Source organism: Citrobacter sp. MGH110 (genome assembly GCF_001037515.1).
Lineage (GTDB): Bacteria > Pseudomonadota > Gammaproteobacteria > Enterobacterales > Enterobacteriaceae > Citrobacter > Citrobacter portucalensis.
In genome coordinates this window covers 3222067-3278182 of sequence record NZ_KQ089830.1, presented here as the reverse complement: position 1 = coordinate 3278182, position 56116 = coordinate 3222067, and the positions used below count along the sequence as shown (strand labels likewise).

The window sequence follows — 56116 nt, the reverse complement described above, 5'->3', positions numbered from 1 at the left end:
AGCGGTATCCCGGCGCGTTTCAGGCTCAGGGTTACGACCGCCAGCGCACCGCAAATCAGAATAAAGCACAGACGCCCCAGTGAGGCGGAGAATTCCCGGTCATTGAGGTTATCAAACATAATAACCGCCATGATCAACGGGACAATCAGCCCGATGCTCATCAGGTAATAGTGCATGGCTTTCGCGACGCGGTTCCGCGGCCAGCCAAAGTGGGCAATGAACAGACCGTTGGGACGTGCAAAGGTGGCGCAGATCATTACTGCCCACAGCATGGGCACCGTGGCGGTAACGCCATCGCCGATCGCGACAGCCAACGGATAAGGCCAGGCTTCCTGCAATCCGTAACCGAGCGTTGCCCACAGCACTGGCAACGGCGAAGCGACGAGTATTGACCAGAATACCGTGCGTATTGTCAGCCAGAAGTGATCCTGGGTGACTTTCCCGACCCGCGCGGACGAGCGTTCAAGGAAACGGGTGAAGTGCTTGCGCGAAGAGAGGCTAAAGCCAACTAACACCAACGCCGCGAACAGCGGTAGCAGCGTTTCTTTGCTGGTCAGCATCATGATGCTGGCTTTGCCCAACTGATTAAACGTATCTAATGAGATCAGACGCCGCAGATCCTGAACGATGTCGACAGGCCAGGAGAGGGAGATAGGGCTAACGTCTGACGTCCAGAACAGGTAGCGGTGCGTCGCTTCGTTGACCTCTTTTAGCGCATCTTCCAGTTGACTGTTGGAAACTTTGAGCTTGGTCAGCTCAAGGATCAGCGTATCGCCGCCCTGTAACAATGAGTTCAGCAGCTCACGCTGGGTGCGTAGCTGGGCGTTGAGGATGCTGCTCTGTTCAGCGGTCAGCGGTTGTCCATCGGCCTGATGAATCTGACGCAGCTGCGGCTGTTTGTTGAGGAGGTCCTCATAGCGCATGCGGTGTACGCGAAGCTGCGCCATTTCGGTATCCAACTGCTGAGGTTTAGGCATTTCCGGCAGACGGGATACCTGCGCTCGCAGCGCTTCTCCCAGCATATTTGAAACCCCAAGCCACTGAGACTGCTCTCGCAGCGTATTCAATGCCTGACGCACCTGCAGCGTTTGGCTGGCGGCCTGACGCTGCTGCGAAGCGACCAGATCCATACGCTGTGCTTGCTGGTTTAAGGCCTGAGACAGCTCGCGGTTTACCTTGAACTGGTCGACAATGCCTTCCGGCAGTCCCGCGCTGTTTTCCGCCAGCAGTTCAGTGCTTTCCAGCGCTCGCTCAGCTTCACGCTGACGTTGACTGTTAAGCTGGTTGCGCAAAGCCTGCAGGTAAGCGTCGAGTTGTTGACTCTGTTTTTCCGCCAGTTCGGAGCGCATACGCGCCAGTTCCTGACGGTTATTGGCGGAAAGCTGCGCCAGCTCCAGTTCATCGACCTGGGCTTTAAGTTTGGCGGATTCAGCCTGCATCGCCTGATTCTGTGCGGAATTACCGTTGGCGGTACCAATGCGTCGCTCAAGCTCATTGAGCTGGCGGCGGGCATCGGTTTGCTGTTGAGGAAGCTGGCTTAACGAGTCGGCGATTTCCCGGGCGCGATCCTGCTCCTGTTGGGCCTGACGACTCTTTTCCAGCAGTTGGCTGCTAACCTGGAGGATCTCCTGGTTTAACGCATCGGTAGTGAGTCCGGTTGGCACATTGCGCGGTTCATCACGCAGGTTGCTAAGCTGCGCGCGTAACGTTGCGGACAGCTTGGGGAAGTTATCAATAACCTGCTGATATTGCTGGGCACGCTCGAGAGAGCCTTTACGCTCCTCAAGGGCATTCAGCGCGGACTGGAGCGCCTCAACGGTTTCTGGCTGAGCGGGTTTTGCCGCTTTTGCCTGCTCCAGTTCCTGGGTGAGTTGTTTGGCATCGGGGGCCGTCGCAGCGTACGCCCCCAGGCTGAGGCACCAGGCCATCAGAAAAGTGATAATCAGGCGCACAGCAGCGATTCCTATGTTTAACTTTCGTCTTTTTTGTCGTCAACCAGCGGGCTGGCATCGTGTTCTGCTTCGATCTCTTCTTTCGCCAGCGGGGCTGGCGTCACGAAAGTCTCGGTCGAGATGGCCATTGGCTGGCCGATTTTGGTCACGGAAAGATCCTGCAACTGCTCAACCAGGTTAACTTTGCCAGGTGCGAACAGGTTGATGACGGTGGAACCGAGCTTAAAGCGGCCCATTTCCTGACCTTTCAGCAGCGCCACCGACCCTTCGCTTTCGCCTTCCGGCCAGGTCCAGCGCTTGATGACGCCTTCACGCGGTGGAGTAATGGTGCCAGCCCATGCGGTTTCAATACTGCCGACGATGGTCGCGCCGACCAGAATCTGCACCATCGGGCCAAATTCGGTATCAAACAGACAGATTACACGTTCGTTGCGGGCAAACAGGTTCGGTACGTTTTGCGCAGTCAGGATGTTTACAGAGAAGAGATCGCCCGGCACATACATCATTTCACGCAGGATACCGTTACACGGCATGTGTACACGGTGGTAATCGCGTGGAGACAAGTAAGTGGTCACAAACGTACCGTTGCGGAATTTGTCCGCCATCTGATAGTTGCCAGCCAGCAGCGCTTCAAGGGTATAGCTGTGCCCTTTAGCCTGCAGCAGTTTGTCTTCCTCGATGTTGCCTAACTGGTTAATCACACCGTCAGCGGGCATGACCAGTACGTTTGGATCGGTATTAATCGGGCGAGCATCATCGCGCAGCGGGCGAACAAAGAAGTCGTTGAAGGTGCGATAGCTGGCGGTGTCCGGCTTTTGCGCCTCTTTCATATCGACCTTGTAATATTTCACGAACAGATCGATAACCAGTTTGGTCAGCCATCCCGCTCGTTTGCTCGCACCCCAACCCGCCAGGCGAGTGAGCCATAGTTTCGGCAGAATGTATTGTAGCGAAAGCTTAAATGAGTTTAACAAGGTAGCCTCCAGGCCATAATTTGTTCCCGATCCGGCATACGGGCCGGATCCTGAAAAAAGGGGGACGATTCTAGCGATGCTTAGCTTAGTTGTCAGTTGTCTGTATCAGAAAAGTTTTTACGCGTTTTTACCTGCGCCATGCTTTCCAGGATGCGGTGATAATTTTCAAACCGGGTTTCAGCTATGGCCCCTTTTTCTACAGCCTCACGGATAGCGCAGCCTGGATCGGTATCATGCTTGCAGTCGCGGTATTTGCAATGGCCCAGGTAGTCATGAAATTCGACAAAGCCATGCGTGATTTGTTCCGGCTCCAGATGCCACAGTCCAAACTCACGTACGCCAGGGGAGTCGATAACGTCGCCGCCGTGCGGGAAGTGATACAGGCGAGAGGCCGTGGTGGTGTGCTGTCCAAGGCCGGAGTTGTCAGAGACATCATTGGTCAGGATCTCTTCCTGCAGGCCGAGGAGATTATTGAGCAGACTGGATTTACCTACGCCCGATTGACCGGCAAAAATGCTGATGCGATCGGTTAATGCTTCTTCAAGCGGTTTCAGGCCGTCTTTAGTGCGGCTTGATACCATCAACACCTGATAGCCAATGTTGCGATAGATATCCATCTGTTCGTTAACGAAGGCCATGCCTTCATCATCCAGCAGATCGATCTTATTCAGCACGATAATCGGTTCAACGTGTAGCGTTTCGCAGGCTACCAGATACCGGTCGATAATATTGAGTGACAGCTCGGGTAAGATGGCTGAGACAATAACGATCTGGTCGATGTTGGCGGCAATAGGCTTTACCCCGTCGTAAAAGTCGGGGCGTGTCAGTACCGAGGTACGATCGTGTACCGCTTCAACGATACCTTTGACATTCACGCCTTCAGCTGCCGCTTTACCCGGGCGCCAGACTACGCGATCGCCAGTAACCAGCGAGCGAATTGTACGGCGGATATTGCAACGGTGAATTTCACCGTCAGCAGACTCTACGTCGGCATGCATGCCAAAACGGCTGATAACGATGCCTTCGGCGGTTTCGCCAAACAGGTTGTCGTCGTAGTCGGGCTTCTCCGTGGACGTTTTAAGACGACGCTGGTGATTGGCGTTCACACGGCGCTGTTGGCCTTTGGAGAGTTTATTCTTACTCAATCGGACTGGCTCCTGGTCGCCCATGATGGGCAAAACATTTATGATACACACAATTTTAGATCAATGTAGTCACACTGAATGTGACGCTGAAGGGTGGAAAATAGCATGAGTGCCAATGAAAACAACCTGATTTGGATCGATCTGGAGATGACAGGTCTGGATCCCGAGCGCGATCGCATTATTGAGATCGCCACGCTGGTGACGGATGCCAACCTGAATATTCTGGCTGAAGGACCGACAATTGCGGTACACCAGTCTGACGAACAGCTGGCATTAATGGATGACTGGAACGTACGTACGCATACTGGTAGCGGGCTGGTGGAGCGCGTGAAGGCGAGCACCATGGGCGATCGTGAAGCTGAACTGGCCACGCTGGCTTTTTTGAAAGAGTGGGTTCCGGAAGGGAAATCACCTATCTGCGGCAACAGCATCGGGCAGGATCGTCGTTTCCTGTTTAAATACATGCCGGAGCTGGAGGCGTATTTCCATTATCGCTATCTGGACGTCAGCACGCTCAAAGAACTGGCGCGTCGTTGGAAGCCGGAAATCCTTGCGGGCTTCACCAAGCAGGGAACACATCAGGCGATGGACGACATTCGTGAATCTGTTGCTGAGCTTGCTTACTATCGCGAACATTTTATTAATCTTTGATTTTGTTCTCCGGTGGCTTGCGTCACCGGTTTTTTGACGCTAAATTGTTCAGCTTGATTGTAAATTAATCACTTGAACGATTTTTCGAAAAAAACGCTTTCAGGGGGGTTGCAGCTAAACGGATTTCTCGTATAATGCGCCTCCCGTAACGACGCAGAAATGCGAATTACGACAGCAACAAAAGCAGTACAGATTTGCGGGAATAGCTCAGTTGGTAGAGCACGACCTTGCCAAGGTCGGGGTCGCGAGTTCGAGTCTCGTTTCCCGCTCCAAAATTTGAAAGTGCTTATTAAGCACAGACACACCCAAGCGGGAATAGCTCAGTTGGTAGAGCACGACCTTGCCAAGGTCGGGGTCGCGAGTTCGAGTCTCGTTTCCCGCTCCAAATTCTTACCCCAATAAAAATATCCACAACGAATAATCGCGTTGGGGACGTTTTGTTTCGTCATTGACATACTCTTGTAAACAGACTTATCCACAGGTTCGGGTATTATTCCTGGAATGCAAAAAACTTCGCCGGGTGAATAGTATCATTTTAACTATTTGAAATTATTAATTTAATTATCATTGCAAATTGTTAATGCGATCACTTGACGATTTTTTCCCTCTTGAATATCAATGTGTTTTTATTTTTATACACAAGCTGTGGATGACTTAAGCGTCGCGCGGCAGACCCTTCTCAATGACCCTGACCAAACGTTGTTTCTGCGGTAGCTGCACCTCAACTACGCAGGCATTTCGCTTCTCGATTTGCTGAGCAACCGCCCACTCTATGTGTTCGTCGAGAAGTGGGTGCTCACCTCTGCGACTTTCCAGTGCGTGAAGAATGGCTTCATTCCAGGGAGCATTACCCAACGCAACGGCGATATTTCGCAGCCAGCGCAGGTGGCCAATACGACGAATGGCAGACCCCTCCGTGACTTTTAAAAACCACGCTTCGCTCCAGCTAAACAGCTCTATTAACTCCGGAGCATGAAGCTGCTTGCGCGGGTTGAAGTCATCTTCTGCCGTCAACTGTGAATAGCGGTTCCACGGGCAAATAAGCTGGCAATCATCGCAGCCATAAATTCGATTCCCTAACAATGGACGAAATTCTTCCGGGATCGCGCCTTCCAGTTCGATAGTGAGATAAGAGATACAGCGGCGCGCATCCACCGTATAGGGTTCAACAATGGCCCCGGTGGGACAGATGGTCATGCAGGCGACGCATTTCCCGCATCCTTCTTCTACTGGTTGGTCGATCGGCAAGGGTAAATCGATCAGTAATTCCCCGAGGAAGAAAAATGAACCGGCTTCGCGATTGAGGATAAGTGAGTGCTTACCTGTCCAGCCAAGCCCGGCTTTTTCCGCTAACGGACGCTCAAGAATGGGCGCAGAATCGACAAAAGGTCTAAAATTCAGCGAAACGCAGTGCTGTTGAATCATCTCTCCCAGCTTTTTTAAGCGGTTACGTAGCAGCTTATGGTAGTCGCGCCCCAGCGCGTAACGGCTGACGTAACCCAGAGAAGGATTCTTCAATGTGCTGGCGAAGGCCGCATTGGCAGGAAGATAGTTCATACGTACGCTGATGACACGTAGCGTACCGGGCAATAATTCGTGAGGTCGGGCGCGCATCATGCCGTGACGGGCCATCCAGTCCATCTCGCCGTGGTATTGTTTATCCAGCCAGGCCTGCAGTTTGGGTTCCGCTTCGCTGAGGTCGGTATCGGCAATCCCGACCTGCTGAAAGCCAAGCTCCAGCCCCCACTGCTTAATATTTTGCGCTAACTGATTGAGATCGAGGGGCTCTGACATGACGGACCATACAATGAAGAAAAACCCCGCAAGTATACCACACTCCATCTGGCACGCCGATGACATCAGGCGGATGGAGCGAGAGGCGGCAGACAGTTCAGGGCTGACGCTTTACGAACTGATGCAACGGGCGGGAGAGGCGGCGTTTCAGGTCACTCGTGAGGCTTATCCGAACGCCCGACACTGGCTGGTGCTATGTGGTCATGGCAACAACGGCGGTGATGGTTACGTAGTGGCAAGACTTGCCAAAGCGCTGGGTCTTGAAGTTACGTTGCTGGCGCAGGATAGTGACAAACCGCTCCCCGAGGAGGCGCAGCAGGCACGTGATGCCTGGCTTAACGCTGGTGGCGTCATTCACGCGACGGATATCAATTGGCCAAATAACGTGGACGTCATTATTGATGCGCTGTCAGGCACTGGCTTAAAACATGCGCCGCGTGAGTCTCTCTCGGTATTGATTGAACGTGCCAATTCTCACCCAGCCCCCACCGTGGCGATAGACATTCCCTCCGGCCTGCTGGCGCAGACGGGAGCGACGCCGGGCGCGGTCATCAACGCAGCGCATACCATTACCTTTATTGCACTCAAGCCGGGCCTGCTCACCGGTAAAGCGCGCGATGTCACCGGGCGTCTGCATGTTAACGCACTTGGGCTGGACGACTGGCTGGCGGGGCAGAATGCGCCAATACAACGTTTTGATGCTCAACAGCTTGCACACTGGCTAACGCCGCGTCGACCCACCTCGCACAAGGGGTCCCACGGTCGACTGGTGATTATCGGCGGTGACCACGGTACGGCAGGCGCAATACGCATGGCCGGGGAAGCCGCGCTGCGAGCAGGTGCCGGGCTGGTCAAAGTGCTGACGCGCAGTGAAAACATTGCGCCTATTTTGACAGCCAGACCGGAACTGATGGTCGATGCGCTGACGCCGCAGACGCTGGAAGAGAGTCTGGCGTGGGCGGATGTAGTGGTGATAGGCCCCGGGCTTGGTCAGCAGGAGTGGGGCAAAAAAGCGCTGCAAAAAGTGGAGAATTTTCGCAAACCGATGCTCTGGGATGCGGATGCGCTGAACCTGCTGGCAATCAACCCCGATAAACGTCACAATCGCGTGATCACGCCGCATCCAGGTGAAGCCGCGCGACTGCTGGGTTGTTCTATTGCAGAAATTGAAGACGATCGCTTACTTTGTGCACAACGTCTGGTAAAACGGTACGGAGGCGTGGTGGTGCTGAAAGGCGCGGGTACGGTTGTTGCTGCTGAACAGGCGGAGTTGGGTATTATTGATACCGGCAATGCCGGGATGGCCAGCGGCGGAATGGGGGATGTGCTTTCCGGTATTATTGGCGCATTGCTCGGACAGAAGCTTACCCCGTATGATGCAGCATGTGCGGGATGTGTTGCGCACGGAGCGGCGGCGGATGTGCTGGCGGCGCGTTTTGGTACGCGTGGCATGCTGGCGACGGATCTCTTTACCACGCTACAGCGTATTGTTAACCCTGATGTGATTGACGTTTATCATGATGAATCGAGTAATTCCACTACCTGATGAGCAGGCGACTTTAGACCTGGGACTGCGGGTAGCCAAAGCCTGTGACGGCGCGACGGTTATATATTTGTACGGCGACCTGGGGGCGGGTAAAACCACCTTCAGCCGGGGATTTCTGCAGGCGTTAGGTCATAAAGGTAATGTAAAAAGCCCCACCTACACGCTGGTTGAACCCTATTCACTCGATAACTTGATGGTATACCACTTCGATTTATACCGACTTGCGGACCCAGAGGAGCTGGAATTTATGGGGATCCGCGATTATTTTGCCAATGATGCCATCTGCCTGGTGGAATGGCCGCAACAAGGTAAAGGTGTACTGCCAGACCCGGACGTCGAAATACACATTGAATACCAGGCGCAAGGTCGAGAGGCGCGTGTAAGCGCAGTCTCCTCATCAGGTGATTTATTGCTGGCGCGTTTAGCCGATTAACCTTAAGGGTGGCGGGATGATTTATCGCATCAGAAACTGGCTGATGGCAACCCTGGTCCTGCTGTGCGCGCAGGCAGGGGCCGCCAGCCTCTCCGATCTTCAGGTGTCCAATGGCGATCAACAGGCGCGGATTACGCTGAGCTTTATTGGCGATCCTGAATATGCCGTTTCGCAGGACGGGAAACGAACCGTCGCGCTGGATATTAAACAAACCGGTGTGATTCAGGGATTACCGCTGCTGTTTAGCGGCAATAATCTGGTGAAATCTATCCGTTCCGGCACGCCAAAAGATGCGCAGTCTCTGCGCCTGGTGGTGGATTTAACCGAGAACGGTAAAGCCGAAGCAGTAAAACGCCAGAACGGCGGCAATTATACCGTCGTGTTTACCATCAACGCTGATGCGCCACCGCCTCCACCTCCCGTGGTTGCAAAGCGTGTTGAAGCGCCGATTGTTGCCCCACGTCCTGTCGAGCCAGCGCGAAATCCGTTTAAAGCAGAAAACGATCGCACTACGGCTGTGACTAACAGCAATACCTCCACGCGCCCTGCGGCGCGCGCCAGTTCCAGCAACGGCGATAAAGTGGTGATTGCCATTGATGCCGGACACGGTGGACAGGATCCTGGCGCTATTGGTCCTGGCGGCACGCGTGAGAAAAACGTCACGATTGCCGTGGCGCGCAAACTGCGCAGTTTGCTCAATGATGATCCGATGTTTAAAGGCGTACTCACCCGTGATGGTGATTACTTTATCTCGGTGATGGGGCGTTCAGACGTCGCGCGTAAACAAAACGCCAATTTCCTGGTTTCTATTCACGCGGATGCCGCACCAAACCGTGATGCCACAGGTGCTTCCGTTTGGGTGCTGTCAAACCGTCGGGCGAACAGTGAGATGGCCGGCTGGCTGGAACAGCACGAGAAGCAATCGGAGCTGTTGGGCGGCGCGGGCGATGTGCTGGCAAACAGCCAGTCCGATCCTTACCTCAGCCAGGCCGTACTGGATCTGCAGTTCGGTCATTCGCAGCGCGTCGGGTATGATGTGGCGACCAGCATGATCGGCCAGTTAGAACGTATTGGTTCGATGCATAAGCGTCGTCCAGAACACGCCAGTCTTGGCGTACTGCGTTCGCCTGATATCCCGTCAGTGTTGGTTGAAACTGGCTTTATCAGTAACAACAGCGAAGAACGTCTGTTGGCGAGCGATGATTACCAGCAGCAACTGGCTGAGGCGATTTACAAAGGATTGCGTAACTATTTCCAGGCGCACCCGATGCAAACCGGGCCGCAGGGCGCACCGGCGCAAACCGCCAGCGCCATATCGCCGGGTAACACGTTAACAAATTAAGGATTAGCCATGCCGATTCAGGTTCTACCGCCACAGCTGGCGAACCAGATTGCCGCAGGCGAGGTGGTAGAACGGCCTGCGTCAGTGGTGAAAGAGCTGGTGGAAAACAGCATCGATGCCGGTGCGACGCGCATTGATATCGATATTGAACGCGGCGGCGCGAAGCTTATCCGTATTCGTGACAACGGCTGCGGGATTAAAAAAGACGAGCTGGCGTTGGCGTTGGCGCGTCATGCCACCAGTAAAATAGCCTCGCTTGACGATCTTGAAGCCATCGTAAGCCTCGGATTTCGCGGCGAAGCGTTGGCCAGTATCAGCTCCGTGTCTCGCTTAACCCTGACGTCGCGTACGCAAGAACAACCCGAAGCCTGGCAGGCGTATGCCGAAGGGCGTGACATGGATGTCACAGTTAAACCCGCTGCGCATCCGGTGGGAACCACGCTGGAGGTGCTAGATCTGTTCTACAACACCCCGGCGCGGCGCAAATTTATGCGCACCGAGAAAACCGAATTTAATCATATCGACGAGATTATTCGCCGCATTGCGCTGGCGCGTTTTGATGTGACGATAAATTTGTCGCACAACGGCAAAGTGGTGCGTCAGTACCGGGCAGTGGCCGCGGATGGGCAGAAAGAGCGCCGACTGGGCGCGATTTGCGGCACGCCGTTTCTGGAGCATGCGCTGGCGATCGAATGGCAGCATGGCGATTTAACATTGCGCGGCTGGGTGGCCGATCCTAACCACACAACGGCAGCACTGGCAGAAATCCAGTACTGCTATGTGAATGGTCGGATGATGCGCGACCGGCTGATCAACCATGCTATCCGCCAGGCCTGTGAAGATAAGCTGGGAGCCGATCAACAGCCCGCTTTTGTGTTGTATCTGGAAATCGATCCGCATCAAGTGGATGTCAACGTACACCCAGCTAAACATGAGGTCCGTTTCCATCAATCCCGGCTGGTGCACGATTTTATTTACCAGGGCGTGTTGAGTGTCCTGCAACAGCAGCTTGAAACGCCGCTGCCGTTGGCTGATGACGACGAACCCGCCCCAAGGCACATCCCGGAAAACCGCGTTGCTGCTGGACGCAACCATTTTGCCGAGCCGGCTCCCGCGCGTGAACCGGCGACACCGCGGTACTCAGCATCCGCTGGCACTGGAAGTGGCAATAGTGGTGGCGGTGGCCGTCAGGCGGGAGCCAGTTGGCCTCATGCTCAACCCGGATACCAAAAGCAGCAGGGCGAAATTTATCAGCAACTGATGCAGACGCCGGCTCCAACGCGTAAAACGCCGGTCTCTGAAACGCCATCGACGCCTCTGACTGGCAGCAGTCAGGGCTTTGGCCGGGTGCTAACGATAGTTGGTGCAGACTGCGCGTTACTCGAGTGCGATGGCCATATTCGGTTGTTGGCATTACCGGTGGCTGAGCGTTGGCTGCGTCAGGCGCAGTTAACGCCGGGTCAGGGAGCGGTTTGTGCTCAACCGTTATTAATCCCTTTACGTCTAAAAGTGACCGCCGATGAAAAAGCGGCACTGCAAAAAGGACAGAGCCAACTGGCTGAGTTGGGCATTGAATTTCAGCTGGATGCGCAGCATGTGACCATCCGGGCGGTGCCTTTACCCTTACGCCAACAAAATTTACAAATCTTGATTCCTGAACTGATAGGCTACCTGGCGCAGCAATCCGTATTCGAGCCGGGCAATATTGCACAGTGGATCGCACGTAATCTGATGAGCGAGCATCCACAGTGGAGCATGGCACAGGCGATTACGCTATTAGCGGATGTTGAGCGGCTCTGCCCACAACTCGTGAAGGCACCGCCGGGTGGTCTGTTACAACCTGTTGATTTACATTCGGTAATGAATGCCCTGAAACATGAGTGATACCCGTAAGGCGAGCCTGCCAAAGGCGATTTTTTTGATGGGGCCAACGGCCTCCGGTAAAACGGCATTAGCAATTGAATTGCGTAAAGTTTTGCCCATAGAGTTGATAAGCGTTGATTCCGCCCTTATTTACAAGGGGATGGATATCGGTACAGCTAAGCCTGATGCAGCTGAATTACAGGCCGCACCGCACCGATTGCTGGATATCCGCGATCCATCGCAGGCGTACTCCGCTGCGGATTTTCGTCGCGATGCGTTAGCCGAGATGGCCGACATCACCGCTGCGGGGCGTATCCCGTTGCTGGTGGGCGGCACAATGTTATATTTCAAAGCCTTGCTTGAAGGACTGTCGCCGTTACCGTCGGCGGACCCGGTAGTCAGGGCCAGAATTGAGCAGCAGGCGGCAGAGCAGGGTTGGGACGCGTTACACCGACAGCTTCAGGATATCGATCCCGTGGCAGCAGCGCGTATTCATCCAAATGATCCGCAAAGACTTTCCCGGGCACTGGAAGTTTTTTTCATTTCGGGTAAAACTTTAACGGAGCTGACGCAAACGTCAGGAGATGCTTTGCCGTATCAGGTGCATCAGTTTGCAATCGCCCCGGCGAGCCGTGAACTGCTCCATCAGCGAATTGAGCAGCGTTTTCATCAGATGTTAGCTTCAGGTTTTGAAGCAGAAGTCCGGGCGCTTTTTGCCCGTGGAGATTTGCATACGGATTTGCCTTCCATTCGTTGTGTAGGGTATCGCCAGATGTGGTCATACATTGAAGGTGAAATTTCATACGATGAAATGGTTTATAGAGGTGTTTGCGCCACGAGGCAGTTGGCGAAGCGACAGGTAACCTGGTTGCGTGGTTGGGAAGGGGTGCACTGGCTTGACAGTGAAAAGCCTGACCAGGCGCGAAACGAAGTATTACAGGTTGTTGGTGCTATCGCGAACTGAATGTGTACAATTGAAACGTATCGTGCGCAATTTTTCAGAATCGAAAGGTTCAAAGTACAAATAAGCATATAAGGAAAAGAGAGAATGGCTAAGGGGCAATCTTTACAAGATCCGTTCCTGAACGCACTGCGTCGGGAACGTGTTCCAGTTTCTATTTATTTGGTGAATGGTATTAAGCTGCAAGGTCAAATCGAGTCTTTTGATCAGTTCGTGATCCTGTTGAAAAACACGGTCAGCCAGATGGTTTATAAGCACGCGATTTCTACTGTTGTCCCGTCTCGTCCGGTTTCTCATCACAGCAATAATGCCACCGGCGGCACAGGCAGCAACTACCATCACGGTAGCAACGCGCAAGGTTCATCTGCGCAACAGGACAGCGAAGAAACCGAATAAGGTTATTAGCTGTTTTACATACGGGGAGCCAGCGATCCTGTGTTCCCCGTTGATTTATATTAAGGGGTTGACGCTTGTTTGACCGTTATGATGCCGGTGAGCAGGCGGTACTGGTACACATCTATTTTTCGCAAGACAAAGATATGGAAGACCTCCAGGAGTTTGAATCTCTGGTTTCTTCCGCCGGTGTCGAAGCAATGCAGGTGATTACCGGGAGCCGTAAAGCACCGCACCCGAAGTATTTTGTTGGTGAAGGTAAGGCAATCGAAATTGCCGAAGCCGTAAAAGCGACTGGCGCTGCGGTGGTGATTTTTGATCATGCTCTAAGCCCTGCCCAGGAACGTAACCTGGAACAGTTGTGCCAGTGTCTTGTTATCGACAGGACTGGTCTCATTTTAGATATTTTTGCCCAGCGTGCGCGAACCCATGAGGGTAAGTTGCAGGTTGAGCTGGCGCAGTTGCGCCATATGGCTACGCGTCTGGTCCGTGGCTGGACTCACCTTGAACGGCAAAAGGGCGGGATTGGTTTGCGCGGTCCGGGTGAAACCCAGCTCGAAACCGACCGTCGTTTGCTGCGTAATCGCATTTTGCAGATACAGTCGCGCCTGGAAAAAGTTGAAAAGCAACGTGAGCAGGGGCGACAGTCGCGCAAGAAAGCGGATGTCCCAACCGTATCACTGGTGGGATATACCAACGCCGGAAAATCCACCCTGTTCAACCAGATCACCGAAGCCCAGGTCTACGCAGCGGATCAGCTGTTTGCGACTCTGGACCCGACGCTGCGCAGAATAGACGTGGCGGACGTGGGTGAGACCGTGCTGGCGGATACCGTAGGATTTATCCGTCATTTGCCGCACGACCTGGTGGCGGCGTTTAAGGCCACCTTGCAGGAAACACGTCAGGCGACATTGTTGCTGCACGTTATTGATGCAGCAGATTTTCGTGTGCAGGAAAACATTGAGGCCGTCGACTCGGTGCTCGAAGAGATCGATGCGCATGAGATCCCGACCCTGCTGGTGATGAATAAAATCGATATGTTGGATGACTTTGAGCCGCGTATCGACAGAGATGAAGAGAATAAACCCATTCGCGTTTGGGTATCAGCGCAAACGGGGATTGGTATACCACAACTTTTTCAGGCTTTGACTGAGCGACTTTCCGGTGAGGTGGCGCAGCATACGTTGCGTTTGCCGCCGCAGGAAGGGCGTTTGAGAAGCCGGTTTTATCAACTTCAGGCAATAGAAAAAGAGTGGATGGAGGAGGACGGCAGCGTAGGTCTGCAGGTTCGTATGCCGATCGTAGACTGGCGTCGCCTCTGTAAACAAGAACCGGCACTGGAAGACTATGTTGTCTGATCTGACGGATATGGCCTGAAGATTTTTTCGCCTCTATACCTTGTGGATTTTGTGCGGCAGGAAGGCGGCAAGTCCTGAAATCTCCAGGAGCATAGTCAACTATGTGACTGGCGTTGAGGGACCCAGCCAACGCAACGGCAGCGCAAAAGACGCAGGTATAGCATCGCATAACAAATATGGAGCACAAAAATGGCGTGGAATCAGCCCGGTAATAACGGACAAGACCGCGACCCCTGGGGAAGCAGCAAACCTGGCGGCAACCCTGAGGGAAATGGAAACAAAGGTGGTCGCGAGCAGGGACCTCCCGATCTGGACGATATCTTCCGCAAACTGAGTAAAAAGCTCGGTGGTCTGGGTGGCGGTAAAGGTACTGGCTCTGGCGGCGGTAGTTCATCGCAAGGCCCGCGTCCGCAACTGGGCGGTCGAGTCTTTACTATCGCAGCGGCCGCTATCGTCATTATCTGGGCGGCCAGCGGTTTCTATACCATTAAAGAAGCGGAACGCGGCGTGGTGACACGCTTCGGTAAATTCAGCCATTTGGTTGAACCGGGTCTGAACTGGAAACCGACCTTTGTCGACGAAGTGACACCGGTCAACGTTGAAGCCGTGCGTGAACTTGCCGCATCCGGCGTCATGCTGACCTCTGACGAAAACGTCGTGCGCGTCGAAATGAACGTACAGTACCGCGTGACCGATCCGCAGCGTTACCTGTTTAGCGTAACCAGCGCGGATGACAGTCTGCGTCAGGCTACCGACAGTGCCCTGCGTGGGGTTATCGGTAAATACACCATGGACCGTATCCTGACCGAAGGGCGTACCGTTATTCGTAGCGATACCCAACGTGAACTGGAAGAAACGATCCGTCCGTACAACATGGGTATCACCCTGCTGGACGTCAACTTCCAGGCTGCACGTCCGCCGGAAGAAGTAAAAGCCGCGTTTGACGATGCTATCGCAGCACGTGAAAACGAACAGCAGTACATCCGTGAAGCGGAAGCGTACACCAACGAAGTTCAGCCGCGTGCAAACGGTCAGGCGCAGCGTATTCTGGAAGAAGCGCGTGCGTATAAGACTCAAACCATCCTGGAAGCACAGGGTGAAGTGGCTCGCTTCGCAAAAATTCTGCCGGAATATAAAGCCGCACCGCAAATTACCCGCGAGCGTCTGTATATCGAAACCATGGAAAAAGTGTTGAGCAATACCCGCAAAGTCCTGGTTAACGATAAAGGCAGCAATTTGATGGTTCTGCCGCTGGATCAAATGCTGAAAGGTGGTAGTGCGCCAGCAGCAAAGACTGACAGCAGTTCAAACCTGCTGCGTCTGCCGCCAGCAACGACTTCCAGCACTGGAGCAAGCAACACATCGTCCACCAGTCAGGGCGATATTATGGACCAACGCCGCGCGAATGCGCAGCGTAACGACTACCAGCGTCAGGGGGAATAACGATGCGTAAGTCAGTTATTGCGATTATCATCATCGTTCTGGTAGTTCTGTTCATGTCTGTCTTTGTGGTCAAAGAAGGCGAGCGCGGTATTACTCTGCGCTTTGGTAAAGTTCTGCGTGACGATGAAAACAAGCCGCTGGTCGTAGCACCTGGCCTGCACTTCAAGATTCCGTTTATTGAATCTGTGAAGATGCTGGATGCGCGTATTCAGACCATGGACAACCAGGCCGATCGCTTTGTTACCAAAGAGAAGAAAGACCTGATCGTTGACTCCTACATCAAGTGGCGCATCAGTGACTTTAGCCGTTACTACCTGGCAACGGGCGGTGGCGATGTTTCTCAGGCGGAAGTCCTGCTGAAACGTAAGTTCTCTGACCGTCTGCGTTCTGAAATTGGTCGTCTGGACGTGAAGGACATCGTTACCGATTCCCGCGGTCGTCTGACCCTGGAAGTTCGTGACGCGCTGAACTCCGGTTCTGCTGGCACGGAAGACGAAGTGGCGACTCCGGCAGCAGATAGCGCGATTGCCGAAGCGGCTGAACGTGTTCAGGCTGAAACGAACGGTAAAGTACCGGTCATCAACCCGAACAGTATGGCGGCATTGGGCATCGAAGTTGTTGACGTGCGTATTAAGCAAATCAACCTGCCTGCTGAAGTGTCCGAGGCTATCTACAACCGTATGCGCGCTGAGCGTGAAGCGGTAGCGCGTCGCCATCGTTCACAAGGCCAGGAAGAGGCGGAAAAACTGCGTGCAACGGCTGACTATGAAGTCACTAAAACGCTGGCAGAATCTGAGCGTCAGGGCCGTATTATGCGCGGTGAAGGCGATGCAGAAGCCGCTAAGCTGTTTGCCGATGCGTTCAGTCAGGATCCGGACTTCTACGCCTTCATCCGTAGCCTGCGTGCTTACGAGAAGAGCTTTGAAGGGAATCAGGACGTAATGGTCATGAGCCCAGACAGCGATTTCTTCCGCTACATGAAGACACCAAATACCGCGACACGCTAATCGCGTTCCAGCGGTTTTAAAGCAGCAAAACCACCGGCATCTCCAGGGATGCGGTGGTTTTCTTTTTATATAAGGGCGATGGATGAATTCAACAATTTTGCTGGCGCTCGCGCTGGTTTTGGTGCTGGAAGGGCTGGGTCCGATGCTTTATCCCAGCGCATGGAAGAAAATGATCTCTGCAATGGCGCAACTTCCCGAAAATATTTTGCGTCGTTTTGGTGGAGGTCTTGTGGTTGCGGGCGTTGTGGTCTACTACATGTTGAGGAAAACGATTGGCTGATCAATAAGTAGACTAATTTGCGGATTTTCGCATGCAAAAAGTGCTGTATATCTGAAAAAGCGGTGGTAGAATCCATTTTTAAGCAAACGGTGATTTTGAAAAATGGGTAACAACGTCGTCGTACTGGGCACCCAATGGGGTGACGAAGGTAAAGGGAAGATCGTCGATCTTCTGACTGAACGGGCTAAATATGTTGTGCGCTACCAGGGTGGTCACAACGCAGGCCATACTCTCGTAATCAACGGTGAAAAAACCGTCCTCCATCTTATTCCATCAGGCATTCTTCGCGAAAACGTAATCAGCATCATCGGTAACGGTGTTGTTCTGTCTCCGTCCGCGCTGATGAAAGAAATGAAAGGACTGGAAGATCGTGGTATCCCGGTTCGCGAGCGCCTGCTGCTGTCTGAAGCTTGTCCGCTGATCCTTGATTATCACGTTGCGTTGGATAACGCTCGTGAGAAAGCGCGTGGCGAGAAAGCGATCGGTACTACCGGTCGTGGTATCGGTCCGGCTTATGAAGACAAAGTAGCTCGTCGCGGTCTGCGTGTTGGCGATCTGTTTGATAAAGCAACTTTCGCTGAAAAACTGAAAGAAGTGATGGAATATCACAACTTCCAGCTGGTGAATTTCTATAAAGTTGAAGCAGTTGACTACCAGAAAGTGCTGGATGATGTGATGGCTATCGCCGACATCCTGACCTCAATGGTTGTTGATGTTTCCGATCTGCTGGACCAGGCGCGTAAGCGTGGCGATTTCGTCATGTTTGAAGGTGCGCAGGGTACGCTGCTGGATATCGACCACGGTACCTATCCGTACGTAACGTCCTCCAACACCACCGCAGGTGGCGTGGCAACCGGCTCCGGCCTGGGCCCACGTTATGTGGACTACGTTCTGGGTATCATCAAAGCTTACTCTACTCGTGTAGGTGCGGGTCCGTTCCCGACTGAGCTGTTTGATGACGTTGGCGAGTTCCTGTGCAAACAAGGTAACGAGTATGGCGCGACCACCGGTCGTCGTCGTCGTACCGGTTGGCTGGATTCCGTTGCTGTACGCCGTGCAGTACAGATTAACTCCCTGTCTGGCTTCTGCCTGACCAAACTGGACGTACTGGACGGTTTGAAAGAGGTGAAAATCTGTGTTGCTTACCGTATGCCGGATGGCCGCGAAGTAACGACTACTCCGCTGGCAGCTGACGACTGGAAAGGTATCGAGCCGATTTACGAAACCATGCCGGGTTGGTCTGAATCCACCTTCGGCGTGAAGGAACGTAGCGGTCTGCCGCAGGCAGCGCTGAACTACATCAAGCGTATTGAAGAACTGACCGGTGTGCCGATTGATATTATCTCAACTGGCCCAGACCGTACTGAAACCATGATCCTGCGCGACCCGTTCGACGCATAATTCTGGTTATAGCGTAGCGTCAAACGGCGCTGCGCTTGCACTAATTTAGGCCGGATAAGGTGCTTTGCATCAGAATCCGGCTTAAAATCACGTAAGTTCCTCGCTTTTTTCCTTCCCGAACTGAAATAAATTAGCGACCTGGCTGGTGGCTGGTTTATCATCAATGTAATTAATACTACCAGGTATATCCGTTTTATCCCTTTTCCTGAGGTTGATGTGCAGTTAACAAGTTTCACCGATTACGGATTACGTGCGCTAATCTACATGGCGTCGCTTCCCGAAGGACGTATGACCAGTATTTCTGAGGTGACAGAAGTCTACGGCGTGTCCCGTAATCATATGGTCAAAATAATCAATCAACTTAGCCGGGCGGGCTTTGTTACTGCTATTCGAGGAAAAAATGGCGGTATCCGCCTGGGTAAACCCGCTAAGGATATTGGTATTGGTGATGTGGTTCGCGAGCTGGAACCCTTATCGTTGGTCAACTGTAGCAGCGAGTTTTGCCATATTACCCCGGCCTGTCGACTTAAACAGGCGCTTTCTAAAGCAGTGCAAAGTTTTCTCACGGAACTGGACAACTACACACTTGCTGATTTGGTTGAAAAGAATCAACCGCTTTATAAATTATTGCTGGTGGAGTAACGACTCCCGCCAGCAGCGATGATGACGGAGGAACCGACATGTCACAAGATCCTTTCCAGGAACGCGAAGCAGAAAAATACGCGAATCCTATCCCGAGCCGGGAATTTATCCTCGAACATTTAACTAAACGTGAAAAGCCGGCCAACCGCGATGAGCTGGCCGCTGAACTCAATATTGAAGGTGAAGAGCAGCAAGAAGCGCTGCGTCGTCGCCTGCGCGCGATGGAGCGTGACGGACAACTGGTCTTCACCCGTCGTCAGTGCTATGCGCTGCCGGAACGTCTCGACCTGCTGAAAGGTACCGTTATTGGCCACCGTGATGGCTACGGCTTTCTGCGCGTTGAAGGCCGCAAAGATGACCTGTATCTGTCCAGCGAGCAGATGAAAACCTGCATTCATGGCGATCAGGTGCTGGCGCAGCCGCTGGGCGCGGACCGTAAAGGTCGCCGCGAAGCGCGAATTGTGCGCGTACTGGTGCCGAAAACCAGCCAGATTGTCGGTCGCTACTTCACCGACGCTGGTGTTGGGTTTGTCGTCCCAGACGACAGCCGCCTGAGCTTCGATATTCTGATCCCGCCGGAAGAGGTAATGGGCGCTCGTATGGGCTTTGTGGTCGTCGTTGAACTGACCCAGCGTCCAACTCGCCGCACCAAAGCGGTGGGCAAAATTGTTGAAGTGCTGGGCGATAACATGGGAACCAGCATGGCCGTGGATATGGCCCTGCGTACTCATGAAATCCCATATATCTGGCCTCAGGCGGTTGAGAAACAGGTCTCCGGACTGAAAGAAGAAGTGCCGGAAGAGGCGAAAGTAGGACGTGTCGATCTGCGCGATCTGCCGCTGGTGACTATCGATGGCGAAGATGCGCGCGACTTCGACGATGCGGTTTATTGCGAGAAGAAACGCGGCGGTGGTTGGCGTTTATGGGTGGCGATTGCTGACGTAAGCTATTACGTTCGCCCGCCGACTCCGCTGGACCAGGAAGCGCGTAGCCGTGGCACATCCGTTTACTTCCCGTCGCAGGTAGTTCCGATGCTGCCGGAAGTGCTGTCTAACGGATTGTGTTCACTCAACCCGCAGGTGGACCGGTTGTGTATGGTCTGTGAAATGACCATTTCGTCGAAAGGCCGCTTAACTGGCTTTAAATTCTACGAAGCGGTCATGAGCTCCCATGCGCGTCTGACCTACACCAAGGTCTGGCATATGCTGCAAGGCGACCAGGAGCTGCGTGAGCAGTACGCACCGTTGGTTAAACACATTGAAGAGCTGCATAACCTCTACAAAGTGCTGGATAAGGCCCGTGAAGAGCGTGGCGGTATCTCGTTTGAAAGTGAAGAGGCGAAGTTTATCTTCAATGCTGAACGCCGTATTGAGCGTATCGAGCAGACGCAGCGTAACGACGCACACAAGCTGATTGAAGAGTGCATGATCATGGCGAACATCTCAGCGGCGCGATTCGTTGAGAAAGCCAAAGAGCCAGCGCTGTTCCGTATTCACGATAAGCCGACGACCGAAGCGATTAACTCGTTCCGTTCCGTCCTGGCAGAGCTGGGGCTGGAGCTGCCTGGTGGCAACAAACCTGAGCCGCGTGATTACGCTGAACTGCTGGAGTCGATTGCTGACCGTCCTGACGCAGAAATGCTGCAAACCATGCTGCTGCGTTCGATGAAGCAGGCGATTTACGATCCGGAAAACCGTGGTCACTTTGGTCTGGCGCTGCAATCTTATGCACACTTTACTTCACCGATCCGTCGTTACCCGGATCTCTCCTTGCACCGGGCGATTAAGTATCTGCTGGCGCAGGAGCAGGGCCATAAGGGCAACACCACGGAAACCGGTGGCTACCATTATTCGATGGAAGAGATGCTGCAACTGGGTCAGCACTGTTCGATGGCCGAGCGCCGTGCTGATGAAGCCACGCGCGATGTCTCTGACTGGCTGAAGTGCGACTTCATGCTGGACCAGGTGGGTAATGTCTTCAAAGGCGTGATTGCCAGCGTGACCGGATTTGGTTTCTTTGTCCGTCTCGATGAACTGTTTATCGATGGTCTGGTGCATGTCTCCTCTCTGGATAACGACTACTATCGTTTCGACCAGGTTGGGCAGCGCCTGACGGGGGAATCCAGCGGCCAGATGTATCGCCTGGGCGATCGCGTGGAAGTTCGCGTGGAAGCAGTCAACATGGACGAGCGTAAGATCGACTTCAGCTTGATCTCCAGCGAACGTGCGCCGCGTAATGAAGGTAAAACCGCCCGCGAAAAAGCCAAAAAAGGCGATGCGGGTAAAAATACCGGTAAACGTCGTCAGATGGGCAAAAAGGTGAATTTCGAGCCGGACAGCGCTTTCCGCGGCGAGAAGAAAGGCAGAGCCAAACCTCAGGCGGATAAGAATGCGGCTGAGAAGAAAGGCGATAAAAAAGCGAAAAAGCCCTCGGCAAAAACGCTTAAAATTGCTGCCGCCACTAAAGCTAAACGTGCGGCGAAAAAGAAAGTCGCACAATAACAGCCATAGACTGTAAGTCGGGCAACCTTCGCGTTGCCCGGCGTTACGCATAAACTATTAACGAGTACATTCATGAGTGAAATGATTTACGGCATCCATGCGGTGCAGGCCCTGCTGGAACGTGCGCCTGAGCGCTTCCAGGACGTCTTTATTCTCAAAGGTCGTGAAGATAAACGCCTGCTGCCGCTGATCCACGCACTGGAAGCACAGGGTGTTGTCATTCAACTGGCTAACCGTCAGTTTCTGGATGAGAAAAGCGAGGGTGCGGTACATCAGGGGATTATTGCTCGCGTGAAGCCGGGCCGTCAGTATCAGGAAAACGATCTGCCGGATCTGATTGCTACGCTCGATCAGCCGTTCTTTTTGATCCTCGATGGCGTCACCGATCCGCATAACCTGGGCGCATGCCTGCGTAGCGCCGATGCCGCTGGCGTACATGCTGTAATCGTACCGAAGGATCGTTCCGCACAGTTGAATGCGACGGCGAAAAAAGTGGCCTGTGGTGCGGCAGAAAGCGTACCGCTGATCCGCGTGACCAACCTGGCGCGCACCATGCGTATGCTGCAGGAAGAGAATATCTGGATCGTCGGAACCGCAGGTGAAGCCGACCATACTCTCTATCAGAGCAAAATGACCGGTCGTCTGGCGCTGGTGATGGGCGCAGAGGGTGAAGGTATGCGCCGTCTGACCCGCGAACACTGTGACGAACTGATCAGCATCCCGATGGCAGGGAGCGTTTCGTCATTGAACGTTTCAGTTGCGACGGGCATCTGCCTGTTTGAAGCCGTCCGCCAGCGCGGCTAAACTTATTTTTCAGACAAAGTCACCCGGATTCGGGTGGCTTTTTTTTATTTTAAACGAGTATGATAAAGGGTAGGAAATGATATTCATTTCATTTATTTCTAATTGAATTATATATGGATAATATATGGCATGGACTCCGCAGTTGCTTGCTGAAGCAGTACAAACTCTTCCTGAATTAAATATAGATATTGAATATAACGAGCAATCATTAATTATCAAAATGAATGATTATGGTGATTTATCACTCGGTATTTTATTCACATCCCGCCAGATAATTATTGAAACAGTTATTTGTCCTGTCTGCAGTATTAATCAGAAAAATGAATTCAATATTTTCTTATTACGTAATCAGAAACTCCTTCCTCTGTCTTCCGTGGGGATTTCTCGCGTTCAGCAGGATGAATATTACGTCGCATTTGGAGCACTTTCGCTTAATTCATCACTTGATGATGTAGTGCTGGAGATGACTACGCTTGCGGAAAACGCGCTAGATCTGGCTGAAATCACTGAAGAATACACTCACGAATAACAAGGAACGCTATTTATGGGAATTTTAAAAAGCCTGTTTACCCTCGGTAAGTCCGTGCTTTCTCAGGCGGAAGAGTCAATTGAAGAAGCGCAGGGGGTCCGCATGCTGGAGCAGCATATCCGTGATGCGAAAGGTGAGCTGGATAAAGCCGGAAAATCACGAGTAGACCTGCTGGCGCGCGTGAGGCTGAGTAATGACAAGTTGAACGATCTGCGTGAGCGTAAATCCAGTCTGGAAACACGAGTGTTGGAAGCGCTGAGTAAAAACGCTAACCCGTCACTGATCAACGAAGTTGCTGAAGAAATTGCCCGCTTAGAGAATGTCATTGCTGCAGAAGAGCAAGTACTCGCTAACATTGAAATGTCGCGGGATGGCGTTGAAAAAGCGGTGAGTGCAACCGCACAACGGATTGCACAGTTTGAACAGCAGCTTGAGGTGGTAAAGGCGACGGAAGCGATGCAGCGCGCCCAGCAGGCAGTGACTACCTCAACCGTAGGCGCGTCTTCGAGTGTGTCTACAGCCGCAGAGTCGCTCAAGCGTTTGCAAACGCGACAGGCAGAGCGTCAGGCCCGTCTGGATGCCGCTGCGCAGCTGGAAAAGGTTGCGGATGGGCGTGACCTGGATGAGAAGCTGGCCGAAGCCGGCATTGGGGCGAGCAATAAAAGTTCGGCTCAGGATGTACTTGCACGACTGCAGCGTCAGCAAGGCGAGTAATGCTGTTTACCTGGGTCATCAAAACGTGCCAACGGCATCTTTCAAGACTGACCTGGCCTGCATTATTCGGCCTGTTCGCTGGGCAGTACCTGTTTTGTTACCTGGTGCTGAGATTACTGGGTGAAGAAACGCTGGTGGGTCGTCTGAGCGATTTTATCTATTACTGCTCAGTCGTCGGCTCAACATTGGGTTTTGGCGACATCAGTCCGCAAACTGCGGCAGGCCGGATTTTTACGGCGATCTGGCAAATTCCTGTCAGCGTTGGTTTATTTGGCGCATTAATGGGAAAGGTTATCGGCCTGGTGCAAGGGATGTTAGCAAAAGGAATGATGGGGATGGGAGATTATCGGCATTTGCGAAACCATATGCTGGTGGTCGGCTGGCGAGGCCACCAGACGGAAAAAATGATATCGCTGCTGCTGTATGACACCCGGCGTGTTTTTGAGCGGGTGCTCCTGTGTGAATCCGATGACATACAGCATCCTTTGTCGGGAAATAACTGGGTCGATTTCATTCGTATACGTAATTTTAATGACCCGCAAGAGCATGCTCGTATGGGGTTATGCAATTGCCAGAGTGCGATCATATTTGCTTGTACAGATGAACTCACGTTCACCATCGCGCTTTCACTGGCGGATTCGATTCCTGAACAATGCCATGTGGTTGCTTATATGGAAGATGAGCGTTACGCAGGATTGCTGGAAGTTCATTGTCCACGCATTGAAATTGTGCGCAATCTCTCCGCTGAGCAGCTTTCTCGATCCATTCAGGATCCGGGGTCTTCGCAGTCGGTCGCATCCATCATGAATCCCATGCTGGGTGATACAGGGTTTGCCGTGCCAATACCTGAGGAGGTCGTTTCAATTCGTTATGGCGATCTCATGCGTTATATGAAGCTTCGCCACGATGCCACAGTTTTGGGTATTAGCAGCTGCAAAAATGGTCGGGGTATGGAATTAAATCCGGTCATTTCGACAGAGGTAAAGGGCGGTATGTGGCTGCATTTGATAGGTAACAGCCGCATTCTGGCGAAAGAGATTGCATGGATGGAGATAGAGGGAAAATGATGACGAGTTTTATCCGGCGTTTATTTGGTAAAGAGGCTGTTGTTGCGCCAGCCCGCGGGCCGTTAGGGTTACATCTGAATGCTGGTTTTACGCTTAACACGCTGGCATTTCGTCTGCTTGAAGAGTCACTATTGATCGAATTGCCTGGTGAGGAGTACACCGTTGCAGCCGCCAGCCACATTGATATAGGCGGCGGAAGCCAGATTTTTCGCTACTACACCTCCGGAGAAGAGTTTCTGCAAATTAATACCACGGGCGGCTCAGACATTGATGATATCGACGATATCAAATTCTTTGTTTATGCGGAAAGTTACGGGATTTCGAAGAAAAAACACTGGCAGTCTGCCATTAGCCCTTCTGCAATAGGGACTCCGGCGCTTAGCTGGCAGGAAGAGCGCTGGCAACGCTTTTTTAACGAGGAAGAACCGGGGAACATTGAGCCGGTTTATATGCTGGAAAAAGTAGAAAATCATCAGCATGCCATATGGAATGTACATAATTTTACCATGGGCTATCAGCGACAGGTTACAGAGGATACATGGGAATACCTGCTGTTGAACGGTGAAGAGTCGTTTAATGAGCAGGGAGAGCCAGAGTGGGTATTCTCACGGGCGCTGGGTGTAGATATTCCATTAACATCACTTAATGTAATTGGTTAATTTCAGGGAAGGTTACACAATGCACATACTGGATTCATTACTGGCTTTTTGTGCCTATTTTTTTATTGGCGCGGTCATGGTGATCGTTTTTCTGTTTATATACTCAAAAATCACGCCGCACAACGAGTGGCAACTGATTAAAAATAATAATACGGCAGCGTCACTGGCCTTTAGCGGCACGTTGCTGGGCTACGTTATTCCATTATCCAGCGCGGCAATTAACGCCGTCAGCATTCCGGATTATTTCGCCTGGGGCGGCATCGCGCTGGTGATACAACTCGTCATTTACGGCGGTGTGCGTATATACATGCCGGCACTGAGTGAAAAAATTATTAACCATAATACTGCAGCGGGATTATTTATGGGGACTGCTGCCCTGGCGGGGGGCATTTTTAACGCCGCCTGCATGACATGGTAATGGACGATCATGGCAAGAAAACGTAAATCTGGAAACAAAAACAGGGTGCCAGGGCATTCTGCCATCACGCGAATTGGGCGCCCGGCGAACCCCTATGCAAAAAAACGCAGCCGATACAGTGGAAAATACCTGACGCTGGCCATTATGGGCGGAGCGGCATTTTTTGTCCTCAAAGGATGTGCTGATGACGGCAATACCGATAATGATGGTGACGGTACTTTTTACTCTGCAGTGAGTGAATGCATTGACGATGGCAATAGCGCCACCGTTTGTGCCGATGGCTGGAACAATGCGAAAACAGAGTTCTACTCCAGTCTGCCAAAGCAAATGAACAAGCAGAGCTGTCAGACGCAGTTTGGCGACTGCTATCTCGATAGTACCGATCAAAGCTGGGTGCCGATATTCTCCGGTTTTTTACTCAGCCGCGTCATTCGCAAAAATCGCGACGAACAATATGTTTATAGCAGCGGCGGTTCTTCCTATGCTTCGCGCCCGGTCTGGCGTACGACTTCCGGGGATTACAGTTGGCGTTCCGGTAGTGGAAAACATGATACTGCAACCAGCCATAGTTATACGACGAAGAAAGTCTCGACGGTTTCACGCGGCGGCTACGGGCGTTCGTCCAGCGCGCGTGGCCACTGGGGAGGTTAACGATGCTGCGACATGATGTCCCTGTTCGCCAGGATTTGGACCGGATCGCCTACGATCACGGCTTTGATTTTCATATTATCGATAACGAGATTTACTGGGATGAGAGCCGGGCATACCGCTTTACGCTCCGGCAAGTGGAAGAGCAGATCGAAAAACCCACTGCGGAACTGCACCAGATGTGTCTGGATGTCGTCGAACGAGCAGTTAACGACGAACAGATTATGCAGCAACTGGCGATCCCGCCGCTGTACTGGGACGTTATTGCCGAAAGCTGGCGCAATCGCGATCCCTCCCTGTACGGCCGCATGGATTTTGTCTGGTGCGGAAATAACGCCCCGGTCAAGCTGCTGGAGTACAACGCGGATACGCCAACGTCGCTTTATGAGTCAGCGTATTTCCAGTGGCTATGGCTGGAAGATGCGCGTCGCAGCGGGGTGATCACACGCGACGCCGACCAGTACAACGCCATTCAGGAGCGGCTAATCTCCCGTTTTGCTGAGCTTTATAGCTCAGAGCCCTTCTATTTTTGCTGCTGCGAAGATACTGACGAAGATCGTACCACGGTGTTGTATTTACAGGATTGCGCGCAGCAGGCCGGGCAAGAATCACGGTTTATTTACGTGGAGGATCTGGGTCTTGGCGTTGGCGGCGTTCTCACTGACCTTGACGATAACGTCATTCGTCGCGCCTTTAAGCTCTATCCCCTGGAGTGGATGATGCGAGATGAGAATGGCCCCTTGCTGCGCCATCGCCGCGAACAGTGGGTTGAGCCGTTGTGGAAGAGTGTGCTCAGCAATAAAGGGCTAATGCCTTTGCTGTGGCATTTTTTTCCCAACCATCCCAACCTGCTGCCTGCCTGGTTTGACGGTGAAACGCCACAAATTGCGGCTGGTGAAAGCTATGTACGCAAACCGATATTTTCTCGAGAGGGGGGTAACGTCACCATTTTTAATGGTCAGCAGCAGATAGTGGAGCATGCTGAGGGTGATTACGCGGAAGAACCGATGATCTATCAGGCATTTCAGCCATTACCGCGCTTTGGCGACAGCTACACGTTGATTGGCAGTTGGATCGTGGATGATGAAGCCTGTGGTATGGGGATCCGCGAGGATAATACTTTGATCACTAAAGATACTTCTCGTTTTATTCCTCATTATATTGCGGGCTAACCGTACTTTTGTGATCTCCCTCCGTCGCGAATAATGTGGTTCTGACCATACTTAAAGCGACGGCCATTGACGGAGGGAGACACAATGCACTGGCAAACGCATACCGTTTTTAACCAACCTGTACCGCTCAATAACAGTAACTTATATTTGTCCGATGGCGCGCTGTGCGAAGCGGTTATCCGCGAAGGCGCTGGCTGGGACAGCGATCTTCTCGCCAGTATTGGTCAGCAGCTAGGGACTGCCGAGTCGCTCGAACTGGGCCGTCTGGCCAATGCTTTTCCACCTGAACTGTTGCGCTACGACCCGCAGGGGCAGCGGCTGGATGATGTGCGTTTTCATCCTGCCTGGCATTTGCTGATGCAGGGATTATGCGCCAACCGCGTACATAATCTGGCCTGGGAAGAAGATGCGAGGCAGGGAACATTTGTTGCCCGGGCGGCCCGTTTCATCCTGCATGCGCAGGTGGAAGCTGGCACGTTGTGTCCGGTGACCATGACTTTTGCCGCCACGCCGCTGTTACTTCAGATGTTACCCGCCCCCTTTCACGACTGGCTTACGCCGCTGCTAAGCGACCGTTATGACTCGCATTTACTGCCAGGTAGGCAAAAGCGTGGGCTGCTTATCGGCATGGGCATGACTGAGAAACAGGGTGGTTCAGATGTGCTGAGCAATACCACTCAGGCAGAACGTCTTGCTGACGGCTCGTATCGGCTGGTGGGACATAAGTGGTTTTTCTCCGTGCCGCAAAGCGATGCCCATTTAGTGCTGGCCCAGGCTAAGGGAGGATTGTCCTGCTTTTTTGTGCCGCGATTTTTACCTGACGGGCAGCGTAATGCTATCCGTCTTGAGAGATTGAAAGATAAGTTAGGCAACCGCTCCAACGCCAGCTGCGAGGTTGAATTCCACGATGCGATTGGCTGGCTATTGGGTGAAGAAGGGGAAGGTATACGCCATATCCTGAAAATGGGGGGGATGACGCGTTTTGACTGTGCGCTCGGTAGTCACGGTATGATGCGGCGTGCTTTTTCCGTCGCGATTTACCATGCGCACCAGCGGCAGGTCTTTGGCAAGCCATTGATTGAACAGCCGATGATGCGTCAAGTGTTAGGTCGGATGGCGCTCCAACTGGAAGGTCAAACGGCGTTACTGTTTCGACTGGCGCGGGCCTGGGACCGCCGTGCTGATGCTAAAGAAGCGCTGTGGGCCAGATTGTTCACACCAGCGGCGAAATTCTCCGTTTGCAAAAGCGGTATGCCATTTGTGGCAGAAGCGATGGAAGTGCTGGGTGGGATTGGCTATTGCGAGGAGAGCGAGCTGCCGCGTTTGTATCGTGAAATGCCGGTAAACAGTATCTGGGAAGGCTCTGGCAACATTATGTGCCTTGATGTATTGCGGGTACTGACCAAACAATCCGGCATATACGAGATGCTCAGTGAAGCCTTTGCGGAAGTCAAAGGGCAAGACCGACATTACGATCGAATGGTACGTCAGCTCCAGCAGCGTTTACGTAAACCCAGCGAGGAGATGGGAAGGGAGATTACACAGCAGCTTTTCCTGCTCGGTTGCGGGGCGCAGATGTTGCGTTATTCTTCTCCGCCAGTGGCGCAGGCCTGGTGCCAAATGATGCTTGATACGCGGGGGGGACTAAGATTGTCTGAGCAGGTGCTGAACGATTTGCTTCTGCGGGCAACGGGGGGATTACGGTAATAATATGCCTGATGGCGACGCTTTCGCGTCTTATCATGTCTACAGTTTACCGTAGGTCAGATAAGTTTACGCCATCCGGCAATGTGTTAAGCATAGAGTATGGCCTGTACGCGCCAGTTGTCGGGCTGCTGATCTTCGTACATTTGAATGATCCGATACCATGAGGCACCTTGTTCATCCGCTTTTAACGCGACTATACGTTCTACATCCTGCGGATTTCCTGCAATGTTACTGACAGATATCTGGCCAATTTCATTCAGGCCCGTAACACAGTCAGCACTGGCGAACTCGGCAGACTGCGCCGTAGTATCTACCAGTCCGGCAGAAAGCAGCAGTGAGGATAAGGCAAGTGATTGTTTCATCGTCAGCTCCATTATTCGTACCCCTACACACGGCAGGGCATTCCATCGCGATAATAAACCTCAAGCTTCCTGCTGTTGGTTTATTGTGCACAGGTAAACGCATAGGGGCGCAAAGCAATGTAAAGCTGACTAAATTTCAACCCAATGTTATTTACGATACAAAATAGCCTGTGAATACCATTGGCCTGTCACGATGGTTTCATCCACTAATAAAACCACGTAGTAATCAGCTTTAGCCGCGGCGGCTTTGGCACGGATCTCTGCCAGCGCATCATCCGGAGAGCCTCTTACCAGTGCGCTAACCGTCCCTAATCGCTGTAACCCATTACTCTGGTCACGGCGGATCTCCTGCGGGTGGTCGGCAACGGGCGGTGCGGGTTGCGGCGTTCCCTGTAGCACGCTACAGGCGCTTAAAAACATAACCAACAACACAGAGGCAAACCGACGCATAACTCTATCTCGTTTCCTGATAGCCATAGTGTAGTGCCTTATTAATTTCCCTTTAGGGGAATGTTCCCGAATTGTTATCTCTCACGCGATTTTCGAATGAAAATGTTGCGAAAGCGTAACCCAGTTCTCAACATTATGAATCATTGCCGAACACATTCGCTTGCGTTAAGTATTGCTGCATGGCATACCAGAAAGAAAGAGGCGACAAATGATCGAAATTGAAACACGACAGTTAGCGGGTATCCCTGTCCTGCACGCCGTTCCGGCTGGCAAACGCGAATGTTCACTCCCTTGTATTATCTTCTATCACGGGTTTACCTCTTCAAGCCTGGTTTACAGCTATTTTGCCGTTGCGCTGGCTCAGGCCGGGTTCCGCGTCGTCATGCCAGATGCGCCCGACCATGGCGCTCGCTTCAAAAGCGATGCCCAGGTGCGAATGCACCGCTTCTGGCATATTTTGCAGCAAAATATGCAGGAGTTTACGACGTTACGTGCGGCGCTGGTGGCGGAAAATTGGCTTTCAGATGAGCGGCTTGCCGTCGGTGGGGCGTCGATGGGGGGAATGACAGCATTGGGCATAATGGCGCGCCATCCTGAGGTTAAATGTGTAGCCAGCCTGATGGGTTCAGGCTATTTTACCCGGCTTGCGCAGACGCTGTTTCCCCCTTTACTGGTTCAGACCCCAGAGCAACAGGCGGAATTTGATGCCGTTATCGCCCCGCTTGCCGAATGGGATGTTACGCATCAGTTACCACGCCTCGCTGACAGGCCGTTGCTGCTGTGGCATGGACAGGATGATGATGTTGTACCGGCTGTTGAAACTTTCCGCTTACAGCAAGCGCTGATTCAGGCAGGTTTGGACAACAATCTGACCTGCCTGTGGGAAGCGGGCGTACGACATCGCATCACGCCAGAAGCGTTGGCCGCAACAGTGACGTTTTTCCGCCAGCACCTTTAAACGCGCATAATGCTCACGCCCTGGGCTTCAAGCTGTTGCAGAATCTCAGGGTTTGCATTTTTGCCAGTAATCAGCATGTCGATTTGGTCGGCGCGACTGAACAGCATTCCCGCACGTTCACCGACTTTACTGCTATCGACCAGTACCACCAGTTTGCCCACCACGTTAAGCATCTTCTGCTCGGCCATCGCGGTCAGCATATCGGTTTTATACAGTCCGTCCGCGGTCAACCCTTTGCCACTGGTGAACATCCAGTGCCCGGCATACAGGCTATTTTCACTGCCTTGCGGGCTAAGCGTGATGGATTGGCTTTTGTTATATTGCCCTCCCATGATGATCACGCTGTCATGCTCCTGGTCGATCAGATAGTTTGCCAGCGGCAGATAATTAGTGATGATCTGCACCGGCTTGCCGCACATTTCGCGACCCAGCAGAAAGGCGGTCGATCCGCAGTTGATCACCACGCTTTCACCCGCATTCACAAGCTGGGATGCCGCCTTGGCAATACGAACTTTTTCATCGTGGTTCTGTGCCTGGTGCAGATTCATTGGCGTCCAGCGCGGTCGCTGCTGGGTAATGGCTTCTGCGCCGTTGCGGACTTTCTTGAGTTTGCCGCTTTCGTCGAGTTTGTTGATGTCCCGGCGTGCAGTAGCGGGTGAAATCCCCAGACGCTCAATCACGTTCTCAACGGTAACAAAGCCCAACTGCGCCAGCATATCCAGCAATATTTGATGTCTTTGTGCTTCAGTCATGAGCTATTCCGATACAAATTGATTTGAAAAGATGATATTTGAAATAGCCTGGAAATACTAAAGTAAATGGCAAAAAATGCCGGGATGGCCCGGCATTTTGTGTGGATCACAAGAACGATTTAAACGGTAAATCCGGTTCAATCGTGAAGCAGTCGTCAAAGCCGCGCGGATAGTGATATTCAAAGTTATCTTTGTCCAGCGGCCAGGTGAACTTGCCACCCACCTGCCAGATAAAAGGCTTAAAGCCATACTTCAGCCGATCCTTTTTCATCTCCCACAGTACGCGGATCTCCTGAGGATCGGCCTGGAAGTTTGACCAGATATCGTGATGGAAAGGGATCACCACTTTTGTATTCAGGGCCTCCGCCATACGCAGCATGTCGGAACTGGTCATTTTGTCCGTAATACCCCGTGGGTTCTCGCCGTAGGATCCGAGCGCGACGTCGATCTGGTGCTCATTGCCATGCTTTGCATAGTAGTTGGAGTAGTGTGAATCACCGCTGTGATAAAGCGTACCGCCCGGCGTTTTGAACAGATAGTTTACGGCGCGGGCATCCATACCATCCGGCAGCACGCCTGCCGCTTTTTGATCGGCAGGAAGCGTGATCAATGCCGTACGATCAAACGCATCAAGCGCGTGAATTTCAATATCTTTCACTTTCACCACATCGCCAGGTTTTACCACGATGCAGCGCTCTTTTGGTACACCCCAACCGATCCACAGATCCACACAAGTCTGCGGTCCAATAAACGGCACGTCGTCGGCACAGTTCTGCATGACGGCTGCCGCAACATTTACGTCGATGTGATCGTTATGATCGTGCGTGGCCAGCACCGCATCGATCTGACGAATGGCAAACGGATCAAGAACAAACGGCGTGGTACGCAGGTTTGGCTGCAGTTTCTTCACGCCCGCCATGCGTTGCATCTGGTGACCGGTTTTCATCAGCGGGTTACCGTGACTCTGTTTACCCGTACCGCACCAGAAATCGACGCAGACGTTAGTTCCGCCTTCAGACTTTAGCCAAATTCCGGTACAGCCAAGCCACCACATAGCGAAAGTGCCAGGTGCGACCTGTTCCTGCTCGATCTCTTCATTGAGCCAGCTTCCCCACTCCGGGAATGTGCTCAGAATCCATGATTCACGCGTGATGCTTTTTACTTTACTCATCGCAATTACCTTCATGTTTGTTCAAGTTGAATCAAATTGTGATTTGTTTTGATTGATACTGACATCATTTTCTCAAGAAGGCAATGCGCTGATTTTTGGTGTTGAATGGGAAAATGTGAACAAATTACAACGTGACAAGATGGTTTATATGAAATGTATTTTTGTATTTTATTGTTTTAAATGAATTTATTTTGGCGTGTATGAATTTGAAGTAAATCCACTCTGCAAGTAAGAGAATTATTTGCGTACTTCATCACATTTAATCAAATTCAATCTTGTTGTGATTACTTTTGAAAATTAGAGTGAGGGCACAACATCCTGGGCATCTGTAATGAATGTTCAGCAACTTCGTCTACTGGAGATCGTTATGGAGATCCTCTACAACATCTTTACCGTCTTTTTTAATCAGGTCATGACCAATGCACCGTTGCTGTTGGGTATTGTGACCTGCCTCGGCTATATCCTGTTGCGTAAAAGTGTCAGCGTCATTATCAAAGGCACGATCAAAACGATTATCGGTTTTATGTTATTGCAGGCAGGGTCGGGCATTCTGACCAGCACGTTTAAACCGGTGGTGGCGAAGATGTCTGAGGTTTACGGTATCAATGGCGCGATCTCCGATACCTATGCCTCCATGATGGCAACCATCGAACGAATGGGTGATGCCTACAGTTGGGTAGGGTACGCCGTACTGTTAGCGCTGGCGCTGAACATTTGTTACGTACTGCTACGGCGTATTACCGGCATTCGAACCATCATGCTGACTGGGCACATCATGTTCCAGCAGGCGGGGCTGATTGCTGTCTCTTTCTACATCTTTGGTTACCCGATGTGGACCACCATCATCTGTACCGCGGTGCTGGTGTCGCTCTACTGGGGCATTACCTCCAATATGATGTACAAACCGACGCAGGAAGTAACTGACGGCTGTGGTTTTTCCATCGGTCACCAGCAGCAGTTCGCCTCCTGGATTGCTTACAAAGTCGCGCCGTATCTGGGTAAGAAAGAGGAGAGCGTAGAAGATCTCAAGCTGCCAGGCTGGCTGAATATCTTCCATGACAACATCGTTTCCACCGCGATTGTGATGACCATCTTTTTCGGGGCGATCCTGCTCTCTTTCGGCATAGATGTGGTTCAGGCGATGGCGGGTAAAACCCACTGGACGGTCTATATCCTGCAAACCGGTTTTTCGTTTGCTGTCGCTATCTTCATCATCACCCAGGGCGTACGTATGTTCGTTGCTGAACTTTCAGAAGCGTTCAACGGTATCTCTCAACGTCTGATCCCCGGCGCGGTGTTGGCTATCGATTGCGCAGCGATTTACAGCTTTGCCCCCAACGCGGTGGTTTGGGGCTTTATGTGGGGCACCATCGGCCAACTGATCGCGGTAGGTATTCTGGTTGCCTGCGGCTCTTCCATCCTGATTATCCCAGGCTTTATCCCGATGTTCTTCTCGAACGCCACTATCGGCGTATTTGCTAACCACTTTGGCGGCTGGCGCGCGGCGCTCAAGATTTGCCTGGTGATGGGGATGATCGAAATCTTCGGCTGCGTCTGGGCGGTTAAGCTCACCGGTATGAGCGCCTGGATGGGCATGGCGGACTGGTCAATTCTGGCACCGCCGATGATGCAAGGCTTTGCCTCCATCGGCATCGTGTTTATGGCCGTCATTATTTTGATTGCACTGGCTTATATGTTTTTCGCAGGACGCACGTTGCGCGCTGAGGAAGACGCAGAAAAACAACTGGCAGAACACTCTGCTTAATAAGGAGTTCCGATTATGACCGTACGTATTCTGGCTGTGTGTGGCAATGGGCAGGGCAGCTCCATGATCATGAAAATGAAGGTGGACCAGTTTTTAACCCAGTCAAATATTGACCATACGGTAAACAGCTGCGCCGTGGGTGAATACAAAAGTGAACTGAGCGGCGCGGATATCATCATCGCTTCTACGCATATCGCCGGTGAGATTACCGTTTCTGGCAATAAATATGTCGTCGGCGTACGCAACATGCTGTCTCCTGCCGATTTTGGGCCAAAACTGCTGGAAGTGATCAAAGCGCATTTCCCGCAGGACGTGAAGTAAGGGGCGGCATATGAAATTACGTGACTCGCTGGCAGACAATAATTCCATCCTTTTGCAAGCCGAGGCCAGTACCTGGCAGGAAGCGGTAAAGCTTGGTGTGGATCTGTTGGTTAAGGCCGATGTGGTTGAACCACGCTACTACCAGGCCATCCTTGATGGCGTTGAGCAGTTTGGCCCGTACTTTGTGATTGCGCCTGGCCTGGCAATGCCGCACGGCCGTCCGGAGGAAGGAGTTAAGAAAACCGGTTTTGCGCTGGTGACGCTGAAAACGCCGCTGGTGTTTAACCACGAAGATAACGACCCGGTCGATATTCTGATAACGATGGCGGCAGTTGATGCCAACACGCATCAGGAAGTGGGCATCATGCAGATCGTGAATCTCTTTGATGACGAAGCCAATTTCGACCGTTTACGCGCCTGTCGCACCGCGCAGGAAGTGTTGGATTTAATTGATAACGCCACTGCGGCGGCTGTTTAAAAGGATACAAAAAATGTCATTACCTATGTTGCAGGTTGCGCTGGATAACCAATCAATGTCTTCCGCGTATGAAACGACGCGTCTGATTGCCGAAGAGGTCGATATCATTGAGGTGGGCACTATTCTTTGCGTGGCAGAGGGCGTGCGCGCCGTTCGCGATCTAAAGGCGCTTTACCCGCATAAAATTGTGCTGGCGGACGCCAAAATTGCCGATGCGGGAAAAATCCTCTCCCGCATGTGTTTCGAAGCCAACGCTGACTGGGTCACCGTCATCTGCTGTGCGGATATCAACACCACCAAGGGGGCACTGGAGGTGGCGAAAGAATTTAACGGTGATGTACAGATTGAACTGACGGGTTACTGGACCTGGGAGCAGGCGCAAGAGTGGCGTGACGCGGGCATTGGGCAAGTTGTGTATCACCGCAGCCGTGATGCGCAGGCTGCAGGTGTGGCGTGGGGAGAGGCGGATATCAGCGCGATCAAACGCCTGTCCGAGATGGGCTTTAAAGTCACCGTCACCGGCGGTCTGGCGTTGGAAGATCTGCCGCTGTTCCAGGGAATTCCGATTCACGTATTTATTGCCGGTCGCAGCATTCGCGATGCCGCCTCTCCGGTGGAAGCGGCCCGTCAGTTCAAACGTTCTATCGCCCAGCTGTGGGGATAAGGAGCGACTATGTTGTCGAAACAGGTCCCGCTCGGTATTTATGAAAAGGCACTCCCCGGCGGGGAGTGCTGGCTGGAGCGCTTGCAGTTGGCGAAGGAACTGGGCTTTGACTTTGTCGAAATGTCGGTTGATGAAACCGACGCTCGCCTGGCGCGTCTTGACTGGAACCGCGAGCAGCGACTGGCGCTGGTGGCCGCTATCGCCGAGACAGGGATACGGGTACCGTCCATGTGCCTGAGCGCTCATCGTCGTTTCCCGCTTGGCAGTGAAGATGATGCGGTGCGCGAACAGGGGCTGGAGATCATGCGTAAAGCCATTCAGTTTGCGCAGGATATCGGTATTCGCGTTATTCAACTGGCGGGTTACGACGTTTATTACCAGCAGGCAAATAACGAAACGCGTCGTCGGTTTCGCGATGGGCTGAAAGAAAGCGTAGAGATGGCGAGCCGTGCACAGGTGACGCTGGCGATGGAAATCATGGATTATCCACTGATGAATTCGATCAGTAAGGCGCTGGGATACGCTCACTATCTCAACAATCCGTGGTTCCAGCTTTATCCCGATATCGGCAATTTGTCGGCGTGGGACAACGATGTGCAGATGGAGCTGCAGGCGGGAATGGGCCATATCGTTGCCGTACACGTGAAGGATACCAAACCCGGCGTATTCAAAAATGTGCCGTTTGGTGAAGGGGTTGTCGATTTCGAACGTTGTTTTGCGACGCTCAAACAGAGTGGGTATTGCGGGCCATACTTGATTGAGATGTGGAGTGAAACGTCGGACGATCCGGCTCGTGAAGTGGCGAAGGCGCGCGACTGGGTGAAAGCGCGTATGGCCAGCGCCGGTCTGGTGGAGGCGGTGTAATGCAAAAACTCAAACAGCAGGTTTTTGAGGCTAATATGGATCTGCCGCGCTACGGGCTGGTGACGTTTACCTGGGGTAATGTCAGCGCCATCGACCGCGAACGCGGGATGGTGGTGATTAAGCCCAGCGGCGTCGACTACCAGACAATGACAGTGGACGACATGGTAGTTGTGGATCTGCACGGCAACGTGGTGGAAGGACGCTATCGTCCTTCTTCCGATACCGCCACCCATCTGGCGCTGTATCGTCGCTATTCCTCTCTTGGCGGCGTGGTGCATACCCACTCAACCCACGCGACGGCATGGGCGCAGGCAGGTCTGGCAATTCCTGCGCTAGGCACGACGCATGCGGACTACTTCTTTGGCGATATCCCCTGCACCCGGGCGTTAACTGAAGCGGAAGTTCAGGATGAGTATGAGCTGAATACCGGCAGGGTGATTGTTGAAACGCTGGGGGAGGTGGAACCTTTGCATACGCCAGGCGTAGTGGTGTACCAACATGGCCCGTTTGCCTGGGGCAAAGACGCTCATGACGCGGTACATAACGCGGTGGTGATGGAAGAGGTGGCAAAAATGGCATGGATTGCGCGTGGCATTAATCCGGCACTCAGCGCTATCGACAGTTATCTGATGAATAAGCACTTCATGCGTAAGCACGGCCCAAATGCCTATTACGGGCAGAAGTAGGAAAAAACGTTCCGGAGCCAACTCTTCATGGGGATGAGATCGGTCTGGCTTCGGGATTGTTTTGCAAAAAAAGCCCCCAGTGAAGGGGGCAAGTCAAACTGTGGCAATGTTCTCGTTGGTTATTTCTGGTGTTAACGATAAATATCTGCACTGGCGTGCATATTTCCGTTACTACCGGGTTCCCTGGTGAGGATCACGTGGTAGTAGGTTGCGCCTTGCGCATCGGTCTCTTCATTCAGGGCCTGAGTGGCTTCACTTTCAGTGGCGAAGTTATGATTTATGTAAATGACGCCTAAGCTCTGCACATCATCCATGTTCCTGGCCTGATGGTTATCAATTTTGATGGCTGCCGTTGCATTTGCACTGAGCAAAAGCACAGCCAGAAGGGTCAAAACACGGGCTCGCATATGTACCTCCTCGACTGCGGTCTCTGGTTGCCTCTCTCCTGTGAGTGATTAACTTCTGATGTAATTTTAACCGCTACCAGCGCAGTCGATAGCGACCATTTCTGATGCAGTTGTTCAAAAAATTACCGCATAACCATCTTTTCTTTAATTAACAGTCTGCTGGTGTATACCGCTGCGGTGAAAAAATACCTGCCTTTCGCGCATAAGCTCTTACCAAATAGTCAATTTAATCGGGTGAGTACGCCGTTTATAGTGAGCCGGATAATTAATATAACTTTATGATAATAAGGCAAAAACTTATGGATACTTCATTCATGGATTTCAGCTATTTCGTGGTTATGTTTATGGTCGCGCTGGTGGCTGGCTTTATTAACGTGGTGTCGGGTGGTGGTGGATTTCTCTCTATTGGCGCACTCTTAATTTCTGGTTTACCCCCGGCTAATGCGCTGGCAACCAATAAAATTCAGGCTCTGGGTAGCTCGCTGACCTCCGGAATTTACTTTTTACGCCGAGGACATATCAACGTGCAGGAGCACAAGTATGTGTTTTTATCTGCCTTTATCGGTTCTGCGCTGGGAACGACGCTTATCCAGTTCATTGAACCGGAACTGCTGAAGAAACTGCTCCCAATCCTGATTATCGCAGTCGCCATTTACTTTATTTTTGCGCCAAACCTTAGCGAACCGAAAAGAAAGCAGCAGGTACCCCTGTTTCTCTTCTCGTTGATCGGTGGGGGATGTATTGGTTTTTATGATGGCTTTCTCGGTGCAGGGGCAGGTTCCTTTTATACCCTCAGCTATATTCTGCTGTGGGGATACAGTATTGATAAAGCGCAAATCCACTCGAATTTTATTAACCTGGCGTCGAACATCGCCTCGATTTTGTTCTTCATTTTCGGCGGTAAAATGATCTGGTCGCTGGGTTTGGTGATGTTTGCAGGGCAATCCCTTGGCGCACGTCTTGGTGCGACAGTCGTACTGACGCGCGGTAAGAAAGTCATCCGACCCATGATTGTCATTGTCTCCATTTGTATCAGCATCAAAATGCTGCTGGATATGTATTAATGGCGACATGATAAATAATCGTACAAGCACCTTGAGTTTACCTGCTGACCCCAGTATTATGACGCGTCATTTTTCAGCCGACCTTTAACACGTTCCTTGCCTCCATGGGCCTCGGCTGACCCAGACAGGAGGCTGAATAATCCGTAAGGAGCAATTCGATGCGTCATTACGAAATCGTTTTTATGGTCCATCCTGACCAGAGCGAACAGGTTCCGGGTATGATCGAACGCTACACTGCTGCCATCACTGGTGCAGAAGGCACGATCCACCGTCTGGAAGACTGGGGCCGCCGTCAGCTGGCTTACCCGATCAACAAACTGCACAAAGCTCACTACGTTCTGATGAACGTTGAAGCGCCGCAGGAAGTGATCGATGAGCTGGAAACTACCTTCCGCTTCAACGATGCCGTTATCCGCAGCATGGTTATGCGTACTAAACACGCTGTTACCGAAGCATCTCCGATGGTTAAAGCGAAAGACGAGCGTCGTGAACGTCGCGATGATTTCGCTAACGAAACCGCAGATGATGCTGAAGCTGGGGATTCTGAAGAGTAATTTCTGATGACCAACCGTCTGGCGTTGTCCGGCACCGTGTGCAGGGCTCCCCTTCGAAAGGTCAGTCCATCAGGAATTCCTCATTGCCAGTTCGTGCTTGAGCATCGTTCTGTGCAGGAGGAAGCCGGGTTTCACCGGCAGGCGTGGTGCCAAATGCCCGTTATTATTAGCGGACACGAAAACCAAGCCATTACTCACAGTATAACGGTCGGTAGCGCAGTGACCGTTCAGGGGTTCATCTCTTGCCACAAGGCAAAGAACGGCCTGAGCAAAATGGTTCTGCATGCCGAGCAGATTGAATTGATAGATTCTGGAGACTAGCCATATGGCACGTTATTTCCGTCGTCGCAAGTTCTGCCGTTTCACCGCGGAAGGCGTTCAAGAGATCGACTATAAAGATATCGCTACGCTGAAAAACTACATCACCGAAAGCGGTAAGATTGTCCCAAGCCGTATCACCGGTACCCGTGCAAAATACCAGCGTCAGCTGGCTCGCGCTATCAAACGCGCTCGCTACCTGTCCCTGCTGCCGTACACTGATCGTCATCAGTAATCGGTCACGGTCCATTAATACGACTTTGAGAGGATAAGGTAATGCAAGTTATTCTGCTTGATAAAGTAGCAAACCTGGGTAGCCTGGGTGATCAGGTTAACGTTAAAGCGGGCTATGCTCGTAACTTCCTGGTACCACAGGGTAAAGCTGTTCCTGCTACCAAGAAAAACGTTGAATTTTTCGAAGCGCGTCGCGCTGAGCTGGAAGCTAAACTGGCTGACGTTCTGTCCGCTGCTGAAGCTCGTGCTGAGAAAATCAACGCACTGGAAACCGTAACCATCGCGTCTAAAGCTGGCGACGAAGGTAAACTGTTCGGTTCCATCGGTACTCGCGACATCGCTGACGCTGTAACTGCAGCTGGCGTTGAAGTAGCTAAGAGCGAAGTTCGTCTGCCGAACGGTGTTCTGCGTACCACTGGCGAGCACGAAGTGAGCTTCCAGGTTCACAGCGAAGTGTTTGCTAAGCTGACTGTAAACGTAGTTGCAGAATAAGTTTTTATTCTGATGACCGCGTAAAAGCGCCGGCCCTGTGCCGGCGTTTTGCTTTTCTGTTCCCCCCGCTTTTCTCTCTGGCTATTCTTTATCCTTTTCGGGATAATCACAAAAATAAAACATTATTTCAAAGTGGTGATGGAATGGAACCAACGCACCAACCTCTGTTTGCGCGTAAAAATATTGTCTACCTGAGCGCGGCGTTCTGCTGCCTGCTGTGGGGGAGCGCCTATCCGGCGATCAAAAGCGGATATGAGATCTTCCAGATTGCCACGGATGACATTCCCTCAAAGATTGTCTTCGCCGGATATCGCTTTCTGTTTGCGGGATTATTGCTGCTACTGCTGGCGGTAGCGCAGCGTAAACCGATTGGCCGGTTAAGCCCGCGTCAGTACGGCCAACTCACGCTGTTGGGGCTAACGCAAACCTCGCTGCAATACATCTTCTTCTACATTGGCCTGGCGTTCACGACGGGAGTGAAAGGGTCCATCATGAATGCGACCGGGACCTTCTTCAGCGTGCTGCTGGCCCATTTTATCTACCATAACGACAAACTGAGCTACAACAAAGCGCTGGGCTGTATTCTGGGCTTTACCGGCGTAATGGTGGTGAACTTTAGCAGTGGAATGGATTTTAGCTTCAGCCTGTTAGGCGACGGCTCAGTAGTGATGGCAGCCTTTATTCTCTCTGCTGCCACGCTATATGGAAAACGTATTTCTCAGACGGTGGACCCGACGGTAATGACAGGGTACCAGTTGGGCGGTGGCGGCCTGGCGTTGGTTATCGGCGGCTACGCTTTTGGCGGCACGCTAACCGTACACGGTGCGTCTTCGGTGGCGATTCTCGGCTACCTGACGTTACTCTCTTCGGTCGCTTTCGCCTTGTGGAGTATTCTGCTCAAGCATAATCGCGTGGGGATGATTGCGCCGTTTAACTTCCTGATCCCGGTTTCGGGTGCAGTGCTGTCGGCAATATTCCTCGGTGAAAACATTCTCGAATGGAAATATGCGGTAGCGCTGGTGCTGGTGTGTTCGGGGATCTGGTGGGTGAACAAGGTGAAACGCTGACGTTTCACCTTGATGCCTGATGGCGCTATCTCTTATCAGGCCTGGAATCGCGGGGTCACAGTGCTTAACGGGCGCGGATAAAACTGCCGTTAGGCTGGCGGGTAAACAGTACCTGCTGACCATTCCCGGTATCAATGGTTAATCCCGTCACCACGCCATTGGCATTCTGCCTGATCTGTATCATCTGACCGTCTTTCAGATTGCTCAGTGGTTTTCCGGCGCCTTCAACCTGTGCCATCGCATACACATCGGTTGGCGGGAGGTTATGGTCACGGAATACCTGCGCCAGCGTTTTACCTGAGTCTACGCGGTAGGAGCGCCACTGCTGGTCAATTCCGCTATCCTGTTGGAAAGGTTGTGTCTGCGGCTGAGATTGCTGGACCTGAGGTTGTGCATCAGGTTCTCCTTCCTGGATTGGCTCTGGCGCAACCGGAGCGACCTGGCCGGGATCATTTTGCGGCGGGACAAGCTGTGCCTGCAACTGAGTCTCGGTCGGTGGCTGCGATTGTGACTGTAAATCCAACTGGGCAGTACGCGTCACCACAGGGGTATCGCTGGTGTCACTGGAAGGGAGCAGGAAACCTATCACCAACACAATAGCAGCAATAATAATGCCGCGGCGGTGCATAGGCGGTAGCGGGTCCATAATGCGAAAATTGTCCGGTGCATGCCAGATTTTCGCCAGGGTTGGTTTTAATTCAAAGCGCCCGGGCATGGCTTTCCTCCTGCTCCGCGTCTCGTTCCTCGATCATAGAGTATAGATGGCTAACGCTATGATGTTCGTCATATTACCCGCTTTCGTGACGTCAACGCGGGATATTCCTATTGTTTATGTTTCCTCGCGATTTGTCATCTGTTCCCGAGACAAAGTTTTACCGGATGCGGCATGGCTGATATGCTGCCCGCTACTTTACATCCGATGAAAGGAAATATGATGGCTAACCCGACTTTTGACACTATCGAAGCGCAAGCAAGCTACGGCATTGGTTTGCAGGTAGGACAACAGCTGAGCGAATCCGGACTGGAAGGACTGTTGCCTGAAGCGCTGGTAGCGGGTATCGCTGACGCGCTGGAAGGTAAGCACCCGGCAGTGCCGGTTGATGTTGTGCATCGCGCACTGCGTGAAATCCACGAACGTGCTGATGCAGTTCGTCGCGAGCGTTTCCAGGCTATGGCGGCTGATGGCGTCAAATATCTGGAAGAAAACCGTGAGAAAGACGGTGTGAACAGCACTGAATCTGGTTTGCAGTTCCGTGTTCTGACCCAGGGTGAAGGTGCTATTCCGGCACGTACTGACCGCGTTCGCGTGCACTACACCGGTAAGCTGATCGACGGTACCGTGTTTGACAGCTCTGTCGCACGTGGCGAACCGGCTGAATTCCCGGTTAACGGCGTAATCCCAGGCTGGATTGAAGCGCTGACCCTGATGCCGGTAGGTTCCAAATGGGAACTGACTATTCCTCAGGAACTGGCTTACGGCGAGCGTGGCGCTGGCGCGTCCATTCCTCCGTTCAGCACGCTGGTGTTCGAAGTTGAGCTGCTTGAGATCCTGTAAGCAGTGACTTCTGTTCCCCCCGAGGCCGGGGGGAGCAAAAAAATAGCGTGAAAAGCTATAGTTACGTCGTTGTCGATATTTTATCTTGCAAATGCCCCATCAGCGTGTATTTTTGTGAGCTGATTCGCGCTATCAGAGTGATATGACACTCACTTTAAACATTAAATTAACATTATATCTAAATCTTAGTATTCATCCCGCCAATTCTTACCTAATATCGATGAGTCCTGATAACAGGATCGTCGTATCATAGACACATTAAAGGCCGTAGAGCCTGAACAACACAGACAGGTACAGGAAGAAAAAACATGGTAGATCAGGTAAAAGTCGACACCGCTGAAGAGGCGTCGTCTGAACAGTCGCTACGGCGCAATCTCACAAACCGTCATATTCAACTTATTGCTATTGGTGGCGCTATCGGTACTGGCCTGTTTATGGGCTCCGGTAAAACCATCAGTCTCGCCGGACCGTCGATCATCTTTGTGTATATGATCATCGGTTTTATGCTGTTTTTCGTGATGCGCGCAATGGGTGAATTGCTGCTCTCGAATCTGGAGTACAAATCGTTTAGTGATTTTGCCTCTGACCTGCTCGGGCCATGGGCCGGGTATTTTACCGGCTGGACCTACTGGTTCTGCTGGGTTGTTACCGGGATGGCAGACGTGGTCGCGATTACCGCGTATGCGCAATTCTGGTTCCCCGAACTGTCAGACTGGGTCGCCTCGCTGGCGGTGATTGTGCTGCTGCTGAGCCTCAACCTCGCCACCGTAAAAATGTTCGGTGAGATGGAGTTCTGGTTTGCGATGATCAAAATCGTTGCCATCATCGGCCTGATTGTCGTCGGTCTGGTGATGGTGCTGACGCACTTCCAGTCGCCAACCGGCGTTCAGGCATCGTTCACGCACTTGTGGAATGACGGTGGCTGGTTCCCGAAAGGTCTGAGTGGCTTCTTTGCCGGCTTCCAGATAGCCGTGTTTGCGTTTGTGGGTATTGAGCTGGTGGGTACGACCGCAGCGGAAACCAAGGATCCGGAGAAATCTCTGCCGCGCGCCATTAACTCGATTCCAATCCGTATCATCATGTTCTACGTGTTCGCGCTGATCGTGATTATGTCCGTTACGCCGTGGAGCTCGGTAGTGCCAACCAAGAGCCCATTCGTTGAACTGTTTGTGCTGGTTGGTCTGCCTGCTGCGGCGAGCCTGATCAACTTTGTGGTGCTGACTTCAGCGGCCTCTTCTGCAAACAGCGGCGTGTTCTCTACCAGCCGTATGCTGTTCGGTCTGGCGCAGGAAGGCGTTGCGCCTAAAGCGTTTGCCAAGCTGTCTAAACGCGCAGTTCCGGCGAAGGGTTTAACCTTCTCCTGTATCTGTCTGCTGGGCGGCGTGGTGATGCTGTACGTGAACCCGAGCGTGATTGGCGCCTTCACCATGATCACCACTGTATCGGCGATTCTGTTCATGTTCGTCTGGACCATCATTCTTTGCTCGTACCTGGTGTACCGCAAGCAGCGTCCTCACCTGCATGAAAAATCAATCTACAAGATGCCGTTAGGCAAGCTGATGTGCTGGGTATGTATGGCGTTTTTCGTCTTCGTACTGGTACTGCTGACGCTGGAAGATGATACCCGTCAGGCGCTGATCGTCACGCCGCTGTGGTTCATCGCGCTGGGTCTGGGCTGGTTGTTTATCGGTAAGAAACGTATGGCAGGCGTGCGTTAATCGCTAAGACGTGAGATGTAGGCCGGATAAGGCGAAGCCGCATCCGGCACTATGCTGGCGGGATTGCCTGATGCGGCTTCGCCTTATCAGGCCTACGTTCGAGGTCGTTGTAGGCCCGGTAAGCGCTAGCGCTACCGGGCTTTTTTATTCACCTGCGAGGGCACGCGGGAACAACACATTGTTTTCCAGGCTGATGTGTTCCATCAGGTCGTCGATCATCTCGTTAATGCCGTTATACATGGCTTTCCAGGTGGTGCAGGCCTCTGGTGGCGGCGTTACGTTATGGGTGATGTGTTTGATCACTTCTACCAGTTCACCCGCATCGTCATGCTCGCTTTCCATCACGCTGATTGGCCCCATCGCCTGGCTACCCATGCCCTGTTTGATCATCGGGAACAGGATCTGTTCTTCTTTCATCATGTGGCTGGACAGCTCTTCATGCAGCATGGTCAGGTTTTTCGCCAGACCGCGTGGTACGTTCGGTTTGTCTGCGTGAACGCGTTCAACTTTAGTGGCCTGCAGGATCAGCTCCGGCAGCTGTTCGCGGTGTCTGTCGTGATAACGCACGATGATATGGTCGATGATTTCAGCCAGAGCCACGGTACGCCAGTCTTTCTCCAGCGGCTGTTCAGCCAGCTGCGCGAGCTGCGCCTCAATAACGTCTAAATCCAGCTCTTTACGCGCGGCAGCGCGTGCCAGCGTTTGCTTACCACCGCAGCAGTAATCCATATCGTATTTACGAAACAGGGCCGAAGCGCGAGGAATAGAGAGCGCCAGTTCACCTAAAGGTTGATCGCGATAAGACATTGCCGTTACCTCATTCTCAATAATATAAGATGTATTTTAAATGCAACTTATGACGAAGGATATAACCCTTTCGGGGTGGGGTGTTTTGTGATGAGCGTCACGAAAATTTCTTATCTCGTTAAGATGCTGAATCTTATTGGAAAGGAGAAGTACGGCGAAAAAAGCCGCACGACAGGATTAAATAAGCGCACGCCGCTGCCGATAGTTAGACCTCAGACAATACCTGCATAATAAAAGGCTACAGATGTTCAAACGAATCAAAGTGATAACCTTACTTATCACCGTGTTACTCGCGCTGGGCGCAATGCAGCTCATCTCCGCGGGCGTCTTTATTGGCGCACTCAATAACGATAAGCAGAACTTTAACGTGTCTCAACTTTCCAGCCAGAACGTGGCCGAGTTTACCGATGCGTGGATTAGCCTGAACCAGGCTCGCGTCACGCTCAACCGGGGCATGCTGCGTTTACAGGGAACGATGGCCAGCGATATTAACGGCGGTCAGTTGCAGGAGCTGGTGAACACGGCAAATCGCCTGTTGGCCGAATCGAAAGAGCATTACGATAAATACTACGCTCTGCCGGAAACGCCGGGGCTGGATGAGCATCTGGCCGATCGACTGGAAGAGCAGTACGGCATCTATTCTGCGACGCTGGCAAAAATGAACGCGCTGCTGGCTGAAGGAAAGCTGGAAGAGATGTTCAAGCAGAATGCCGAGCAAAAGCAAACGGCCATGCAGGAAGTTTATCGGCAATGGCGTAGCGCGCAAACGGCGCTGGCCACTGCCGGAGTGCAGGACAATGAGAGTGATTACCAGAAGATAATCTGGCTGCTGTCCGCGGTGATGCTGATTGTCGTCACCGTGATTATCGCCAGTTGGCTGGCGATGCAGCGAGTGCTGCTCAAGCCGCTCCACGAGGTGATGGGACATATTCGCCACATTGCCGCAGGCGATTTGACGCACCCCATCAGCGCCGACGGCAGTAATGAAATGGCGCTGCTGGCAAGTAACGTCCGTGACATGCAGCAGGCGCTGGCGAATACGGTCAGCGTGGTGCGTGACGGGGCCGATACCATCTATACCGGTGCGGGTGAAATCGCCGCAGGCAGTAACGATCTCTCTTCACGTACCGAGCAGCAGGCCGCCTCTCTGGAAGAGACCGCAGCCAGCATGGAACAACTTACCGCAACCGTGAGGCAGAACGCAGATAACGCGCGTCAGGCGACCAGCCTGGCAAAAAATGCTTCACAGACGGCGCAAAAAGGCGGAACCGTGGTTGATGGTGTGGTGCGTACGATGGATGAAATCGCCACCAGTTCCAGCAAAATCGCGCAAATTACCAATGTTATCGACGGCATTGCCTTCCAGACCAATATTCTGGCACTGAACGCGGCGGTTGAAGCGGCGCGTGCGGGCGAGCAGGGGCGCGGATTTGCCGTGGTCGCAGGCGAGGTTCGGACGCTGGCGCAGCGTAGCGCTCAGGCGGCGAAGGAGATCAAAGCGCTGATAGATGACTCGGGGAATCGGGTCAATGCCGGTACGGCGCTGGTGCATGAAGCGGGTGAAACGATGGCGGAAATAGTTAGCGCCGTGACCCGCGTGACCGACATCATGGGGGAGATTGCCTCAGCTTCTGATGAACAAAGTCGGGGTATCGATCAGGTAGGCCAGGCGGTTGCCGAAATGGATCGCGTCACGCAGCAAAACGCCTCGCTGGTAGAAGAATCCGCTTCCGCCGCTGCTGCGCTTGAAGAGCAGGCCGCGCGGTTGAACCAGACGGTAGCGGTGTTTAAAGTGTCGCGCCGGATGGCGGCGTAAACGCCTTATCCGGCCTACATGAGATCGTACAGTCCTTGTAGGCCGGATAAGCAGTGCCATCCGGCACATTATGATTGTGAAACCACCACGACGCTCGGTTTCTGCGGCTTGGCTCTGACTGCTATCACCACCCCAACCATCAGTAGCGCAATACCGCTAACCGTCAGCAGAGGTGGAAATTCCTGACGCAGAATAAAGGTGTACAACAAACCGGCCAGCGTTTCGAAGACAATCAGCGGGCCGAGGATCACCGTCGGTAATTTTTGGCTGGCGACGTTCCAGCACAGTGCGCCAACCCACGAACACAATACCGCAATGGCTATCATCAGACCGATAAACACGCCCGGACGCGGACCGAAGGGTAGAGCGAAGTCCGGCGTTTGCCCGTTCAGCCACAGGCAGGCGGCAATGTAACCGAGCAGAGAAACGGGCAACGTTACCAGAGCCTGGGCCGTCGCCCACATCATCGGGTGCTTATCCGGATTCTCGCGCAGCCAGCGGGCATTACGCAGCGCATACCATGCCCAACACACCACCGAGACAAGCGCCAGCGCGATGCCGGAACCATAACGCCAGCCACTAAAGTCTGGTAACCCCTGATTCAGCTCCGAGATATTCACGCACAGCAGTCCTATACCAATCAATACCAGCGCAGGCGACAGACGCCACCATGATAATTTGCCGTCACGCTGGCTGTAGAGTAGGTTAGCGAAGACTGGGATCACCACCGGTAATGTACCAATAATCATCGTGGAGACCGGTGCGCCGGTGCGCTGGATGGCGCTTGCCAGGCAAACGTAATAAATCAGATTCCCCATCATTGTTAGCGTCAGCGCAGTTACCCAGTCTTTCCGCACGAGTTGACGCAGGCGCGCACGTCCCAGCCAGGCAATCGGCAATGCGATCAGCCCCAGCGCCAGATAACGCCCCATCGACTGCAATACCGCCGGGTATTCCGGTACGATCAGCGGTCCAACAAAAATTAATCCCCACATCAGCCCGGCCAACAGGGCATACAACACACCGCTAATCATTTTGGACATCCACATCGTTTAACAATACGTCGAGTGTAGGCAGGAAAAATGCTGCCGTATTGTATGAGATTGCTGATCAACGCCGGACGACTTGTTTCTGATAACGCACCGGCGTAATGCCGTAGCGATGGGTAAACGCGCGGGTGAGATGCGACTGGTCGGTGAGGCCGGTTGCGGCGGCGACCTCTGCGGCGGGCATACCGTAAGTGAGAAAACCTTTGGCTCGCCACAACCGGATCGCCATCAGCATCTGGTGCGGCGTGACGTGGAAATGAGACTTAAACTGGCGCTGAAAATGCCAGGGACTCAGCGATGCAACCCGCGCCAGCTCGTCGAGCGTGACCGGATGCATATAATTATCGTGCAGATACTCACGTACCCGTTCAAAGCGATGCGCCCCCTCCGTTAATACTGGCGCATGGCGGGCCAGCGGCTGGAACGTGTCGATCAGATCGAGTAGAAGGCCTTTTTGCGCCAGCGGATCTTCAGTGTTCCACAGGCCATGGATCAGCGAGCAGATCTGGCGCGAGCGCAGCGGATCGTGACGCGTTACGTCATGAAACCACCAGTGGCGGATCCCGGTGACCTCTTCCAGAAGGTCGGGTTCAAGATAAATCATCCGATAGCGCCAGCCGTCGGCGGTTTCGGCTTCGCCGGTATGCAGCTCATCGGGATTCATGGTGACGACGGAATGGGCGGGGGCAACATACTGCGTGCCGCGATAACGAAAACGTTCGGCTCCGGCTTCTATCGCGCCAATGCCAAACGCTTCATGGGTGTGCGGCTCGAAAGCGTAACGCGAGATGTGTGCATGATACAGCTCAACGCCCGGCACCTGCGCCAGATGGTGAAAGCGGGCGCTGTCTTTCTCATCAATAAACTGCTCAGGTACACCTTGCACGTTTTCTCTCCCCACGCATCATCCTGTCATTATCAGAGAGGATGCGCGGGGATGCCACCACAATTAACTAATTTTTAACACTTACACGATGCCTTTGACGCTGTCAGACAACGAGGTGGTCGGGCGACCAATCAGTTTGCTCAGCGTATGGCTGTCGTCGAACAGACCACCTTTGGAGGCGCCAGTGTCTGAGTCAGCCAGCATGTCCGCCAGCCCGGCAGGCAGGCCTACACCTTTTAGCGCGGCGGCAAAATCAGCTTCGCTCAGGTTCTGATACACCACTTTTTTACCACTCTGTTTTGCCAGCTCGGCAGCCAACTGGCTCAGGGTCCAGCCTGCGTCGCCCGCCAGCTCATAGGTTTTACCGGAATGACCGTCTTCACTGATGACGCGTGCGGCGGCAGCGGCATAGTCGGCGCGGGTCGCTGAGGCAATTTTGCCTTCACCTGCAGCCCCGATAAACACGCCATGTTCCAGTGCAGCCGGTGCGCTGGCGAGATAGTTTTCGGTGTACCAGCCGTTACGCAGCAGCGCGTAGGCGATACCGGATTCAGCCAGCATCTTCTCGGTTGCCACATGCTCATCAGCCAGCCCCAGCGGGGAGGTGTCGGCGTGCAGCAGGCTGGTGTAGGCGATGAATTTCACGTGCGCGGCTTTCGCTGCGTTAATCACGTTACGATGCTGCGGGGCACGTTGTCCCACTTCGCTGGAGGAGATCAGCAGTAGCTTGTCGATACCCTGTAAGGCAGCCGTCAAGGCGGCTTCATCGCTGTAATCCGCCTGACGAACGGTAATGCCCTGCTGGCTAAGCGCCGTCGCTTTAGCGGGATTACGCACAATTGCCGCAATCTGGCTGGCAGGAACGGTTTTCAGCAGAGATTCAATAACGTATTGGCCCAGTTGGCCGGTGGCGCCGGTAATTGCGATCATGGGGTGACTCCTTGGTATTGGTCTTGTGTTTAATCACGCTAACACCTAAACTTACTTTTAGTAAGTACGCACAAAAAGGTTAGTATGAAAATGACAGCATCGACACTCTCCCAGCAGTTACGCGATGGCAACTTGTTTGCCGAACAGTGTCCCTCCCGTGAGGTGTTAAAACACGTCACCAGCCGCTGGGGCGTGTTGATTCTGGTGGCGCTGCGCGACGGTACGCACCGTTTCAGCGATTTGCGCCGTAAGATGGGCGGGGTCAGTGAAAAGATGCTGGCGCAATCCCTGCAAGCGTTAGAGCATGACGGGTTTATCAATCGGGTGTCGTATCCGGTGGTGCCGCCGCACGTGGAGTATAGCCTGACGCCGTTGGGTGAGCAGGTGAGCGATAAAGTCGCCGCGCTGGCGGACTGGATAGAACTGAATTTGCCGCAGGTTTTAGCACAGCGGGACGAACGGGCTGCGTAGTTTTGTAGGCCGGATAAGACGCTATTGCGCCGCATCCGGCACGAAAATTACTTACTTAAATCCAGCTGATAAATAGCGAAACCGATGTCATCGGTCGCGACTTTCTTCAGCGGATACTGGCCTTTCTCTTTAATAAATGCCGCGGCTTTATCAGACGGTGATGTTTCAAAGCGAATATCCAGTGGTGTATCGCTATGAATTGGCGCCAGACGCCAGTTGTTATCTGCCGCCGGGTGAATTTCACCGGCACGCTTCGTCTCAGCACCAATCCAGGCCGCCAGCACCGAGCGGTTTTCATCCGGAGAAGCAAACGCGATGTGGCTGTCGCCGGTTCCGGCAAACTTACCGCCGTAGGCGCGGTAGTTGTTGGTCGCGACGAGGAAGGTGGCATTCGGATCGATTGGTTTGCCGTTAAAGGTCAGATTTTTAATACGTTCCGCTTTCGGGTTAATGGTCTGACATTCACCGTCGTAGCGAGCAGGTTGTGAAACATCAATCTGATAATTCACGCCGTCAATCACGTCGAAATTATAGGTACGGAAGCCATCCCAGTTAATCAACGACTGTGGTTTGCTGCTGTGGATATCAATCTGATTGAACTGCCCGGCAGAACATTCCAGCCACTCTTTCACCTCTTTACCGCTGGCTTTCACTACCACCAGAGTGTTGGGATAGAGATACAAATCAGCGGCGTTACGGAAGGTTAACTGACCTTTTTCGACTTCTACGAAGCTTGCCGGATCGTTCTTGCGTCCACCGACCTTAAACGGCGCGGCGGCGGAAAGTACCGGTAGTTTTGCCAGATCCGGATCGCCCTGAATAAAGTGTTCTACATAGGCTTTCTGCGCGTTGTTCACCACCTGTACGGTCGGGTCATCCTGTACCAGCGCCAGATAGCTGTACATGTTGTCGGCGGATTTACCGATCGGTTTGCTGACAAACTCACGCGTGGCGTCGTGATCGGCTTTCAGGATCTCAACGATTTTTTTGTCTTCTGCTGCCAGTGATTTTTTGGCTGCGGCGTCATAGATCGGGCGCGCCTCGGCTTTAGCCTGAGTGACCTGCCATTTACCGCTGTCGTTATTCAGCACTAAATCCACCACGCCCAGGTGATCGCCCCACATACCCGGCATCACCGCAGGAACCCCATTCAGCGTACCTTTTGTGATATCTGCGCCTTTAATATTGGCAAAGTCTTTACCCGGGAAGACGGCGTGAGCGTGACCAAACATAATGGCATCCACGCCCGGTACTTCACTGAGGTAATAAACGGAGTTTTCCGCCATCGTTTGATATGGGTCGGCAGAAAGCCCGGAGTGAGCAACCACCACCACGACATCGGCGCCTTTTTCTCTCATTTCCGGAACGTATTTGCGTGCAGTTTCCGTAATGTCGTTCACCGTGACTTTGCCGCTGAGGTTGGCTTTATCCCAGGTCATAATCTGCGGTGGCACAAAGCCGATATAGCCAATCTTCAGCGTCTGCTTGTTCCCTTCCTTGTCGACCACCTCAGTGTCTTTGATCAAGTAAGGCGTAAATAGCGGCTTCTTGGTCTTCACGTCGATGATATTGGCGTTAACGTAAGGGAATTTCGCTCCGGCTAGCGCGTTGTGCAGATACTCCAGACCGTAGTTGAATTCATGGTTGCCGAGGTTACCCACCGCGTAATCCAGGGTATTCAGCGCCTTATATACCGGGTGAGTTTCGCCCGCTTTCAGCCCTTTGGCCGCCATGTAATCCCCGAGCGGGCTGCCCTGAATCAGATCGCCATTATCAACCAGCACGCTGTTTTTGACTTCACCACGCGCAGCGTTGATCAGACTTGCCGTACGTACCAGACCGAATTTTTCAGTCGGTGTATCTTTGTAATAATCGAAATCCATCATATTGCTATGCAAATCAGTGGTTTCCATTATACGCAGATCGACGGTCGCGGCATTGACGCTGGCTGCAATCAGCGTTGCCAGAAGCGTTGCACTAAACTTAATCATCAGGGGCATCCTTTTAAGATCTAAGCCACAAAAGAAAATGTATATAAATCTTCTTGCTTACAGAACTGTGAATCATGACATGAATATAGCGTTTAAAACCGCAGACGCTATCACAGTTGGCGGATCCCCTGACGATCGGGTATAAGTAAAACAACGAGTTAACACCACTGACAGAAACGAGGTGGAGAATGCTAGAACATGTATGCCAGCTTGCACGGAACGCGGGCGATGCCATTATGCAGGTCTACGATGGAATCAAACCGATGGAGATTACCAGCAAGCAGGATGATTCTCCGGTCACGGCGGCAGATATCGCCGCGCATACGGTGATCCTCGAAGGATTACTGGCGCTGACGCCGGATATTCCGGTTCTGTCTGAAGAGGCGCCTCCTGGCTGGGATGTTCGCCAGCATTGGCAGCGCTACTGGCTGGTGGACCCGCTGGACGGGACCAAAGAGTTCATTAAGCGTAACGGTGAATTTACCGTCAATATTGCGCTGATCGAGAAAGGAAAGCCGGTTCTGGGCGTGGTTTACGCGCCGGTAATGAAAGTGATGTACAGCGCAGCAGAAGGTAAAGCGTGGAAAGAAGAGTGCGGCGTACGCAAACAAATTCAGGTTCGTGACGCGCGTCCGCCGCTGGTGGTCATTAGCCGCTCGCATGCCGACAATGAGTTAAAAGAGTATCTGCAACAGTTGGGCGAGCACCAGACCACCTCGATTGGTTCATCGCTGAAGTTCTGCCTGGTGGCGGAAGGGCACGCACAGCTGTATCCGCGTTTTGGGCCAACCAACGTGTGGGACACCGCCGCTGGCCATGCCGTTGCCGCCGCAGCCGGAGCGCACGTTCACGACTGGCAGGGGAAACCTCTGGATTACACCCCACGTGAATCGTTCCTCAACCCCGGCTTCCGCGTCTCTATTTACTGAGTAATTTGTGCAGCAGGGCAATTACCTGCTGCACCTCTTCCTGCGTTAATGCACCATCTTTTGCCCACTGCACGCGTCCGTCCTTGTCGAGTACGACGATAGCGGAGCTCTCTTCATCCAGCTGCCAGGCTTTACGCGCAATGCCATTGCTGTCGACAATAAATTGCGACCACGGGTAGAGCTTCTTATTGCTCTCCAGACTGCTGCGCACAAACATACCGGAGCCGGGAATGGCGTCATCCGTGTTGACGATAGTGGTGGTCTGGTATTTGTCGTGCGGCAGGTTGGCGGCTTTGATTGCCTCGATCAGCGTCGCATTTTTCTCTTTGGCGGAGGTGCGTCCGGCAATGTGTTGCACAATTCGCACTTTGCCTGGCAACTGCGCGCTATTCCAGCTTTTGTAGCTAAACTTATCGTTATCGAGAATCAGTTCGCCGCGATCGGCGATCCCCACCGGCGGTACGCGCTGGTCAATCTCAAACTTATGTGCGGAGGCAATCATCGGCAGTAGCAGGCACGACAGCGCCAGCAGTTTTCGTAAGGTCATAGGTTTTCCTTCTTTCTTTTATTTTGCAGGTGATCCGACCACTTGGGTCTGGAATTTAATCATATGTGCGAATGATGCTTTTTCCCGCAAGCGCGATGCCAGTTTGCGGACGGGCGCACAAATCCTGCGAAAAATGAAGGCTTATACTGAAGTCAGCGAAGCGTTGAAAAGATAATTCTGAATAATTGTAACTTGAAGGTAAATAAACTTATACACGCTGGAAACATCAACGAGATAGTCTATAGTCATAGGGCATTAAAATTTGCGCCTGAGGATTGTCGGACCGATTGTGGTACCGCAAAGGCGTAATGCTCAGCAGGAGACAACAATGAAAATTTTCCAACGATACAACCCGCTGCAGGTGGCGAAGTACGTGAAGATCCTGTTTCGTGGACGGTTATATATCAAGGATGTAGGCGCTTTTGAATTTGATAAGGGTAAGATTCTTATCCCAAAAGTGAAGGACAAACTGCATTTTTCCGTGATGTCCGAAGTTAACCGTCAGGTCTTGCGTCTGCAAACTGAGATGGCTTGATCAAAGTGCTATGCAGTAGTTAAAAAAACGGCTCCTGATGGGAGCCGTTGATGTTTCTGTAAGGCGTTAAGATGCCTTTGCCTCTTCTTTTGCATCTGGCAGTTTTGGTACCAGAACGGTAGGTTTACTGTCCAGACGCGTCACCAGCAGCTGATCGATCTTGTAGTTATCGATATCCACCACTTCAAATTTGTAACCTGAATACTTCACCGAGTCGGTGCGTTTCGGGATTTTACGCAGCATGAACATCATAAAGCCGCCGATGGTTTCATAGTTGCCGGACTGCGGGAACTCGTCGATATCCAGCACGCGCATTACGTCATCAATCGGTGTACCGCCGTCGACTAACCATGAGTTTTCATCACGTGCCACAATCTGCTCTTCCAGACCCTGACCTACCAGATCGCCCATCAGCGTCGTCATAACGTCGTTGAGGGTGATAATCCCCACCACCAGCGCGTACTCGTTCATGATGACGGCAAAGTCTTCGCCTGCGGTTTTGAAGCTTTCCAGCGCTTCAGAGAGCGTCAGCGTGTCCGGGACGATCAGCGTATTGCGGATCTGTACGCCGCTGTTCAGCGCCATGCTTTGGTTTGCCAGTACGCGGTTGAGGAGATCCTTTGAATCAACATAACCAATGATGTGGTCGATATCTTCGTTACACACCAGGAATTTGGAGTGCGGATGTTCCGCCACCTTGTTCTTCAGGCTTTGCTCATCTTCATGGAGATCGAACCAGATAATATTCTCGCGCGAGGTCATTGAAGACGGGACGGTACGGGATTCCAGTTCGAACACATTTTCAATCAGCTCATGCTCCTGCTTGCGCAGAACACCCGCCAGCGCACCCGCTTCGACCACGGCGTAAATG

General features: G+C 52.7%; 59 protein-coding genes and 2 tRNA genes (2 of these 61 running past the window's edge). 44 read left to right on the top strand and 17 right to left on the bottom strand.

The genetic code is table 11. From position 1 onward, the window contains the following. The 3 genes from mscM to rsgA form a co-directional block, all read right to left on the bottom strand. Window positions 1-1952, bottom strand: partial view of a miniconductance mechanosensitive channel MscM gene (gene mscM, locus SK38_RS15380; protein WP_008785996.1) — the 5' portion only. Its footprint begins 1363 nt before the window's first position; only the first 1952 of its 3315 coding nucleotides appear in the window; its start codon is at window positions 1950-1952; the stop codon falls past the left edge of the window. 17 nt (window positions 1953-1969) lie between these two features. Further along, the gene (asd, locus tag SK38_RS15375; protein ID WP_048236292.1) at window positions 1970-2926 is read right to left on the bottom strand and encodes an archaetidylserine decarboxylase; all 957 of its coding nucleotides are present in this window, start codon (window positions 2924-2926) and stop codon (window positions 1970-1972) included. Window positions 2927-3018: 92 nt separating this feature from the next. Further along, a complete protein-coding gene (gene rsgA / locus SK38_RS15370) occupies window positions 3019-4071 on the bottom strand; it encodes a small ribosomal subunit biogenesis GTPase RsgA (RefSeq protein WP_172111153.1) in 1053 nt (350 codons plus the stop codon). 105 nt (window positions 4072-4176) lie between these two features. Here rsgA and orn point away from each other — a divergent pair, with 105 nt between their 5' ends. The 3 genes from orn to SK38_RS15355 all read left to right on the top strand — a co-directional run bounded on the left by orn (window position 4177) and on the right by SK38_RS15355 (window position 5107). Next, window positions 4177-4722, top strand: coding sequence for an oligoribonuclease (gene orn, locus SK38_RS15365; RefSeq protein ID WP_020996267.1), 546 nt, complete (start codon window positions 4177-4179; stop codon window positions 4720-4722). A gap of 196 nt (window positions 4723-4918) precedes the next feature. Then, window positions 4919-4994: transfer RNA gene (locus tag SK38_RS15360), tRNA-Gly, on the top strand. Window positions 4995-5031: 37 nt separating this feature from the next. Continuing rightward, a tRNA-Gly gene (locus SK38_RS15355) sits at window positions 5032-5107 on the top strand. Window positions 5108-5376: 269 nt separating this feature from the next. On the opposite strand, the gene queG is transcribed toward SK38_RS15355, so the two are convergent. Then, the gene (queG, locus tag SK38_RS15350) at window positions 5377-6516 is read right to left on the bottom strand and encodes a tRNA epoxyqueuosine(34) reductase QueG (protein WP_048215092.1); all 1140 of its coding nucleotides are present in this window, start codon (window positions 6514-6516) and stop codon (window positions 5377-5379) included. Here queG and nnr point away from each other — a divergent pair. From nnr to SK38_RS15240, 22 genes are all read left to right on the top strand, one after another. After that, window positions 6515-8062 carry a bifunctional ADP-dependent NAD(P)H-hydrate dehydratase/NAD(P)H-hydrate epimerase gene (gene nnr / locus SK38_RS15345; RefSeq protein ID WP_075553056.1) on the top strand — a complete coding sequence of 516 codons (1548 nt, stop codon included), beginning with the start codon at window positions 6515-6517 and terminating at the stop codon, window positions 8060-8062. The genes queG and nnr overlap by 2 nt on opposite strands. Beyond that, complete coding sequence (tsaE, locus tag SK38_RS15340; RefSeq protein WP_008786002.1) at window positions 8034-8495, top strand: tRNA (adenosine(37)-N6)-threonylcarbamoyltransferase complex ATPase subunit type 1 TsaE; 462 nt, start codon at window positions 8034-8036, stop codon at window positions 8493-8495. Before nnr ends, tsaE begins: the two co-directional genes overlap by 29 nt. Before the next feature lie 16 nt (window positions 8496-8511). After that, entirely contained in the window at window positions 8512-9837 is a 1326-nt protein-coding gene (amiB, locus tag SK38_RS15335) for an N-acetylmuramoyl-L-alanine amidase AmiB (protein WP_048227207.1), read from the top strand. A 9-nt stretch (window positions 9838-9846) separates the two neighbouring features. Continuing rightward, window positions 9847-11721 (top strand): DNA mismatch repair endonuclease MutL, encoded by a 1875-nt coding sequence (mutL, locus tag SK38_RS15330; protein WP_048236290.1) that lies wholly within the window; start codon window positions 9847-9849, stop codon window positions 11719-11721. Then, the gene (gene miaA, locus SK38_RS15325) at window positions 11714-12664 is read left to right on the top strand and encodes a tRNA (adenosine(37)-N6)-dimethylallyltransferase MiaA (protein WP_048227205.1); all 951 of its coding nucleotides are present in this window, start codon (window positions 11714-11716) and stop codon (window positions 12662-12664) included. Before mutL ends, miaA begins: the two co-directional genes overlap by 8 nt. 84 nt (window positions 12665-12748) lie before the next feature. Further along, window positions 12749-13057 (top strand): RNA chaperone Hfq, encoded by a 309-nt coding sequence (gene hfq / locus SK38_RS15320; RefSeq protein ID WP_003025584.1) that lies wholly within the window; start codon window positions 12749-12751, stop codon window positions 13055-13057. Window positions 13058-13131: 74 nt separating this feature from the next. Further along, a complete protein-coding gene (gene hflX / locus SK38_RS15315) occupies window positions 13132-14412 on the top strand; it encodes a ribosome rescue GTPase HflX (protein ID WP_048236289.1) in 1281 nt (426 codons plus the stop codon). Window positions 14413-14601: 189 nt separating this feature from the next. Beyond that, complete coding sequence (gene hflK, locus SK38_RS15310) at window positions 14602-15855, top strand: FtsH protease activity modulator HflK (protein ID WP_008786005.1); 1254 nt, start codon at window positions 14602-14604, stop codon at window positions 15853-15855. 2 nt (window positions 15856-15857) lie between these two features. After that, window positions 15858-16862, top strand: a complete 1005-nt coding sequence (gene hflC, locus SK38_RS15305) for a protease modulator HflC (RefSeq protein ID WP_003830491.1) — start codon at window positions 15858-15860, stop codon at window positions 16860-16862. Between the two features lie 82 nt (window positions 16863-16944). Beyond that, complete coding sequence (locus SK38_RS15300) at window positions 16945-17142, top strand: DUF2065 domain-containing protein (RefSeq protein WP_003025602.1); 198 nt, start codon at window positions 16945-16947, stop codon at window positions 17140-17142. A 102-nt stretch (window positions 17143-17244) separates the two neighbouring features. Then, window positions 17245-18543 (top strand): adenylosuccinate synthase, encoded by a 1299-nt coding sequence (purA, locus tag SK38_RS15295; protein WP_003025606.1) that lies wholly within the window; start codon window positions 17245-17247, stop codon window positions 18541-18543. Between the two features lie 216 nt (window positions 18544-18759). Beyond that, window positions 18760-19185, top strand: coding sequence for a nitric oxide-sensing transcriptional repressor NsrR (gene nsrR / locus SK38_RS15290; protein ID WP_003830485.1), 426 nt, complete (start codon window positions 18760-18762; stop codon window positions 19183-19185). A gap of 38 nt (window positions 19186-19223) precedes the next feature. Further along, a complete protein-coding gene (rnr, locus tag SK38_RS15285; RefSeq protein ID WP_048236288.1) occupies window positions 19224-21686 on the top strand; it encodes a ribonuclease R in 2463 nt (820 codons plus the stop codon). Between the two features lie 72 nt (window positions 21687-21758). Then, complete coding sequence (gene rlmB / locus SK38_RS15280; protein ID WP_003830482.1) at window positions 21759-22490, top strand: 23S rRNA (guanosine(2251)-2'-O)-methyltransferase RlmB; 732 nt, start codon at window positions 21759-21761, stop codon at window positions 22488-22490. A 124-nt stretch (window positions 22491-22614) separates the two neighbouring features. Continuing rightward, window positions 22615-23019, top strand: coding sequence for a YjfI family protein (locus tag SK38_RS15275; protein ID WP_048215087.1), 405 nt, complete (start codon window positions 22615-22617; stop codon window positions 23017-23019). 15 nt (window positions 23020-23034) lie between these two features. After that, on the top strand, window positions 23035-23733 hold the full coding sequence (locus SK38_RS15270) for a PspA/IM30 family protein (RefSeq protein ID WP_048236287.1): 699 nt from the start codon (window positions 23035-23037) through the stop codon (window positions 23731-23733). Then, entirely contained in the window at window positions 23733-24800 is a 1068-nt protein-coding gene (locus SK38_RS15265) for a potassium channel family protein (protein ID WP_048236285.1), read from the top strand. Before SK38_RS15270 ends, SK38_RS15265 begins: the two co-directional genes overlap by 1 nt. Then, window positions 24776-25459: a DUF2491 family protein gene (locus tag SK38_RS15260; protein ID WP_156183261.1), complete on the top strand. Its 684-nt coding sequence runs from the start codon at window positions 24776-24778 to the stop codon at window positions 25457-25459. Before SK38_RS15265 ends, SK38_RS15260 begins: the two co-directional genes overlap by 25 nt. Window positions 25460-25478: 19 nt before the next feature. Continuing rightward, window positions 25479-25877 (top strand): DUF350 domain-containing protein, encoded by a 399-nt coding sequence (locus SK38_RS15255; RefSeq protein ID WP_048236282.1) that lies wholly within the window; start codon window positions 25479-25481, stop codon window positions 25875-25877. 9 nt (window positions 25878-25886) lie between these two features. Further along, window positions 25887-26528, top strand: coding sequence for a DUF1190 domain-containing protein (locus tag SK38_RS15250; protein ID WP_048215084.1), 642 nt, complete (start codon window positions 25887-25889; stop codon window positions 26526-26528). Window positions 26529-26530: 2 nt separating this feature from the next. Further along, complete coding sequence (locus SK38_RS15245) at window positions 26531-27697, top strand: glutathionylspermidine synthase family protein (protein WP_048215083.1); 1167 nt, start codon at window positions 26531-26533, stop codon at window positions 27695-27697. 84 nt (window positions 27698-27781) lie between these two features. Next, window positions 27782-29404, top strand: a complete 1623-nt coding sequence (locus SK38_RS15240; protein ID WP_048236280.1) for an isovaleryl-CoA dehydrogenase — start codon at window positions 27782-27784, stop codon at window positions 29402-29404. Between the two features lie 86 nt (window positions 29405-29490). Here the strand turns inward: SK38_RS15240 and yjfN are convergent, their stop codons facing one another. Both yjfN and bsmA read right to left on the bottom strand, forming a co-directional pair. Beyond that, the gene (gene yjfN / locus SK38_RS15235; RefSeq protein WP_079939047.1) at window positions 29491-29766 is read right to left on the bottom strand and encodes a DUF1471 family protease activator YjfN; all 276 of its coding nucleotides are present in this window, start codon (window positions 29764-29766) and stop codon (window positions 29491-29493) included. Between the two features lie 147 nt (window positions 29767-29913). Beyond that, complete coding sequence (gene bsmA, locus SK38_RS15230; protein WP_008786010.1) at window positions 29914-30243, bottom strand: biofilm peroxide resistance protein BsmA; 330 nt, start codon at window positions 30241-30243, stop codon at window positions 29914-29916. A 181-nt stretch (window positions 30244-30424) separates the two neighbouring features. On the opposite strand from bsmA, the gene yjfP reads away from it, so the two are divergent. Further along, window positions 30425-31174, top strand: coding sequence for an esterase (gene yjfP, locus SK38_RS15225; protein ID WP_048227203.1), 750 nt, complete (start codon window positions 30425-30427; stop codon window positions 31172-31174). Here the strand turns inward: yjfP and ulaR are convergent. After that, entirely contained in the window at window positions 31171-31926 is a 756-nt protein-coding gene (gene ulaR, locus SK38_RS15220; protein WP_003025646.1) for an HTH-type transcriptional regulator UlaR, read from the bottom strand. The genes yjfP and ulaR overlap by 4 nt on opposite strands. Window positions 31927-32032: 106 nt before the next feature. Continuing rightward, window positions 32033-33097 (bottom strand): L-ascorbate 6-phosphate lactonase, encoded by a 1065-nt coding sequence (gene ulaG / locus SK38_RS15215; RefSeq protein WP_003025649.1) that lies wholly within the window; start codon window positions 33095-33097, stop codon window positions 32033-32035. A 367-nt stretch (window positions 33098-33464) separates the two neighbouring features. Here ulaG and ulaA point away from each other — a divergent pair, with 367 nt between their 5' ends. Genes ulaA through SK38_RS15185 form a run of 6 tightly spaced genes read left to right on the top strand, consistent with a single transcriptional unit; the run spans window position 33465 to window position 37875 of the window. Continuing rightward, entirely contained in the window at window positions 33465-34862 is a 1398-nt protein-coding gene (ulaA, locus tag SK38_RS15210) for a PTS ascorbate transporter subunit IIC (RefSeq protein WP_003830456.1), read from the top strand. Window positions 34863-34877: 15 nt separating this feature from the next. Further along, window positions 34878-35183, top strand: coding sequence for a PTS ascorbate transporter subunit IIB (ulaB, locus tag SK38_RS15205; RefSeq protein WP_003025655.1), 306 nt, complete (start codon window positions 34878-34880; stop codon window positions 35181-35183). 10 nt (window positions 35184-35193) lie between these two features. Beyond that, window positions 35194-35661 (top strand): PTS ascorbate transporter subunit IIA, encoded by a 468-nt coding sequence (gene ulaC, locus SK38_RS15200; protein ID WP_006686330.1) that lies wholly within the window; start codon window positions 35194-35196, stop codon window positions 35659-35661. 13 nt (window positions 35662-35674) lie between these two features. After that, on the top strand, window positions 35675-36325 hold the full coding sequence (gene ulaD, locus SK38_RS15195) for a 3-keto-L-gulonate-6-phosphate decarboxylase UlaD (RefSeq protein WP_003025660.1): 651 nt from the start codon (window positions 35675-35677) through the stop codon (window positions 36323-36325). Between the two features lie 9 nt (window positions 36326-36334). After that, window positions 36335-37189: an L-ribulose-5-phosphate 3-epimerase gene (locus SK38_RS15190; RefSeq protein WP_008786014.1), complete on the top strand. Its 855-nt coding sequence runs from the start codon at window positions 36335-36337 to the stop codon at window positions 37187-37189. Continuing rightward, window positions 37189-37875, top strand: a complete 687-nt coding sequence (locus tag SK38_RS15185) for an L-ribulose-5-phosphate 4-epimerase (RefSeq protein WP_020996261.1) — start codon at window positions 37189-37191, stop codon at window positions 37873-37875. Before SK38_RS15190 ends, SK38_RS15185 begins: the two co-directional genes overlap by 1 nt. Before the next feature lie 131 nt (window positions 37876-38006). Here the strand turns inward: SK38_RS15185 and yjfY are convergent, their stop codons facing one another. Continuing rightward, entirely contained in the window at window positions 38007-38282 is a 276-nt protein-coding gene (gene yjfY, locus SK38_RS15180; RefSeq protein WP_003025668.1) for a DUF1471 family protein YjfY, read from the bottom strand. A 299-nt stretch (window positions 38283-38581) separates the two neighbouring features. Here yjfY and SK38_RS15175 point away from each other — a divergent pair, with 299 nt between their 5' ends. The 6 genes from SK38_RS15175 (at window position 38582) to SK38_RS15150 (ending at window position 42011) form a co-directional block, all read left to right on the top strand. Beyond that, entirely contained in the window at window positions 38582-39346 is a 765-nt protein-coding gene (locus SK38_RS15175; protein ID WP_048236278.1) for a TSUP family transporter, read from the top strand. A 158-nt stretch (window positions 39347-39504) separates the two neighbouring features. Then, window positions 39505-39900, top strand: a complete 396-nt coding sequence (gene rpsF, locus SK38_RS15170) for a 30S ribosomal protein S6 (protein ID WP_003025672.1) — start codon at window positions 39505-39507, stop codon at window positions 39898-39900. Window positions 39901-39906: 6 nt separating this feature from the next. Beyond that, window positions 39907-40221 (top strand): primosomal replication protein N, encoded by a 315-nt coding sequence (gene priB / locus SK38_RS15165; protein ID WP_003025674.1) that lies wholly within the window; start codon window positions 39907-39909, stop codon window positions 40219-40221. 4 nt (window positions 40222-40225) lie between these two features. Then, on the top strand, window positions 40226-40453 hold the full coding sequence (gene rpsR / locus SK38_RS15160) for a 30S ribosomal protein S18 (protein WP_000135199.1): 228 nt from the start codon (window positions 40226-40228) through the stop codon (window positions 40451-40453). Between the two features lie 41 nt (window positions 40454-40494). Continuing rightward, the gene (gene rplI, locus SK38_RS15155) at window positions 40495-40944 is read left to right on the top strand and encodes a 50S ribosomal protein L9 (RefSeq protein WP_003025676.1); all 450 of its coding nucleotides are present in this window, start codon (window positions 40495-40497) and stop codon (window positions 40942-40944) included. 143 nt (window positions 40945-41087) lie between these two features. Next, window positions 41088-42011: a DMT family transporter gene (locus tag SK38_RS15150; protein WP_048215078.1), complete on the top strand. Its 924-nt coding sequence runs from the start codon at window positions 41088-41090 to the stop codon at window positions 42009-42011. 64 nt (window positions 42012-42075) lie between these two features. On the opposite strand, the gene SK38_RS15145 is transcribed toward SK38_RS15150, so the two are convergent. Next, a complete protein-coding gene (locus SK38_RS15145) occupies window positions 42076-42726 on the bottom strand; it encodes a LysM-like peptidoglycan-binding domain-containing protein (protein WP_048236276.1) in 651 nt (216 codons plus the stop codon). A 219-nt stretch (window positions 42727-42945) separates the two neighbouring features. On the opposite strand from SK38_RS15145, the gene fklB reads away from it, so the two are divergent. Together fklB and cycA are read left to right on the top strand one after the other, a co-directional pair. Beyond that, window positions 42946-43566, top strand: a complete 621-nt coding sequence (fklB, locus tag SK38_RS15140; RefSeq protein ID WP_032934269.1) for a BamJ family beta-barrel-assembly machinery protein — start codon at window positions 42946-42948, stop codon at window positions 43564-43566. A 308-nt stretch (window positions 43567-43874) separates the two neighbouring features. Then, on the top strand, window positions 43875-45284 hold the full coding sequence (gene cycA, locus SK38_RS15135) for a D-serine/D-alanine/glycine transporter (RefSeq protein ID WP_008786019.1): 1410 nt from the start codon (window positions 43875-43877) through the stop codon (window positions 45282-45284). 144 nt (window positions 45285-45428) lie between these two features. On the opposite strand, the gene ytfE is transcribed toward cycA, so the two are convergent. Then, entirely contained in the window at window positions 45429-46091 is a 663-nt protein-coding gene (gene ytfE / locus SK38_RS15130; protein WP_003025690.1) for an iron-sulfur cluster repair protein YtfE, read from the bottom strand. Window positions 46092-46335: 244 nt separating this feature from the next. Between ytfE and SK38_RS15125 the strand changes: the two genes are divergently transcribed. After that, window positions 46336-47907, top strand: a complete 1572-nt coding sequence (locus SK38_RS15125) for a methyl-accepting chemotaxis protein (protein WP_008786021.1) — start codon at window positions 46336-46338, stop codon at window positions 47905-47907. A 68-nt stretch (window positions 47908-47975) separates the two neighbouring features. Here the strand turns inward: SK38_RS15125 and SK38_RS15120 are convergent, their stop codons facing one another. The 3 genes from SK38_RS15120 to SK38_RS15110 all read right to left on the bottom strand — a co-directional run bounded on the left by SK38_RS15120 (window position 47976) and on the right by SK38_RS15110 (window position 50772). Next, complete coding sequence (locus SK38_RS15120) at window positions 47976-48941, bottom strand: DMT family transporter (protein WP_048236274.1); 966 nt, start codon at window positions 48939-48941, stop codon at window positions 47976-47978. A gap of 76 nt (window positions 48942-49017) precedes the next feature. Further along, window positions 49018-49842 (bottom strand): AraC family transcriptional regulator, encoded by an 825-nt coding sequence (locus SK38_RS15115; RefSeq protein WP_048236498.1) that lies wholly within the window; start codon window positions 49840-49842, stop codon window positions 49018-49020. Window positions 49843-49923: 81 nt separating this feature from the next. Beyond that, window positions 49924-50772 carry an SDR family oxidoreductase gene (locus tag SK38_RS15110; protein ID WP_048236273.1) on the bottom strand — a complete coding sequence of 283 codons (849 nt, stop codon included), beginning with the start codon at window positions 50770-50772 and terminating at the stop codon, window positions 49924-49926. A gap of 90 nt (window positions 50773-50862) precedes the next feature. On the opposite strand from SK38_RS15110, the gene SK38_RS15105 reads away from it, so the two are divergent. After that, the gene (locus tag SK38_RS15105; RefSeq protein WP_032934267.1) at window positions 50863-51243 is read left to right on the top strand and encodes a winged helix-turn-helix transcriptional regulator; all 381 of its coding nucleotides are present in this window, start codon (window positions 50863-50865) and stop codon (window positions 51241-51243) included. 47 nt (window positions 51244-51290) lie between these two features. Here SK38_RS15105 and cpdB read toward each other — a convergent pair whose 3' ends face one another. Next, window positions 51291-53234 carry a 2',3'-cyclic-nucleotide 2'-phosphodiesterase gene (cpdB, locus tag SK38_RS15100; protein WP_103285846.1) on the bottom strand — a complete coding sequence of 648 codons (1944 nt, stop codon included), beginning with the start codon at window positions 53232-53234 and terminating at the stop codon, window positions 51291-51293. Window positions 53235-53422: 188 nt separating this feature from the next. Here cpdB and cysQ point away from each other — a divergent pair, with 188 nt between their 5' ends. Further along, entirely contained in the window at window positions 53423-54163 is a 741-nt protein-coding gene (cysQ, locus tag SK38_RS15095) for a 3'(2'),5'-bisphosphate nucleotidase CysQ (protein WP_008786026.1), read from the top strand. Here the strand turns inward: cysQ and SK38_RS15090 are convergent. Then, complete coding sequence (locus SK38_RS15090) at window positions 54153-54710, bottom strand: YtfJ family protein (RefSeq protein WP_048236270.1); 558 nt, start codon at window positions 54708-54710, stop codon at window positions 54153-54155. The genes cysQ and SK38_RS15090 overlap by 11 nt on opposite strands. 328 nt (window positions 54711-55038) lie before the next feature. On the opposite strand from SK38_RS15090, the gene SK38_RS15085 reads away from it, so the two are divergent. Next, window positions 55039-55245, top strand: a complete 207-nt coding sequence (locus tag SK38_RS15085; RefSeq protein WP_003025710.1) for a DUF1107 domain-containing protein — start codon at window positions 55039-55041, stop codon at window positions 55243-55245. A gap of 66 nt (window positions 55246-55311) precedes the next feature. Here the strand turns inward: SK38_RS15085 and SK38_RS15080 are convergent, their stop codons facing one another. Next, window positions 55312-56116, bottom strand: partial view of a polyamine export protein PaeA gene (locus tag SK38_RS15080; RefSeq protein WP_003830418.1) — the 3' portion only. Its footprint extends 536 nt past the window's final position; the window shows 805 of its 1341 coding nt (coding positions 537-1341); its start codon lies beyond the right edge, outside the window; the stop codon is at window positions 55312-55314.

Bases quoted from the DNA above. Each gene is read 5' to 3' on its own strand.
- orn (WP_020996267.1), top strand. From the start codon at position 4,177: ATGAGTGCCAATGAAAACAACCTGATTTGGATCGATCTGGAGATGACA.
- nnr (WP_075553056.1), top strand. From the start codon at position 6,515: ATGACGGACCATACAATGAAGAAAAACCCCGCAAGTATACCACACTCC.
- queG (WP_048215092.1), bottom strand. From the start codon at position 6,516: ATGTCAGAGCCCCTCGATCTCAATCAGTTAGCGCAAAATATTAAGCAG.
- tsaE (WP_008786002.1), top strand. From the start codon at position 8,034: ATGATGAATCGAGTAATTCCACTACCTGATGAGCAGGCGACTTTAGAC.
- amiB (WP_048227207.1), top strand. From the start codon at position 8,512: ATGATTTATCGCATCAGAAACTGGCTGATGGCAACCCTGGTCCTGCTG.
- mutL (WP_048236290.1), top strand. From the start codon at position 9,847: ATGCCGATTCAGGTTCTACCGCCACAGCTGGCGAACCAGATTGCCGCA.
- miaA (WP_048227205.1), top strand. From the start codon at position 11,714: ATGAGTGATACCCGTAAGGCGAGCCTGCCAAAGGCGATTTTTTTGATG.
- hfq (WP_003025584.1), top strand. From the start codon at position 12,749: ATGGCTAAGGGGCAATCTTTACAAGATCCGTTCCTGAACGCACTGCGT.
- hflK (WP_008786005.1), top strand. From the start codon at position 14,602: ATGGCGTGGAATCAGCCCGGTAATAACGGACAAGACCGCGACCCCTGG.
- hflC (WP_003830491.1), top strand. From the start codon at position 15,858: ATGCGTAAGTCAGTTATTGCGATTATCATCATCGTTCTGGTAGTTCTG.
- SK38_RS15300 (WP_003025602.1), top strand. From the start codon at position 16,945: ATGAATTCAACAATTTTGCTGGCGCTCGCGCTGGTTTTGGTGCTGGAA.
- purA (WP_003025606.1), top strand. From the start codon at position 17,245: ATGGGTAACAACGTCGTCGTACTGGGCACCCAATGGGGTGACGAAGGT.
- rnr (WP_048236288.1), top strand. From the start codon at position 19,224: ATGTCACAAGATCCTTTCCAGGAACGCGAAGCAGAAAAATACGCGAAT.
- rlmB (WP_003830482.1), top strand. From the start codon at position 21,759: ATGAGTGAAATGATTTACGGCATCCATGCGGTGCAGGCCCTGCTGGAA.
- SK38_RS15275 (WP_048215087.1), top strand. From the start codon at position 22,615: ATGGCATGGACTCCGCAGTTGCTTGCTGAAGCAGTACAAACTCTTCCT.
- SK38_RS15270 (WP_048236287.1), top strand. From the start codon at position 23,035: ATGGGAATTTTAAAAAGCCTGTTTACCCTCGGTAAGTCCGTGCTTTCT.
- SK38_RS15265 (WP_048236285.1), top strand. From the start codon at position 23,733: ATGCTGTTTACCTGGGTCATCAAAACGTGCCAACGGCATCTTTCAAGA.
- SK38_RS15260 (WP_156183261.1), top strand. From the start codon at position 24,776: ATGGATGGAGATAGAGGGAAAATGATGACGAGTTTTATCCGGCGTTTA.
- SK38_RS15255 (WP_048236282.1), top strand. From the start codon at position 25,479: ATGCACATACTGGATTCATTACTGGCTTTTTGTGCCTATTTTTTTATT.
- SK38_RS15250 (WP_048215084.1), top strand. From the start codon at position 25,887: ATGGCAAGAAAACGTAAATCTGGAAACAAAAACAGGGTGCCAGGGCAT.
- SK38_RS15245 (WP_048215083.1), top strand. From the start codon at position 26,531: ATGCTGCGACATGATGTCCCTGTTCGCCAGGATTTGGACCGGATCGCC.
- SK38_RS15240 (WP_048236280.1), top strand. From the start codon at position 27,782: ATGCACTGGCAAACGCATACCGTTTTTAACCAACCTGTACCGCTCAAT.
- yjfN (WP_079939047.1), bottom strand. From the start codon at position 29,766: ATGAAACAATCACTTGCCTTATCCTCACTGCTGCTTTCTGCCGGACTG.
- bsmA (WP_008786010.1), bottom strand. From the start codon at position 30,243: ATGGCTATCAGGAAACGAGATAGAGTTATGCGTCGGTTTGCCTCTGTG.
- yjfP (WP_048227203.1), top strand. From the start codon at position 30,425: ATGATCGAAATTGAAACACGACAGTTAGCGGGTATCCCTGTCCTGCAC.
- ulaR (WP_003025646.1), bottom strand. From the start codon at position 31,926: ATGACTGAAGCACAAAGACATCAAATATTGCTGGATATGCTGGCGCAG.
- ulaG (WP_003025649.1), bottom strand. From the start codon at position 33,097: ATGAGTAAAGTAAAAAGCATCACGCGTGAATCATGGATTCTGAGCACA.
- ulaA (WP_003830456.1), top strand. From the start codon at position 33,465: ATGGAGATCCTCTACAACATCTTTACCGTCTTTTTTAATCAGGTCATG.
- ulaB (WP_003025655.1), top strand. From the start codon at position 34,878: ATGACCGTACGTATTCTGGCTGTGTGTGGCAATGGGCAGGGCAGCTCC.
- ulaC (WP_006686330.1), top strand. From the start codon at position 35,194: ATGAAATTACGTGACTCGCTGGCAGACAATAATTCCATCCTTTTGCAA.
- ulaD (WP_003025660.1), top strand. From the start codon at position 35,675: ATGTCATTACCTATGTTGCAGGTTGCGCTGGATAACCAATCAATGTCT.
- SK38_RS15190 (WP_008786014.1), top strand. From the start codon at position 36,335: ATGTTGTCGAAACAGGTCCCGCTCGGTATTTATGAAAAGGCACTCCCC.
- SK38_RS15185 (WP_020996261.1), top strand. From the start codon at position 37,189: ATGCAAAAACTCAAACAGCAGGTTTTTGAGGCTAATATGGATCTGCCG.
- yjfY (WP_003025668.1), bottom strand. From the start codon at position 38,282: ATGCGAGCCCGTGTTTTGACCCTTCTGGCTGTGCTTTTGCTCAGTGCA.
- SK38_RS15175 (WP_048236278.1), top strand. From the start codon at position 38,582: ATGGATACTTCATTCATGGATTTCAGCTATTTCGTGGTTATGTTTATG.
- rpsF (WP_003025672.1), top strand. From the start codon at position 39,505: ATGCGTCATTACGAAATCGTTTTTATGGTCCATCCTGACCAGAGCGAA.
- priB (WP_003025674.1), top strand. From the start codon at position 39,907: ATGACCAACCGTCTGGCGTTGTCCGGCACCGTGTGCAGGGCTCCCCTT.
- rpsR (WP_000135199.1), top strand. From the start codon at position 40,226: ATGGCACGTTATTTCCGTCGTCGCAAGTTCTGCCGTTTCACCGCGGAA.
- rplI (WP_003025676.1), top strand. From the start codon at position 40,495: ATGCAAGTTATTCTGCTTGATAAAGTAGCAAACCTGGGTAGCCTGGGT.
- SK38_RS15150 (WP_048215078.1), top strand. From the start codon at position 41,088: ATGGAACCAACGCACCAACCTCTGTTTGCGCGTAAAAATATTGTCTAC.
- SK38_RS15145 (WP_048236276.1), bottom strand. From the start codon at position 42,726: ATGCCCGGGCGCTTTGAATTAAAACCAACCCTGGCGAAAATCTGGCAT.
- fklB (WP_032934269.1), top strand. From the start codon at position 42,946: ATGGCTAACCCGACTTTTGACACTATCGAAGCGCAAGCAAGCTACGGC.
- cycA (WP_008786019.1), top strand. From the start codon at position 43,875: ATGGTAGATCAGGTAAAAGTCGACACCGCTGAAGAGGCGTCGTCTGAA.
- ytfE (WP_003025690.1), bottom strand. From the start codon at position 46,091: ATGTCTTATCGCGATCAACCTTTAGGTGAACTGGCGCTCTCTATTCCT.
- SK38_RS15125 (WP_008786021.1), top strand. From the start codon at position 46,336: ATGTTCAAACGAATCAAAGTGATAACCTTACTTATCACCGTGTTACTC.
- SK38_RS15120 (WP_048236274.1), bottom strand. From the start codon at position 48,941: ATGATTAGCGGTGTGTTGTATGCCCTGTTGGCCGGGCTGATGTGGGGA.
- SK38_RS15110 (WP_048236273.1), bottom strand. From the start codon at position 50,772: ATGATCGCAATTACCGGCGCCACCGGCCAACTGGGCCAATACGTTATT.
- SK38_RS15105 (WP_032934267.1), top strand. From the start codon at position 50,863: ATGACAGCATCGACACTCTCCCAGCAGTTACGCGATGGCAACTTGTTT.
- cpdB (WP_103285846.1), bottom strand. From the start codon at position 53,234: ATGATTAAGTTTAGTGCAACGCTTCTGGCAACGCTGATTGCAGCCAGC.
- cysQ (WP_008786026.1), top strand. From the start codon at position 53,423: ATGCTAGAACATGTATGCCAGCTTGCACGGAACGCGGGCGATGCCATT.
- SK38_RS15090 (WP_048236270.1), bottom strand. From the start codon at position 54,710: ATGACCTTACGAAAACTGCTGGCGCTGTCGTGCCTGCTACTGCCGATG.
- SK38_RS15085 (WP_003025710.1), top strand. From the start codon at position 55,039: ATGAAAATTTTCCAACGATACAACCCGCTGCAGGTGGCGAAGTACGTG.